The 57,671-nt window shown below is 35.8% G+C and carries 56 protein-coding genes and 2 tRNA genes (1 of these 58 only partly in view); 36 read left to right on the top strand and 22 right to left on the bottom strand.

All coding sequences use genetic code 11. The annotated features are described in order from the left end of the window. From CSE_RS06725 to nadD, 5 genes are all read left to right on the top strand, one after another. Nucleotides 1-1,669, top strand: the 3' portion of a protein-coding gene (locus CSE_RS06725) for an extracellular solute-binding protein (protein ID WP_014453887.1). Its footprint begins 14 nt before the window's first position; 1,669 of the gene's 1,683 nt are visible here — the last part of the coding sequence; the start codon falls outside the window, past its left edge; the stop codon is at nucleotides 1,667-1,669. Nucleotides 1,670-2,249: 580 nt separating this feature from the next. Further along, entirely contained in the window at nucleotides 2,250-2,570 is a 321-nt protein-coding gene (gene rplU, locus CSE_RS06720) for a 50S ribosomal protein L21 (protein ID WP_014453886.1), read from the top strand. Between the two features lies 1 nt (nucleotide 2,571). Beyond that, nucleotides 2,572-2,823 carry a 50S ribosomal protein L27 gene (rpmA, locus tag CSE_RS06715; RefSeq protein WP_014453885.1) on the top strand — a complete coding sequence of 84 codons (252 nt, stop codon included), beginning with the start codon at nucleotides 2,572-2,574 and terminating at the stop codon, nucleotides 2,821-2,823. Next, nucleotides 2,810-4,093, top strand: a complete 1,284-nt coding sequence (gene obgE, locus CSE_RS06710; RefSeq protein ID WP_014453884.1) for a GTPase ObgE — start codon at nucleotides 2,810-2,812, stop codon at nucleotides 4,091-4,093. Before rpmA ends, obgE begins: the two co-directional genes overlap by 14 nt. After that, the gene (nadD, locus tag CSE_RS06705) at nucleotides 4,059-4,697 is read left to right on the top strand and encodes a nicotinate-nucleotide adenylyltransferase (RefSeq protein ID WP_014453883.1); all 639 of its coding nucleotides are present in this window, start codon (nucleotides 4,059-4,061) and stop codon (nucleotides 4,695-4,697) included. The genes obgE and nadD overlap by 35 nt, the downstream gene beginning before the upstream one ends. On the opposite strand, the gene CSE_RS06700 is transcribed toward nadD, so the two are convergent. Continuing rightward, nucleotides 4,670-5,608, bottom strand: a complete 939-nt coding sequence (locus tag CSE_RS06700) for a YbgA family protein (protein WP_014453882.1) — start codon at nucleotides 5,606-5,608, stop codon at nucleotides 4,670-4,672. The two genes, nadD and CSE_RS06700, sit on opposite strands and share 28 nt — an antisense overlap. Nucleotides 5,609-5,695: 87 nt before the next feature. Between CSE_RS06700 and CSE_RS06695 the strand changes: the two genes are divergently transcribed. Continuing rightward, complete coding sequence (locus tag CSE_RS06695; protein WP_014453881.1) at nucleotides 5,696-5,926, top strand: hypothetical protein; 231 nt, start codon at nucleotides 5,696-5,698, stop codon at nucleotides 5,924-5,926. 36 nt (nucleotides 5,927-5,962) lie between these two features. Then, nucleotides 5,963-7,309 carry a deoxyribodipyrimidine photo-lyase gene (locus CSE_RS06690; protein WP_014453880.1) on the top strand — a complete coding sequence of 449 codons (1,347 nt, stop codon included), beginning with the start codon at nucleotides 5,963-5,965 and terminating at the stop codon, nucleotides 7,307-7,309. Here CSE_RS06690 and ispE read toward each other — a convergent pair whose 3' ends face one another. The 6 genes from ispE to CSE_RS06660 all read right to left on the bottom strand — a co-directional run bounded on the left by ispE (nucleotide 7,310) and on the right by CSE_RS06660 (nucleotide 13,793). Further along, the gene (ispE, locus tag CSE_RS08010; protein ID WP_050981352.1) at nucleotides 7,310-8,152 is read right to left on the bottom strand and encodes a 4-(cytidine 5'-diphospho)-2-C-methyl-D-erythritol kinase; all 843 of its coding nucleotides are present in this window, start codon (nucleotides 8,150-8,152) and stop codon (nucleotides 7,310-7,312) included. It abuts the gene before it with no gap. A 128-nt stretch (nucleotides 8,153-8,280) separates the two neighbouring features. After that, nucleotides 8,281-9,048: a competence/damage-inducible protein A gene (locus CSE_RS06680; protein WP_014453878.1), complete on the bottom strand. Its 768-nt coding sequence runs from the start codon at nucleotides 9,046-9,048 to the stop codon at nucleotides 8,281-8,283. Continuing rightward, on the bottom strand, nucleotides 9,045-10,535 hold the full coding sequence (locus CSE_RS06675) for a DnaB-like helicase C-terminal domain-containing protein (RefSeq protein WP_014453877.1): 1,491 nt from the start codon (nucleotides 10,533-10,535) through the stop codon (nucleotides 9,045-9,047). Before CSE_RS06675 ends, CSE_RS06680 begins: the two co-directional genes overlap by 4 nt. Beyond that, the gene (locus CSE_RS08005) at nucleotides 10,523-11,935 is read right to left on the bottom strand and encodes an amidohydrolase (protein WP_014453876.1); all 1,413 of its coding nucleotides are present in this window, start codon (nucleotides 11,933-11,935) and stop codon (nucleotides 10,523-10,525) included. Before CSE_RS08005 ends, CSE_RS06675 begins: the two co-directional genes overlap by 13 nt. Beyond that, complete coding sequence (locus tag CSE_RS06665) at nucleotides 11,932-13,179, bottom strand: GerMN domain-containing protein (RefSeq protein ID WP_014453875.1); 1,248 nt, start codon at nucleotides 13,177-13,179, stop codon at nucleotides 11,932-11,934. The genes CSE_RS08005 and CSE_RS06665 overlap by 4 nt, the downstream gene beginning before the upstream one ends. Continuing rightward, on the bottom strand, nucleotides 13,176-13,793 hold the full coding sequence (locus CSE_RS06660) for a glycerol-3-phosphate acyltransferase (RefSeq protein WP_014453874.1): 618 nt from the start codon (nucleotides 13,791-13,793) through the stop codon (nucleotides 13,176-13,178). Before CSE_RS06660 ends, CSE_RS06665 begins: the two co-directional genes overlap by 4 nt. A 36-nt stretch (nucleotides 13,794-13,829) precedes the next feature. Between CSE_RS06660 and CSE_RS06655 the strand changes: the two genes are divergently transcribed. The 6 genes from CSE_RS06655 to CSE_RS06630 all read left to right on the top strand — a co-directional run bounded on the left by CSE_RS06655 (nucleotide 13,830) and on the right by CSE_RS06630 (nucleotide 17,930). Then, nucleotides 13,830-14,354, top strand: coding sequence for an RNA polymerase sigma factor (locus tag CSE_RS06655; protein WP_014453873.1), 525 nt, complete (start codon nucleotides 13,830-13,832; stop codon nucleotides 14,352-14,354). Between the two features lie 42 nt (nucleotides 14,355-14,396). Beyond that, the gene (locus CSE_RS06650) at nucleotides 14,397-15,005 is read left to right on the top strand and encodes a hypothetical protein (RefSeq protein ID WP_014453872.1); all 609 of its coding nucleotides are present in this window, start codon (nucleotides 14,397-14,399) and stop codon (nucleotides 15,003-15,005) included. An 86-nt stretch (nucleotides 15,006-15,091) separates the two neighbouring features. Next, on the top strand, nucleotides 15,092-15,847 hold the full coding sequence (locus tag CSE_RS06645) for a basic amino acid ABC transporter substrate-binding protein (RefSeq protein ID WP_014453871.1): 756 nt from the start codon (nucleotides 15,092-15,094) through the stop codon (nucleotides 15,845-15,847). Nucleotides 15,848-15,853: 6 nt separating this feature from the next. After that, nucleotides 15,854-16,513 carry an amino acid ABC transporter permease gene (locus CSE_RS06640; protein WP_014453870.1) on the top strand — a complete coding sequence of 220 codons (660 nt, stop codon included), beginning with the start codon at nucleotides 15,854-15,856 and terminating at the stop codon, nucleotides 16,511-16,513. Then, nucleotides 16,510-17,250: an amino acid ABC transporter ATP-binding protein gene (locus tag CSE_RS06635; RefSeq protein WP_014453869.1), complete on the top strand. Its 741-nt coding sequence runs from the start codon at nucleotides 16,510-16,512 to the stop codon at nucleotides 17,248-17,250. The genes CSE_RS06640 and CSE_RS06635 overlap by 4 nt, the downstream gene beginning before the upstream one ends. Further along, entirely contained in the window at nucleotides 17,247-17,930 is a 684-nt protein-coding gene (locus tag CSE_RS06630; protein WP_014453868.1) for an amino acid ABC transporter permease, read from the top strand. The genes CSE_RS06635 and CSE_RS06630 overlap by 4 nt, the downstream gene beginning before the upstream one ends. Here the strand turns inward: CSE_RS06630 and CSE_RS06625 are convergent. After that, nucleotides 17,927-18,934 carry a D-alanine--D-alanine ligase family protein gene (locus tag CSE_RS06625; protein WP_014453867.1) on the bottom strand — a complete coding sequence of 336 codons (1,008 nt, stop codon included), beginning with the start codon at nucleotides 18,932-18,934 and terminating at the stop codon, nucleotides 17,927-17,929. The two genes, CSE_RS06630 and CSE_RS06625, sit on opposite strands and share 4 nt — an antisense overlap. An 879-nt stretch (nucleotides 18,935-19,813) precedes the next feature. Between CSE_RS06625 and CSE_RS06620 the strand changes: the two genes are divergently transcribed. From CSE_RS06620 to CSE_RS06605, 4 genes are all read left to right on the top strand, one after another. Then, nucleotides 19,814-20,236 carry a Fur family transcriptional regulator gene (locus CSE_RS06620; RefSeq protein ID WP_014453866.1) on the top strand — a complete coding sequence of 141 codons (423 nt, stop codon included), beginning with the start codon at nucleotides 19,814-19,816 and terminating at the stop codon, nucleotides 20,234-20,236. Between the two features lie 15 nt (nucleotides 20,237-20,251). Further along, nucleotides 20,252-20,326 (top strand) — tRNA-Arg (locus CSE_RS06615). Nucleotides 20,327-20,440: 114 nt separating this feature from the next. Next, nucleotides 20,441-21,628, top strand: coding sequence for a tyrosine--tRNA ligase (gene tyrS / locus CSE_RS06610; protein ID WP_041726143.1), 1,188 nt, complete (start codon nucleotides 20,441-20,443; stop codon nucleotides 21,626-21,628). Beyond that, nucleotides 21,594-22,799 carry an MFS transporter gene (locus tag CSE_RS06605; RefSeq protein WP_041726141.1) on the top strand — a complete coding sequence of 402 codons (1,206 nt, stop codon included), beginning with the start codon at nucleotides 21,594-21,596 and terminating at the stop codon, nucleotides 22,797-22,799. Before tyrS ends, CSE_RS06605 begins: the two co-directional genes overlap by 35 nt. Here the strand turns inward: CSE_RS06605 and CSE_RS06600 are convergent. The 6 genes from CSE_RS06600 to ftcD form a co-directional block, all read right to left on the bottom strand. Beyond that, the gene (locus tag CSE_RS06600) at nucleotides 22,774-23,613 is read right to left on the bottom strand and encodes a patatin-like phospholipase family protein (RefSeq protein WP_014453863.1); all 840 of its coding nucleotides are present in this window, start codon (nucleotides 23,611-23,613) and stop codon (nucleotides 22,774-22,776) included. The two genes, CSE_RS06605 and CSE_RS06600, sit on opposite strands and share 26 nt — an antisense overlap. A 9-nt stretch (nucleotides 23,614-23,622) precedes the next feature. Beyond that, nucleotides 23,623-24,381, bottom strand: coding sequence for an MBL fold metallo-hydrolase (locus tag CSE_RS06595; protein ID WP_014453862.1), 759 nt, complete (start codon nucleotides 24,379-24,381; stop codon nucleotides 23,623-23,625). A gap of 33 nt (nucleotides 24,382-24,414) precedes the next feature. Then, nucleotides 24,415-25,581, bottom strand: a complete 1,167-nt coding sequence (locus CSE_RS06590) for a pyridoxal phosphate-dependent aminotransferase (protein WP_014453861.1) — start codon at nucleotides 25,579-25,581, stop codon at nucleotides 24,415-24,417. A gap of 66 nt (nucleotides 25,582-25,647) precedes the next feature. Beyond that, nucleotides 25,648-26,769 (bottom strand): glycine cleavage system aminomethyltransferase GcvT, encoded by a 1,122-nt coding sequence (gene gcvT, locus CSE_RS06585; RefSeq protein WP_014453860.1) that lies wholly within the window; start codon nucleotides 26,767-26,769, stop codon nucleotides 25,648-25,650. Nucleotides 26,770-26,772: 3 nt separating this feature from the next. Further along, nucleotides 26,773-28,044: an imidazolonepropionase gene (hutI, locus tag CSE_RS06580; protein WP_014453859.1), complete on the bottom strand. Its 1,272-nt coding sequence runs from the start codon at nucleotides 28,042-28,044 to the stop codon at nucleotides 26,773-26,775. 10 nt (nucleotides 28,045-28,054) lie between these two features. After that, complete coding sequence (gene ftcD, locus CSE_RS06575) at nucleotides 28,055-28,948, bottom strand: glutamate formimidoyltransferase (protein WP_014453858.1); 894 nt, start codon at nucleotides 28,946-28,948, stop codon at nucleotides 28,055-28,057. A 165-nt stretch (nucleotides 28,949-29,113) separates the two neighbouring features. On the opposite strand from ftcD, the gene CSE_RS06570 reads away from it, so the two are divergent. From CSE_RS06570 to CSE_RS06560, 3 genes are read left to right on the top strand one after another with little or no spacing between them, the layout of a single operon-like run. Further along, entirely contained in the window at nucleotides 29,114-29,812 is a 699-nt protein-coding gene (locus CSE_RS06570) for a hypothetical protein (RefSeq protein WP_014453857.1), read from the top strand. Then, nucleotides 29,809-30,630 (top strand): pyrroline-5-carboxylate reductase, encoded by an 822-nt coding sequence (proC, locus tag CSE_RS06565; protein ID WP_014453856.1) that lies wholly within the window; start codon nucleotides 29,809-29,811, stop codon nucleotides 30,628-30,630. Before CSE_RS06570 ends, proC begins: the two co-directional genes overlap by 4 nt. A 2-nt stretch (nucleotides 30,631-30,632) precedes the next feature. Then, on the top strand, nucleotides 30,633-31,250 hold the full coding sequence (locus tag CSE_RS06560) for a CYTH domain-containing protein (protein WP_014453855.1): 618 nt from the start codon (nucleotides 30,633-30,635) through the stop codon (nucleotides 31,248-31,250). Nucleotides 31,251-32,093: 843 nt separating this feature from the next. On the opposite strand, the gene CSE_RS06555 is transcribed toward CSE_RS06560, so the two are convergent. After that, complete coding sequence (locus CSE_RS06555; protein WP_014453854.1) at nucleotides 32,094-33,077, bottom strand: 2-hydroxyacid dehydrogenase; 984 nt, start codon at nucleotides 33,075-33,077, stop codon at nucleotides 32,094-32,096. A 131-nt stretch (nucleotides 33,078-33,208) separates the two neighbouring features. Here CSE_RS06555 and CSE_RS06550 point away from each other — a divergent pair, with 131 nt between their 5' ends. Genes CSE_RS06550 through CSE_RS08000 form a run of 8 tightly spaced genes read left to right on the top strand, consistent with a single transcriptional unit; the run spans nucleotide 33,209 to nucleotide 40,659 of the window. Then, on the top strand, nucleotides 33,209-33,955 hold the full coding sequence (locus CSE_RS06550; protein ID WP_014453853.1) for a prepilin-type N-terminal cleavage/methylation domain-containing protein: 747 nt from the start codon (nucleotides 33,209-33,211) through the stop codon (nucleotides 33,953-33,955). After that, nucleotides 33,936-34,517: a PulJ/GspJ family protein gene (locus tag CSE_RS06545; protein ID WP_014453852.1), complete on the top strand. Its 582-nt coding sequence runs from the start codon at nucleotides 33,936-33,938 to the stop codon at nucleotides 34,515-34,517. The genes CSE_RS06550 and CSE_RS06545 overlap by 20 nt, the downstream gene beginning before the upstream one ends. 13 nt (nucleotides 34,518-34,530) lie before the next feature. After that, complete coding sequence (locus CSE_RS06540; protein WP_014453851.1) at nucleotides 34,531-36,012, top strand: hypothetical protein; 1,482 nt, start codon at nucleotides 34,531-34,533, stop codon at nucleotides 36,010-36,012. Nucleotides 36,013-36,037: 25 nt separating this feature from the next. Next, nucleotides 36,038-36,562, top strand: a complete 525-nt coding sequence (locus tag CSE_RS06535) for a hypothetical protein (protein ID WP_014453850.1) — start codon at nucleotides 36,038-36,040, stop codon at nucleotides 36,560-36,562. 9 nt (nucleotides 36,563-36,571) lie between these two features. Continuing rightward, nucleotides 36,572-37,402 carry a type II secretion system protein gene (locus CSE_RS06530; RefSeq protein ID WP_014453849.1) on the top strand — a complete coding sequence of 277 codons (831 nt, stop codon included), beginning with the start codon at nucleotides 36,572-36,574 and terminating at the stop codon, nucleotides 37,400-37,402. Beyond that, nucleotides 37,402-38,091, top strand: coding sequence for a PulJ/GspJ family protein (locus CSE_RS06525; RefSeq protein ID WP_014453848.1), 690 nt, complete (start codon nucleotides 37,402-37,404; stop codon nucleotides 38,089-38,091). The genes CSE_RS06530 and CSE_RS06525 overlap by 1 nt, the downstream gene beginning before the upstream one ends. Nucleotides 38,092-38,103: 12 nt before the next feature. Further along, nucleotides 38,104-40,071, top strand: coding sequence for a hypothetical protein (locus CSE_RS06520; protein ID WP_014453847.1), 1,968 nt, complete (start codon nucleotides 38,104-38,106; stop codon nucleotides 40,069-40,071). A gap of 27 nt (nucleotides 40,072-40,098) precedes the next feature. Beyond that, nucleotides 40,099-40,659: a prepilin-type N-terminal cleavage/methylation domain-containing protein gene (locus CSE_RS08000; RefSeq protein WP_014453846.1), complete on the top strand. Its 561-nt coding sequence runs from the start codon at nucleotides 40,099-40,101 to the stop codon at nucleotides 40,657-40,659. Here the strand turns inward: CSE_RS08000 and rdgB are convergent, their stop codons facing one another. Continuing rightward, nucleotides 40,660-41,412, bottom strand: coding sequence for an RdgB/HAM1 family non-canonical purine NTP pyrophosphatase (gene rdgB / locus CSE_RS06510; protein ID WP_014453845.1), 753 nt, complete (start codon nucleotides 41,410-41,412; stop codon nucleotides 40,660-40,662). Nucleotides 41,413-41,588: 176 nt separating this feature from the next. Then, nucleotides 41,589-41,682, bottom strand: a tRNA-Ser gene (locus CSE_RS06505). Between the two features lie 611 nt (nucleotides 41,683-42,293). Between CSE_RS06505 and CSE_RS06500 the strand changes: the two genes are divergently transcribed. Then, a complete protein-coding gene (locus tag CSE_RS06500) occupies nucleotides 42,294-43,031 on the top strand; it encodes a metallophosphoesterase family protein (protein ID WP_014453844.1) in 738 nt (245 codons plus the stop codon). On the opposite strand, the gene CSE_RS06495 is transcribed toward CSE_RS06500, so the two are convergent. From CSE_RS06495 to pth, 4 genes are read right to left on the bottom strand one after another with little or no spacing between them, the layout of a single operon-like run. Further along, nucleotides 43,014-44,081 (bottom strand): lysylphosphatidylglycerol synthase transmembrane domain-containing protein, encoded by a 1,068-nt coding sequence (locus CSE_RS06495; protein WP_014453843.1) that lies wholly within the window; start codon nucleotides 44,079-44,081, stop codon nucleotides 43,014-43,016. The genes CSE_RS06500 and CSE_RS06495 overlap by 18 nt on opposite strands. Then, on the bottom strand, nucleotides 44,071-45,123 hold the full coding sequence (locus CSE_RS07995) for a MazG family protein (protein WP_014453842.1): 1,053 nt from the start codon (nucleotides 45,121-45,123) through the stop codon (nucleotides 44,071-44,073). Before CSE_RS07995 ends, CSE_RS06495 begins: the two co-directional genes overlap by 11 nt. Further along, nucleotides 45,107-48,409: a transcription-repair coupling factor gene (gene mfd / locus CSE_RS06485; RefSeq protein WP_014453841.1), complete on the bottom strand. Its 3,303-nt coding sequence runs from the start codon at nucleotides 48,407-48,409 to the stop codon at nucleotides 45,107-45,109. The genes CSE_RS07995 and mfd overlap by 17 nt, the downstream gene beginning before the upstream one ends. Beyond that, nucleotides 48,406-48,975, bottom strand: coding sequence for an aminoacyl-tRNA hydrolase (pth, locus tag CSE_RS06480; protein WP_014453840.1), 570 nt, complete (start codon nucleotides 48,973-48,975; stop codon nucleotides 48,406-48,408). Before pth ends, mfd begins: the two co-directional genes overlap by 4 nt. Nucleotides 48,976-49,085: 110 nt before the next feature. Between pth and CSE_RS06475 the strand changes: the two genes are divergently transcribed. The 7 genes from CSE_RS06475 to CSE_RS06445 are packed head-to-tail and all read left to right on the top strand — an operon-like array spanning nucleotide 49,086 to nucleotide 56,093. After that, nucleotides 49,086-50,258 carry a hypothetical protein gene (locus tag CSE_RS06475; RefSeq protein WP_014453839.1) on the top strand — a complete coding sequence of 391 codons (1,173 nt, stop codon included), beginning with the start codon at nucleotides 49,086-49,088 and terminating at the stop codon, nucleotides 50,256-50,258. Further along, entirely contained in the window at nucleotides 50,258-50,662 is a 405-nt protein-coding gene (locus tag CSE_RS06470) for a type IV pilus modification PilV family protein (RefSeq protein WP_014453838.1), read from the top strand. The genes CSE_RS06475 and CSE_RS06470 overlap by 1 nt, the downstream gene beginning before the upstream one ends. Beyond that, on the top strand, nucleotides 50,640-51,188 hold the full coding sequence (locus tag CSE_RS06465; protein WP_014453837.1) for a type IV pilus modification PilV family protein: 549 nt from the start codon (nucleotides 50,640-50,642) through the stop codon (nucleotides 51,186-51,188). Before CSE_RS06470 ends, CSE_RS06465 begins: the two co-directional genes overlap by 23 nt. A 6-nt stretch (nucleotides 51,189-51,194) precedes the next feature. Further along, nucleotides 51,195-52,652 (top strand): pilus assembly protein PilM, encoded by a 1,458-nt coding sequence (pilM, locus tag CSE_RS06460; RefSeq protein ID WP_014453836.1) that lies wholly within the window; start codon nucleotides 51,195-51,197, stop codon nucleotides 52,650-52,652. Continuing rightward, nucleotides 52,649-53,209 carry a hypothetical protein gene (locus CSE_RS06455; RefSeq protein ID WP_014453835.1) on the top strand — a complete coding sequence of 187 codons (561 nt, stop codon included), beginning with the start codon at nucleotides 52,649-52,651 and terminating at the stop codon, nucleotides 53,207-53,209. The genes pilM and CSE_RS06455 overlap by 4 nt, the downstream gene beginning before the upstream one ends. After that, nucleotides 53,206-54,882 (top strand): GspE/PulE family protein, encoded by a 1,677-nt coding sequence (locus CSE_RS06450; protein ID WP_014453834.1) that lies wholly within the window; start codon nucleotides 53,206-53,208, stop codon nucleotides 54,880-54,882. The genes CSE_RS06455 and CSE_RS06450 overlap by 4 nt, the downstream gene beginning before the upstream one ends. Further along, complete coding sequence (locus CSE_RS06445) at nucleotides 54,879-56,093, top strand: type II secretion system F family protein (protein WP_014453833.1); 1,215 nt, start codon at nucleotides 54,879-54,881, stop codon at nucleotides 56,091-56,093. The genes CSE_RS06450 and CSE_RS06445 overlap by 4 nt, the downstream gene beginning before the upstream one ends. Nucleotides 56,094-56,111: 18 nt before the next feature. Here the strand turns inward: CSE_RS06445 and CSE_RS06440 are convergent, their stop codons facing one another. Then, a complete protein-coding gene (locus tag CSE_RS06440; RefSeq protein ID WP_014453832.1) occupies nucleotides 56,112-56,930 on the bottom strand; it encodes a class II glutamine amidotransferase in 819 nt (272 codons plus the stop codon). Nucleotides 56,931-57,671: the final 741 nt, after the last annotated feature.

Below are 57,671 nucleotides of genomic sequence, written 5' to 3'. Positions count from 1 at the left end.
TGCAGTACTTGCAATCTTAGTTATGGTCTTTACCTTTGTAAAGGTAGTTCCATCAGTTCAGGCACAGAATGTGAAGACCATTGTAGTTTATGTAGGAAAAACCACTGGCACAATCGATGGAAAATCTACGACTCTTGATCAGGCACCTGTTATCGTAAATGGAAGAACTCTTGTTCCAATTAGATTTATCTCAGAGGCATTTGGCGCAACAGTTGATTGGAATGGATCCACTCGTGAAGCAACAATTAAACTTCTTGGAAACACAATTGTCCTCAAGATTGATTCATCAACTGCAACTGTCAATGGTTATACAGTCTATCTTGATTCACCTGCAACAATCATTAAACAAACAGGAAGAACTGTTGTCCCTCTAAGATTTGTATCTGATTCACTTGGTGCAGATATTACGTGGAATGCAACTGAAAAATCTGTTACCGTTAAATTCTCTGAAGATTGGATAAAGAATCCAACTGAAATTACCTTCTGGAATGCAATGCAAGCAGCACTTGGGAAGGCACTTACAAAACTCATTGATGAATTTAATGCAACTCACCCAAGATATAAGATTGTTCAAACCGCAGTTGCAAACTATCCTACACTTCAACAAAAGACTACCGCAGCAGTTGCATCTAATACGCCTCCCGTAATCGCACAAGCAAGAGAAAGTTGGGTTGCAAACTATATGCTTGGTAACCTTCTCACACCGATGGAGAAATTTGTAAAAGATCCTTCAATGGGGCTTTCACAAGCAGATATTAATGACTTCTTCCCAATCATGTGGAAAGATGGCTATATGCCAGATGGTAAGATGTGGATGATGCCTTTTAATAAGAGTGTTGAGGTAATGTACTACAATGTAGATATGCTTAAAGAAGCAGGTTTTGATCACCCTCCAAAAACATGGGATGAGTTTGCAACTATGGTTAAGGCTCTTACAAAACCAGATGGCTCTCAGTGGGGTGCTTCGTTGGGTATGAGTTCTTCGGATGCAATTGTCGATATTTGGTATGCAATGGTATATGAATGGGGTGGAAGAGTTTTAACAGATGATTATAGAAACGTATTATTTGATAAAGATCCTAATGCCCTTGCACCAGTTAAATTCCTTAACGATTTATACAAGAATGGAAATATTCATTTTACGAATGGTTATGATTATCAGTCAGATTTTGGGAATAAAAAATGTGCCTTTATTTTTGGAAGCGTTGTGGGATTTACTTATGTAGATCAAGCAGTAGGTGGTAGATTCAAATGGGCTCAGGCACCAATTCCAGCAGGACCAAAAGGTCAATACACTACTCTTTCAGGGGCAAACGTTGTAATCTTTGGAAATAAATATGATTCACAAACTGTAAAAGGTGCATGGGAATTTGTAAAATGGTTTACATCTACTTACCAAACTGCAAGGTGGTCAATTGATACTGCATATCTTCCTGTAAGAAAGAGTGCCCTTGAATTGCCTTTATTAAAAGAGTTTATTCAAGCGCATCCCGAAAGAAGGGCAGGATTTGATGAACTTCCAAATGCATTGATTGAACCAATTACGAAAGAATGGACTCAGGCTTATGTTGATATAGGTGCTGAATTGCAAAAAATCTTCCTTCAAAAGATTTCACCTGAAGACGGTTTTAAGGAACTTGGCGCAAAATTAAGATCCTACATACATTAGTTTATTTCTTTTATGTAATAAAGAGGCTACCTCTAATTAGAGGTAGCCTTAAAATAATTTTTGAAGAAGTAAAAGTCAGAGGTAAACTTGGACAATTTAATATCAAGTTGATTAAAATTCGTTATATGACTCGAGACAGTGATCTCCCTTTACCTTGCCTAATTTTCTTAATCTTTTTCGAACCCGTGATTTTTATTAAGAGGTTTTATGAAATATATATCCCATCAATTAACTCTTTGCAGTCGCTAATGCAAATTCACTTCTATTATCTTCTCAATACCTTTTTATTCACGATGGGACTCTCTTTCAAATCTTACTTAGTGCATTAAATTCAATTTTGTGCCTTGCTTATAACCTTAAATCTTGCCACCCTTTTGAACTTCTTCTAACTTTTTCGTCACTTTACCTCCATTTTTGAATAGATTTTTTATATGAGGCAACGATTCAATTTCATATAAATTTTTGATGATTCGATTCGTAAACTTGCAAAAATAGAAGCAATTCGTTATAATATTTCGATTAGAGTTAAACTACTTACGGAAGGTTTCCCCAGTACCTTCTGTAGTGGAAGGAGGTTATTATGGAAGCGATTATTAAAACTGGTGGTCACCAATATAGAGTTAAGGAAGGTGACACAATTAAGGTGCAAAAAATTGATCAAGAAGTAGGCACCAAGGTAAAATTTGATGAAGTGCTCCTTCTTAAGGATGGAGAAAAAGTTATTGTTGGAAACCCCAAGGTAGAGAATGCTTATGTAGAGGGAACAATCAAAGAGCAGGGAAGAGAAAAGAAGATCATTGTTTTCTTCTACAGACACAAGACAAGGAACAAGAAGAAACAGGGGCACAGACAACCCTACACACTTGTTACAATTGATAAAATTGTAGGGGAGGTAAGCTAATATGGGCAAGAAGAGAAGCAAAGTAAATGGGAGAGACTCCAACCCAAAATATCTTGGAGTGAAATTATTTGATGGGCAATTTGCAAAGGCTGGCAATATTATCGTAAGACAGAGAGGTGAAAGGATTAAGGCTGGCAAAAATGTTGGCATTGGATCTGACTGGACACTTTTTGCTCTCAAAGATGGTATTGTCAAATTCACCAAGACAAGAAAGTACACAAAGGTTGATGTTTTAGAGAGTGAAACCGCTTAAGAAGTCGCTTATTGATCACGCATACATAAGAGTTCGCTCAGGAAAAGGCGGAGACGGTGCAATAAGTTTTAGAAGAGAAAAGTTTATACCAAAAGGCGGTCCTGATGGAGGGGACGGAGGTAAGGGTGGCGATGTTATTATAAGAGCCAATAAAAACCTCACAACCCTCCAAAAATTTTTATACAAGAAGCACTTTTTTGCTGAAAATGGTGAAAATGGAAGTGGACGCCTGAAACATGGAAAAAACGGAAAAGACTTAATTATTGAAGTTCCCATTGGTACTACCATTATCGATAGAGAAACAGGAAAAGTCATCGCCGAACTAAACAGAGATGGAGAATCAGTTGTTGTTGCAAAAGGTGGTAAAGGTGGGAGGGGAAACAAGGCTTTTACGACCTCAACAGAACGAGCACCTCGCTATTCTGAAAAGGGTGGACCATATGAAGAAAGAGATCTCGAACTTATCCTTAAAGTTATTTCTGATGTAGGAATTGTTGGCCTTCCGAATGCAGGAAAATCTACTTTTATTTCAAAAGTAAGCAATGCTCATCCTGAAATTGCTTCATACCCATTTACAACGCTTTCTCCAAAAATTGGTGTTGTAAAACTTGACGATCTTAGGTCATTTACTATTGCTGACCTACCTGGCCTTATAGAAGGTGCTTCTATTGGAAAAGGTTTAGGCAATCAGTTTTTATCCCACGTTGAGAAAACTAAGGTCCTCATGTTTCTTATTGATGGCTCAGACAGAAAGAATATCAAGAAGACCTACAAAATCTTATTAAATGAGCTTGGCAATTACAATGAAAATCTTCTTAAGAAAAAAAGAATAATCGTTATTAATAAAATTGATACATGGCTTGTGAGGAGAACAAAAGAACTAAAGGATTTCTTTAAAAGAGTTAATGAGGAGGTCTATTTTATTTCTGCGCTTAATGGCATTGGAATTAAAGAAGTTCTTGAGAGGCTATATGTACTTGTAAAAGAAACAAAAGAGGAGGGGGAAAAGCCTCCTGAAGAGGTAAGAGAATTTACACTTGAAAGAAAAGAAATAGTTGTTGAAAAGATTGATGAGCATACCTTCAAAGTTTTAAATTCAGAACTTGAACGCCACGCTGAACTTACAGATTTCAACAGAGTTGGTTCGGTTAATGAGCTTTTGAGATATTTTGACAAAATCAACCTTGAAAAGATTCTTAAATCAAATGGCATAAAGGAAGGAGATAGAGTGTTCATTGGAAGCAAATCTTTCATCTACCACGAAGATTAGAATTGCTCTCTATGGTGGAGCGTTTAACCCAATTCATGTGGGTCATCTCTTTGTTGCAAAAGAGGCTATAAATCTTTTTAATTTAAGTAAAGTTATCTTTATACCAACTGGCAATCCAGTATTTGCAAAGAAAGATTTACTTGACAAGTATATACGCCTGAATCTTGTTAAAATGGCGATAAAAGATGAAAATCATTTCGAAGTTTCTGATTTTGAAGTGAAAAGCCCCGAGCCTTCTTATTACATTGAAACCTTGAAACACTTTAAGCAAGAAGGTGTTGAAATCTTTTCAATCATTGGAGAAGATGCATTTCTTAAGATCACTCTTTGGAAAGATTACGAAGAAATCTTAAGAAATTCTTACTTTATTGTTGCAAAAAGGTTGAACGATGATTTTTCAACTTTGAGAGAGTTTATTTCAGAAAACCTTAACGGGTTTAAAGACAAAATCTTTACTTTAAGTCATCCTTTATTTTGCATTTCTTCAACTCTTATAAGAGAGCGTGTAAAAAACGGTTTATCAATAACCTACCTTGTGCCAAAAGAGGTTGAGTTAGAAATTTTAAGAAATAACTATTACAAGCGCCTTAATTCCTTTGGATAAGGGTTAAAATACCTTTGTTTCAAGAGATAATCCTCATCAAATCGAACTGCAAATCCTAAAATAAGTTCAATTGGTGTATGAAGATCAACAGTTTCTTTTGAAAAGTCTTCAATAATATCTAAGAAATGTGCTTTTTCTTTCACAGATATTTTGTCTTTGAAATATCCAAATGCGTGCAATAGTGTATTAATATGCGCACCAACTGATGGCCTTTTGTTAAAGGAATTTCTGAATATTTGCGCGTAATTTTCGTATGCATCAAATAGTTTATTTTCTTTGAGGTTTGCAACAATTTTTCCAAGTGCTCTTAAATTTGTCTGATTGTATGTCATAAGCATCAACTTGTATCTTGTATGAAATTCGATAAGATTCGATTTTGTGAGATTGTCTTTGAGATTTCTTATATCTGCGAATGCAAAAATCTTTGTTAAAAATAGTTCTCGGATGCCTTTGTCAATAAGGCGTTTTTCATCTTCGACTGGGTAATTTTTAAACATCTCCATAACATGTCTCACAAACATTCCTGAGGTTTTTCCCACAGGTTCACGCCCTTCAAAGTCCTTATAGTAATTTGTATCCTTTACTCCACAACTTGGAGATTTGCTTTTCAAAAGGAACCCATCTACACTTTTAAGACTTTGCAAAAATTCTTTGCTAAATTCTTTCATCTTTTGAGTTAAGTCTATTCTTGTTGATGGCTGAATTAGTTTGTCTGGATTATTTTTTACAATGATTATTGGGTCTCTTGGTATAGGGAGTCCAATTTGAACCTCTGGACAAACCGGGATGTACTCTACAAATTCACCCAACTTTTTTGAAAATTCATCCTTTATGATACCGCCATCATACCTGGTTGCTTCTAAATTGATGCATTTGCTTAATACAACTTTTGGTTTCGGAAAATTTTCCATAAAAACCTCCAAAAAAGTCAAATAATTTTCTTTAAAAGTTATTGCATTTTTTAATTTTATTATAAAATAAAAGTAAAGGAGGTAAAAATGGCCTGCAAAAAGAAGACAACCGAAAGCGCAACAGAAGCAAAAAAGACAGAAGAAAAGAAGGTAGTTGAGGCTCCAAAGAAAGAAACAAAGAAGGCAGTTGAAAAGAAAGAATCGCCCAAAAAAGAATTAACGAAAAAGGCCGTTAAGAAAGAAGTAAAAGAGCCTGTAAAGAAAGAGGAGAAGAAAGCAACAACCAAAAAATCCTCCTCTACGAAAAAGGCAAAGTAATTTATTTTGGGGGACTTTGTCCCCCAACATTTAGAAATGGGAAGAACAAAAATTTTAAAAGATTTGCATATTAATTCTTATGGTAAATTTGTCCTTTATTGGATGCAATCCTCACAGAGGGTTGTGTATAATTTAGCCCTGTACGAAGCAATTAATAAGGCAAATGAAATTAAGAAACCCCTGGTTGTTTTATTTGTAATAAATGAAAATTTCCCTTACGGAAGCAGAAGAAATTTTCTTTTTATGCTTGAAGGACTTAAGGAAGTTTATGAGGAACTTCACAAACTTGGAATAAAATTTGTTGTTCATGTGGGCGATCCTGTAAAACATGTAGTAGATTTTTCGAAAAATGCTTCCATCCTTATTATGGATGTTGGATATACAAAACTTCTAAGAGAATGGCGAAAGAATATTGTTGAGTCTGTTAATATTCCCGTTTTATCAGTTGAGGATAATGTAATTGTGCCTGTAGAAATTGCATCAAACAAAGAGGAGTATGCAGCATATACAATCAGACGAAAAATCCAAAAACAACTTAATGATTATCTTAAACCTTTAAATATGCCACAAATTGCTTTTCCTCCTTTAAGAGAAATTTTATTTTCATTTGATGTAAGAAATCCTAAAGATGCCATAAACAGGCTTCACTTTAGATATAACATTTCTGAGACATGCTATTTCAAAGGTGGTTATAGTAATGCAAAAGAAATTTTAAATGAGTTCATACAGAATAAGTTGCCAAATTACTTTGAAAAGAAGAATGATTTCTCGGAAAGTTTCACATCAAACTTAAGTCCGTATCTCCATTTTGGTCAAATTTCGCCAATTGAAATTGCTCTTTCTGTGCTTGAAAGTAGTGTAGAGCAACATGAAAAAGAAGCATTTCTTGAAGAACTAATAATTCGAAGGGAACTTGCTTTTAACTTTGTTTATTACAATCCGCGCTATGATAGACTTGAGGGACTTGAACATTGGGAATATGAAACATTACAAAGGCACAAATTTGATATACGAACTTATAGGTATTCTTTTTCACAACTTGAAAATGCTGAAACACATGATCCTCTTTTCAATGCCGCAATGACGGAACTTGTAAAGACTGGGAAGATGCACGGATACTTAAGGATGTACTGGGGTAAGAAGGTAATCGAATGGAGCGAATCACCTGATATTGCCTTTAAGTATCTTGAGGAATTGAATAATAAATACGCATTAGATGGGCGTGACCCAAACTCTTATGCGGGGATTGCTTGGTGCTTCGGAAAACACGACCGACCTTTCAAAGAGCGTCCAATCTTTGGAAAAGTTCGGTATATGAGCGAAAAATCGATATACAAGAAATTTGATGTTAAGAAATATATTGAAAAAGTAAAAAACCTATGATTATATATTAGAACTTACAAGGTCCGTGTTGAATTTCATTTTATCAAGAGTGTTTTTAACTTTTTCCGCCTCCTTTTTTGTATCAAAGATTGCAAACACAGTAGACCCTGATCCTGTAAGGTGAAATTTTACTTCCGCAATTGTTTCAAGAATATTCTTAAATTCAACGAACTTTTCGGATTTCTCTAAAAGCATCATTTCAAAATCGTTATAGCAAAGTTTATCAATGTCTTTTGCTGTGTAATTTCCTTTTTTAATTAATTCAACTAAAGTTAATGTCCTTGTTCCATCTGAGTATTTTCCATAATCATGAAACATAGCATACATTTCTTTTGTCTTGAAGTGAAATTTTGGATGAACCAAAACAAAATATAACTCTTTTAGGTTTGGCAATTCTTGCACAATATCACCGATACCCTTAACCCATGCTGTGTTTGAATCGAGAAAGAATGGCACATCGGAACCGACTTCCTTTGCTATTTCGTAGAGATCACTTTTTGAAAGGATATTTTTGAACATAGCATTAAGGAGAAGTAGTGTTATTGCGCCATCTGCACTTCCGCCTCCAAGTCCACTACCCATTGGGATATTTTTCTTCACATAGATCTCGAAATTTTCTTTCACGTTTGCCTTTTTCTTAAACAATTCAAGCGCTTTGTGAACAGTTGAAGTAATATTTCTAATGGACTCCGAGAATATTATTGAATCTGATTTTCCCAATTTGACTGAAACAACATCAAAAAGACTTATTTTCTGAAATACAGATTCAATGGTGTGGTATTCACCTAATTCACCCGTAATTTCAAGTGTTAAATTTAACTTTGCATATGCTTTTGCTTCCATAGTCATATTATAAAAAGAGATTGCAAATTTTGAAATTTTCTGTAAAATACTTTTACCCTGGCTACAACCTCAAACATTCCCTCTTTTTTGGGGGAAGATACCCCAAATGCCTCTTTTTGAGGTGGGGGTTATGAGGTGTGGCTGGGGCTAATTTCTTTAAAGGTAATTTTAGCATTTTTTAATGTGCTTTCAAAGTATTCTTTTGCTTCATTCAATAGGCCGTTCTTACCGTAAAGAATTATTCTTAACTTCTCTTCCAGATGTATTGGAGGATAAGATGCAGTCTTTACATTAAAATTGCTTTCAATTGCTCTCAAGACCTTTATTAGGCGTGCTTCCTTTTCATCTACTTCGTAGATAACTTTAACGACACTATTTTCAGGTGCAAAATTTAAATCGCTTACAACAATTTTTATCATTGCTTCAAACTCTCTTGGGACGCCAGGGAGGATATAAAAGGTAGTATTTCCAATTTTTATTTTTTCACCTGCGGCAACACCAGTTGGATTCTCTATAGGCATACTTCCCAAAAGACCTTCTGAGAGTTCATCTATGAGATCAATATATTGAATCGCATTCACCCTTTCGATGTTCTTCTTAACAATTTCTCTTTTTTCTTTGCTTTTAACAAGTGGTACATTAAAGGCTTCAGAAAATGCCTTAAGTGTTATATCGTCGGGTGTTAAGCCTAACCCACCTGATGTTATTACCACATCAAAGTAGTCTTTTGTGAAATTCAAAACCCTCTTCAAATCGAGAAGATTGTCTCTTACAAAAAGAAGTTGGTCAAATCTTATGTGAACATTTTTCAAATTCTTTCTTGCAACCTTAAAATTTTCATCCTCTCGAAGACCGTCTAGGATTTCGTCTCCGATTATTATAAGTGCTATTTTCATCTCATATTAACAAGATAACCGTTTTCAAGCATCCACTCGAATATCTTCGAAATTTTTGCATAAGTGCGTTCTTCTCCTATATCTTTGTATCCAATTTCTACAAGCGTATTATCCTCAATAAGGAATAAGTATTGAATTATTATGTTTCCACCGAAGGGGGCATCTCTATTCTTATCAACGTAAAGATTTAAAATATCAAAATGGGGGATTCTATTGGGATCGATACGACCTTCTTTTGAAGCATTGTAGATTTTTTCATATAGGACATTTGTATCTTTAAAATCCTTTGTTATAACCATTGCAACGTCTGCATCGTATTCAATATCGCCACCACCAGTGCAATTAAACATTGTTGGACGAGTTTTGCTTTCTTCCGTGTCAAGTTTCGCCCCTTCTTTATCAAAAGATGAAATTGCGAATATTGGTGCGTTTAATTCCGTTGACAGGTTAGCAATACCTCCTGAGACCTCATCAACTTGCTGAGCAAGGTCTTGGTAGAGTATATTTGTTGGCACTTTTTGTAAGTAATCGATAAATATTGCAATTTTGTCTGTGTTATTTTCCTGCATTATCGATAGTGCGTGGCTTCTTATCTTGTTTATTGTATCTTCTCTTCTCCCTTCGACAAGATACATATAGTTCATAAACTGCTCTACCTTTGCGTATCCCTGGTTAAACCGCTCCGATAGATCTGGGTCGTCGAAAATTCTTTCTGTTTCAAGAAGATAAGGTGGAATTAAGGTTTCCTGCGATAATACTCTTAAAAATAAGACTCTTTCGGTCTGCTCCCAGGAGTAATACAGCACTGGGATTTTTTCATTCATTGCTATAGAGGTTGCAAGTTTGAGCATAAAATTTGTTTTGCCTCTGCGTGGCGCTCCGGCAAGTGCATAATAAAACCCTCTTCGTGCTCCAGATAGTGTCTCGTTTAGGCATGAAAATGGTTCAAGAGAATATCCAAGAATTGGATTTATATTTTCTGTTCTTCCTTCAAGTTCTGCAGTGAATCTAATAAGATAGCTTCGAAGAGGCAAGATTTTTCTTTTTGCTTTTCCTGTTATGATTTCTCTTAATTCCCCAATTATATTTCCCGTAAATTCTACAAGATCTTCCTTTTTTGCCTTTGATTCAACGTAGCTTTCAATCTTTTTTGCTATATTTATAAGGGTTTTCTCGGCAAGCCGTCTTTTTAAAGTTTCCGTATATGTAAATAAACCTTCAAGGGTAAGTGGATCTTCTTTTTGTATTGTGTTTATAAGTTCCTGCATTTTTGTGGTAAGAAACCCGTCTTCACGTAGAGTTTCTTTTAGAAGATCAATATCAATTTGTGCTGCATTTTTTGAGTATTTTGAGACTATATATTCAAACAAAGTCCTCGCTTCAGACATTTCAAACAGTTCTTTTTCGAGGCCTTCTGCAAGCCCCCTTGTAAGAAGGTATTTATCCTTTGTAATTGTTGCAAGCACCTTTGTTTCTATTTCGTCCATACAATGTCCCCTCCCCTAAAAACTGCTACTATTTCATTTGTTAATAAATTATCCTCAGAAATTTCATTTTTCAAAATTACAAAGTCGGCAAGTTTTCCTTTTGAAATACTTCCTCTGTTTGGAACATAATTGTATGCTCCTCCCCACTCTGTGTATGCCTTTAAAGCCTTGTTGTGTGGAATGCTTTCACTTTCAATAATTGGATGTTTTACTGATGCATTTATACCTTCAAAAATTGAAGCATCTTCAACAGGTGCATCGGAGCCAAAAATTAAGAATCCCTTTGCATTAAGAACTGTATTAAATGCGTATGCATAGTGAAAACCTTCCATATATTTTTTATATAATTCAACGTCTCCTTTTGCATGAATTGGCTGCATCGACGGAATAAATGGTGTTTCTTTCAAAAGGAACAAGTCATTAGGATCAATGAACTGCAGATGCTCAATACGATTCATACAAGTCAAATTTTTGTATTTGCTAAACACCCTTAAGGCAATGTGTACCGCCTCACTTCCAATTGCATGAACTGCAACGAAAATTCCATTTTCATTTGCTCTCTTTACAATTTCTTCAAATTCTAACTCCTCCATAAGAAGGAGTCCTTTAAATGGAAAATCATTAAGCATCTTTGCGGTTTGTGAGCCAAGGGATCCGTCTAGAAATATTTTTAACGGTCCATAAATAAAATTGTTATCACCAAGTCCAGTTTTTATGCCCTCTTTTATTGCTTCATCAAGGTACTCTTTTTGAATGCCTTGCACTACCCTAATAATTCTATCCTTTAGGTAGTCTTTCATATAAAAATCAAAGTTTGTGACAGTTACAATTCCACGCGAAAGGAAATATTCCTCAACCTGTGATAGTATATGGTCATCGATCTTAATTTCTTTTAGATGTTTTACATGGTTTATAGCACTATCCTTGAAAATACCAATAAATTCATCGTTAAGAAATTCAAGCGAGTCTTTATCAATTAACTCGTAATTAATAGAAGCGCTCTTTAGAAATTTCTTTGACACGAATGTAGAGTGTTCGTCCTTACTTTGCATATAAATTTTTTTGTTGAGTGTAAATAGATATTTGAATTGCTCTTTTGTAAGTTTATTGAAGTTAACGTTGAATATGAATGATACATCACGACCTGAAACTGTTAAAACAATATCTTCAAACGACATATTTTCACCATTTATATGTCCAAGTGTATTTGCTATTTCGCCAATATGCGCATGCGATTCGATAAATGCAGGGTAAACAAAACCGTCCAAAGAAGTTGTATCAGGGTCATTACCAATCTCGCTATTCGGTAAAATTTCCTTTATGTAGTTGCCTATAACATACAATCCGTAGTCTTTCAAAATCCTTCCATCTAAATAAACTCCTTTTGCTTTTATTTTCATCTTGTAAGCAAAAATCCCTCCTCTCCTATTGTTAAATCGAGGGTATTGATGTTCGGAATTTCCATTGCAGTTAAGAATACCTGATTTTTAATGTAATCAATTTCATCTGCGGACAAAACTCTTTTTGAGGTAAGCGAAATTTTTAGAGTGTAATTTTTTACCTCAATTTTTGTGATATCTATATCGCTTAGATATGTCTGCAAATTGTTCTTTGGTTTTTTTAATTCTTCAAACACTTTTGTTAGGTTAATTGTTTTTGTTGGTATCGCAACAGGAATGTAAACAGGATTTTCATTTATGAACGATACATAATATAGAATCATAAAAGACATGTTCGGCAATGCATTGAACCTTGCAATCGGCATACTTACATCTACTGCGCCAAAAAGTGTATCAACTTTATTTCCGTCTATTTCAAACGAAACCTTTCTTATATCCCCAATATTTGTTAAGGAATTTACAATAGTTAGCACAAAGAGATTTGAAGTAGAACTACCCAAAGACAATTCATTAATAATATTTGAAAAGTTTACAATGGCAAGTCCACCTGACTTTAGCTCAATGCTTTTAACATATTCAGGTTTCAATAAACTTACAAGTCCAATTTTCGAGCCATATGAGAGTTCGTTAAGAATCTCCATTGCAAGCACCTCTCCTTTATCCGAATCAAGAATTTCTCTTTTCTCAACAGCCTGGTAATTTAAATCAGGCGTGAGGAAGTATAGATATACTGTCCTAAATTTTGGAAGTGAAGAAGTAAGGTGTGATAAAGTTTCATTTATATTTACATATCGTAAAAAAACATTACTTTCTTTTGAATCCACAAGAATTTTTAGGCTATTTACTCCTTTTATTGATTTAAGAGAGTTTGCAAGACTTAAAAATGCTATGTACTCTTCTTTTACTGTTTTCTTTGCTCCATTTGTAACAATGTTAATTGTAAGCGTGCCATCTTGAAATTTTGCAAAATCCAAAGAAAGTTCCTTTGGTATTGTGGGAAAATATGTCAAAAGTTGCGGAGATTTCAAAGTTTCAAAAACTTGTTTTGCAATACTTTCAACGGATCCTGAGAAATTTTCTTTCACGGGAACAAGTTCTTTTGGAATAGGGTCATAGAAGTATACATTCACAGAAGAGGTTTCCGCTTCTTTCGTCCTAAGGTAAATTAGTCCCCCCGTTAATCCAACAACAAACAATACAAGTAAAAATAAACTGATTAATTTACCGGTATCTTTTTTCTTCATAATGAACCTCTTTTCGAAGTAATAAGGTTATTAAATTCTCTTTTAAAGTTTGGAAATCCAAAAAATTCAACCATTATTGTAAAGACAATATTTACAAGAAATAGTTTCAAGTCGTTTGTTGCCAAAAATATCAAAAACGGATACACGGGAAACAGGAAAAATAGACTTATAACCTGAGATTTTGTCATTGTGATAAGTGTAAGGTAGATTATGAGGATTGGTATAAATACATAAAGGCTTTTTAATTCAAGATAAGAGAAAATGATGGTAAGGGTAACGCCCAATGTTGTTGCAGCCCCCCTTCCACCTCTAAACTTAAGAAAGATGGGAAACACATGCCCTAAAACTGCAAATATTCCAGAGATAGCGGCAACATAATAAGGAAGTTTGAAAATATAAATTGCAATGATAATTGGTATGCTTCCTTTAAGAATGTCCAAGAAAAGAACTGTAAGTCCTTCAATTTTTCCTACATGGTGAAATACATTGCCTGTTCCCATATTTTTGGTGCCAATTTCACGAATATCGATCCCCTTTTTCAGTTTCGTAATAATGTATGCAGATGGAAATGAGCCGAATATATATGCAACTAAAAAACTGAATAAAATTTTCATATTTTCATTATAATACAAATTGATAAGGATTGAGTAATGAATGAGAGTGAGTTAATTGAAAGTCTTAAAAAAGGAGACAGGACTGCAAAAGAAATCCTTGTAAGGTCCACACAGGACTTTTTATTTAATTCAGTAATGCAGGTGTGCCACGATAAGGAACTTGCAGAGGATGTTGTCGTTGATACGTATTTAGCAGCCTTTAAATATATAAAGAATTTTAAAGGAGAATCTTCAATAAAAACGTGGCTTTATCGCATTGCAAGAAACATTCTTTACAAGCATTACAATAAATTCAAGAACATAGAGTTGAGAGACGACTTGGTGACATTTAAAAATGGAGAGGAAAAAATATTGGATTACGAAACAAAGGAGTTATTATACCAAGCAATGGAAAAAATTGACCCTGAGGACAGAGAAATTATAACCTTGGTTGATGTTGAAGGGCTTTCCTATGAAGATGTTTCTGAAATTTTAGGTGTGCCTTTGGGAACCGTAAAATCACGGCTATATAGAGCAAGGGATAAATTACGGAATATTTTGAAGGATTTGGGGTATTTTTAAAAATGACGGAACTTTTTTATTATAATAGGTATCTAATTAGCGATGAAAGAAAAAATTAATGAGTATCTTGATGGTAAACTAAGAAAAGAAGAAATTGAGCCACTCCTTGAGGACAAGGAGTATGCTTCGTATTACGAAGATCTCAAAAAGATGAAGGAAGGGTTAAGGGAACTGCGAATTGAATCGCCCGATTTTGTAAGCAAATTGGGACTTGTTGAGAAAAGGCATGCAGTCTTTAGATATTCCCTTGCATTTGCACTCGTTTTAGTTATAGTTTTTGGGGCTGTTTTTTCAAGAAATTTCATTTTGAATAGGGAATTAGTAAGTAAACAAACCGAAATTACAAGACAATTTAAGGTTGCACCTAATATGGATATAATGCAAAAGCCTATCGAAGATACGATAAAAATTGAAATAGACAATGGGAATGTAAATTCTTTACTGGAAGAACTCAAAAAAATAGCAACTCTTAAAAGCACAGACAAAAATAGTAGAACATATGTTTTTGCTGTCAAGGGTGATAAAGTATCGGAATTTTTAAATACAATTGAAAATACACCTACTGTTAAAGTAGTAGAAAATACGCTCAAAGACAAGTCAATTGATACCAATCTTTTTTATCAAATTACGTTAGTAATTCAACAAGAGTAATTTTAAATTTTTTTTCATTTCCTTTACAATATATTGACAGGAATGAGAGTTTGTATAAAATATTTCCAAAAATAAGGAGGTAAGATATGAAGAAAGTATTAATTATTTTTGTGGTAGTTTTGCTTTTCCTTCCGCTTTTTTCAGGTTGCGCAAAAAAGGAGAGTATTCTTAAGGTTGGAACTTCCGCAGATTATCCACCTTTTGAGTATGTTGACGAGAAAACAAAGGAGTTTGTTGGGTTTGACCTGGACCTTATGAGGCTTTTGGGAAAGAAGATGGGTTATGATAAGGTTGAAATCGTTAATATGGATTTTGACACAATCATCCCTTCCCTTCAAACTGATAAGATTGATGTAGGTGCTGCATGCATAACAATTACTAATGAAAGACTTCAACAAGCAGATGCAGTGCCGTATCTTTCAACAGGGCAATCAATCCTTGTTAAAAAAGACTCGCCATTTACACCTAAAACTTTTGAAGATTTAAGCAACCACAAAATTGGCGTTCAAAAAGGTACAACAGGAGAAGAAGCAATTGACAAGGCAGTTACAGATGGCAAAATCAAAAACGCAGATATAAGAAGATATACCTCTGTTGTTCTTGCAATTACCGATTTGCAGAATGGGAATATTGATGCAGTTGTTATTGATACACCTGTTGCAACATATTATTCAACAAAGCAAGACTTTAAGGTAACAGGCGAACTTGTCTCAGAAGAGGCTGGGCTTTTCGTAAAGAAAGGTAATACTGAACTTAAATCAAAACTTGAAAAAGCACTCTCTGAGATTAAGGGAACACAAGAATGGGTTGACCTTATTAACAAATACTTTGGTGGACAGTAAAGAAGGATGATTTTTGATATAAGTGTACTAAACCCTTCAAACTTACTTTACGTTTTAAAAGGAATTTTTTGGACACTTTTTCTTACATTTGTTAGCATTGGTTTAGGGCTTGTTTTAGGAAGCGTGCTTGCATTTGGGGAGGTGTATTTGCCTCCCCCATTTTCTTATATTTTTAGAATTATTGGCGAAATACTTCGAGGGATTCCTTTAATGCTTTTATTTTTAATCCTCTACTTTGGATTTAACCTTGGAATGGCACTTTCCGCAATTTTAGGGCTTGGTTTAAGAAGTGCCTCATACCAGGGGCAAATTTTTAGGAGTTCCCTTGAAGCAATAAGTGCAGGGCAAATGCATGCAGGTCTTTCCTTGGGCATGACTAAATTCCAAGTATTCAAGGAAATTTTAGTGCCGCAGGCATTGAGAATAATGATTCCTGGCTGGACTAATGAGTTTATAACGGTCCTTAAAGATACGTCAATTGCATTTGTGCTCGGAGTAATGGATATAATGACAAGAGCAGATTTCATTGCACGATCAGTGGGAAGGTATCTTGAAATTTACATCTTTATAGCACTTATATATTTTGTCCTTGTAAAAATCTCTATGAGTAGTTTAAACAATTTATATGAGAAAATTCGAATTCCAGGTTTGGGAGAAAAACGATGAAAGAAGTTTTACGGGTGGAAAATTTAAGGAAGTCTTATCACAAAAATGAAGTTTTAAAAGGAGTGAGTTTTTCAATAAACGAAGGAGAAACAAAGGTTATCATAGGACCAAGTGGGGGAGGTAAGAGTACACTACTCTACTGTATAAACCATTTGCAAAAGCCTGACTCGGGCGAAATCTATCTTGACTCAGAGTTAATAACTCCAAAAAATATATATGAAGCAAGAAAAAAGATAGGTTTTGTCTTTCAGTATTTTAATCTTTTTATGCATCTTACGGCACTTGATAATGTAATGATTGGTCTTACGAAGGTGAAAAAACTTCCCAAAGATGAGGCTCTGAAAATTGCTAAGAATTCGCTTCTTTTGGTTGGCATAAAAGAGGATCTTTGGAGCCACTATCCTGCACAACTTTCCGGAGGACAACAACAAAGGGTTGCAATCGCACGGGCAATTGCAATGTCTCCTCGCATTGTTCTATTTGATGAGCCAACATCAGCACTCGATGTGGAACTTATAGGAGAAGTTTTGCAGGCAATGAAAACACTTAGAGATAAAGGAATGACAATGCTTATCGTAACACATGAACTTGAATTTGCAAGAAATGTTGCGCATGAAATTATGTTTCTTGAATCAGGTGTTATCGTAGAAAAAGGTCCACCAAAGGAAATTATTGAAAATCCAAAATCTGAAAGGCTCAAAAAGTTTTTGAGTAAAATTGCAAAAGGTGAAGAATGAATAGTCTTGAAGCTGTTTTAACAAGATATAAAGATTTCTGGATAGTGGGGTTAAAGTATACTATGTGGATTACCGTTGCATCGATTCTTATAGGGATTGTACTTGGTCTACTTTTTGCCATCATGCGTATCTATGGAAACAGATTTTTTAAGGCGATTGCCGTTGCCTATATCGATCTTATAAGAGGAACACCAATGATTGTTCAGTTATTTATTCTCTACTATGGCCTTGGTTCAACCGGAATTGTAAAATTTACGCCATTGCAGGCAGCAATCATAGGTATGGGGCTTAATAGTGGCGCATATCAAGCCGAATATTTTAGGACAGCATTTCTTGCAATACCAACAGGTCAGACTGAAGCAGCACTTTCTTTAGGTATGACAAGAGTGCAACTCATATTTAATATACTTCTTCCACAGGTTATTCGAATTGTTCTTCCATCTTGGACAAATGAACTTATTGCACTTACGCAATATTCAAGTCTTGCGATGGTTTTAACTGTTATGGAACTTACCGCAGTTTCGAAATATGTTGGAAGCAAGACTTTTCTTTATATTCAAGCATTCTCGGTTGCAGGAGTAATATATCTTTTTGTATCCGTTGTTCTTACAAGGTTAATGGTTTATTTTGAGAATAGACTTTCGATTCCTGGTGTTTCAGCGCAGAAATTAAGAATTTAATAAGTAACTCTCATATTATTCTTTACTCGCTCCAAGGCACTGTTGAGGATATCCTTTATAAGATCGTTATAATCATAACCAAGCATTTTATACATTCTTGGAAAATCTGAGTGTTCTTTCTCAAGTCCAACAATTGCATTTACTTCAATAAAATACGGTGTGAAATCTTTGTCAACCCTTACATCAAATCGGGCAATATCTCTTAATCCCAGAATTTCAAAAGCCTTTACTGCCATTTTTTGTATATGAGTATTCACCTCAGGGGGAAACCTTGCTGGCAAGTAATAATTTGCCTTTTCGGAATAGTTGGTTTTGAAGGTAAATGTTTGAATACCATTTGTTGCATTTAGTTCACGTTTATTTAGTGGCGAAAAGTCGATCTCCATTGGCGGAAGTGACTTTGGAGGAAAATTTCCAATAACTCCTACGGTTACCTCAACTCCATCAATAAATTCTTCAATCATAACTGGGCGATTTCCAAGTCGCTCTTTGAGTTTTAAGACAGCTTTATCAACCTCTTCTTGAGAATAACAAATTGACTTCGATTTGATGCCAATACTTGCACCCTCAAAAACAGGTTTCACGATAACGGGGAATTTGTCAATAGGGGTAATTTCTTCTTTTAAAGAGTTTACAACCTGGTAGAGTTTTGGAACACTTATTCCGATACTTTGAAGAATTAGTTTTGTAAACACCTTGTTTACAGCAACAAGTGTACCTTGAACGCCTGAACCTGTGTATGGTATTTTTAATTCATCAAGAAGTGCAGGTACAAAGGACTCACCAAAAACACCGAATCGCCCTTCTGCCATATTAAAGACAATTTGAGGTCGATCTATTTTTAGAATATAAAAAAGCGTTTCAGAATCTGCTTCGTAGAGTTTAACCCGATGTCCTAAGGATGTAAGCGCTAACTTTACGTCTTCAATAGTCTTGGGGCTATCGAAAACGGAATCCCTCTCAGAAAATGTTTTCCTTAAGTTAAAAGTTATTCCAACTTTCATTTTTACGTTGCGATTTTACAAAAATTTCTCTAAAAATCAAGTCCCACTTTTGAAGTATGTGTTTAATTTACAACTATTTTATAAAAAAACCTGAGAAGGAAACACCCCCCTCAATACTCCCCCAAAAATCACTAAGTCACTCCGAACGAATGTGAGGAGTCTCCTCATTTCAATCTGATGGGAAACAAACACCCTCAATACTCCCCAAAAGTAGTAATTGGTCATTTCGAACGTAGTGAGAAATCTCCTCTTTTCAATCTGAGGGAAAAAGATCCCCTCAGTGCTCCCAAAAATTTAAATTTTCTCCGCCTTTTCAGGGGGAGTTAGAGGGGGACTTACGATTCCCCCCTCTAACTCCTCCTTAAAAGGCGGGGATTTCTCCTCACATTCGTTCGTCGAAATGACAAATTACTATTTTTTGGGTGGAGTTAGAGGAGGGCATTGCCCTCCTCTATTAAAAGGAGATGCCTCAGAAAGTCATTTCGGCATGACTACAAGATAATTGTGTTATTGGGGGAGTGCTGAGGGGTTTGTTGCCCCTCAGATTTAACCGAGGAGATCCCTCACTTTGTTCAGGATGACTATGGCATATGGGGGAGTAGTGAGGGGGTTAGTTTCCCCTTTAGATGTGAGAAATTCCCTAAATTCGTTTTGGATAACAAACAAAAAATAAAAGGGTCTTGGTGGTCTTAAGGGGAATTGATAGATAGAGTTTTCCACTAAAATTTAAATAGGTTTCTTGTTCGATTATGTTCCTCTGAAATGGACACTTTCTACTTTACATACGGATTTAGTTAAGTTTCAAAGGGTGAAAAGTTTTAATCCAACCTCTTTGATTAAGTTACTTGCAAAAATTAAAAATTATGCAATAATATATTTATGATGAAAGAAAGTGTTGAATTAATTTTAAGGAAAAATGGGCTTAAGGCGACAAAGCCGAGAGTAGAAATTTACAAGTATCTAAAAAACACGTATTCCCACCCTACTGTTGAAGAAATCTTTAAAAATGTAAAGCCTACAATGAAGAAAATAAGTTATGCAACAGTTTACAATGTACTTAACGATTTTCTTGAAAAGGGACTTGTAAAGGAAGTGTCTACCTCGGAAGATGCAAAAAGGTACGACGGCCATACTGAGCCTCACATTCACTTAATTTGTAGAGTGTGTGGCAAAATTGAAGACTTGGATATCGATCTAACAAGTATTAAGAAAGCCATAGAGAAAACAGGCTTTACGGTAGAAGAAATTTCCTTAAACGTCTACGGCATCTGTAAAGATTGTAGAAAAAAAGCCCATAATTAAAAAGAACCTAAAAAAGCGCCTGTAGCTCAACGGATAGAGCAATGGCCTCCGGAGCCATGCATAGGAGTTCAATTCTCCTCAGGCGCGCCAAATTATACGCCCCCAAAAGATCGGGGGCATTTTTAGATTGGGTGCAACTTAAAAATTTGACTTTTAAAAATCTAATTTATGGATAAAATATAAAAATCTCTTTTGGAGGTTTCAATGGATGCGTTTGAAAAAATAAAAAGAAAAACAGTCGAGATAATAAATGAAGAGGAATTAAAAGAGCGCCTTGCAAGCGGCAAAAAATTACGTGTGAAATTGGGTGCAGATCCAACAGCACCTGATTTACACCTTGGCCACTATGTTGTGCTTCGAAAATTAAAGGATTTCCAGGAATTAGGGCACCAAGTTGTCTTCATTATTGGTGACTTTACGGGGCTTGTTGGCGATCCTTCAGGGCGTTCGAAAACGCGCCCTCCACTTTCAAAGGAGCAAATTCAAGAGAATGCAAAAACTTATTTTGAACAAGTTTTTAAAGTGCTTGATAAGGATAAAACAGAAGTCCGCTTTAACTCAGAATGGCTTTCAAAGATAACTTTTGAGGATTGGTTTAGACTTTGTGCAAACTTCACTCTTGCACGTATCCTTGAGCGTGATGACTTCCAAAAGCGCTTTTCACAAGATATTCCAATATTCTTCCATGAGCTTTTCTATCCCATAATGCAAGCGTATGATTCTTATGCAATTGATGCAGATGTTGAACTTGGCGGAACCGATCAAAAGTTTAATCTTATCATGGGAAGGCACCTGCTTGAAGCAAAAGGTAAACAACCTCAAATTGCGATCATTATGCCAATTTTACGTGGGCTTGATGGTGTTCAAAAAATGAGCAAAAGCCTTGGAAATTATGTTGGCATAACAGAAGACCCCAAAACGATGTTTGGAAAAATTATGTCAATTCCCGATGAGCTTATTTCAGAATACTATTTCCTTATCCTTGATGTTGATGAAGACAAAGCAAAAGAAATTGAAGAGAGCATAAAAGAAGGGCATGTAAACCCAAGAGACCTTAAACTTGAACTTGCAAAAGGTATTGTTAAAATCTTCCACGGGGCAGATGAGGCAGAGAAGGCATACGATAACTTCATAAAAGTCTTTAGCAAAAGAGAATTGCCCGATGAAATGCCTGAACTTCACATTGAAGAGTTTGTTGAAGATGGGGTTGTTGATATTGTAAATCTCCTTGTAAGCCTCAATATCCTTCCAACAAAATCAGAAGTTAAGAGGCTTATTGAACAAGGTGGGTTAAAATTAAATGAGGAAAAAGTTTCCAGTTTTAAGGTTAAGGTAAATTCGGGAGATATTTTAAGGGTTGGGAAAAAACAATTCTATAAACTTGTATTCTAAAGAAAATGTCTACACTTCTATTTTTGGAAACCCGAATTTTTGGGCTGCGATTCTTATTACTGTAACAGCAGTTTTAGGTATATCAAGTCTATCGTCTGCCTTGCCAAAAATTGCAGAGTATTTTAAGGTTGACGATGCTTCCGTTGGACTTATACTTTTCTTTTTTACGCTTCCTGGCATTGTGTTTTCACCAATTTTGGGTTTTTTCTCTGATAAAGTTGGGAGAAAAATCATTCTTTTAATTGCGTTGTTTATTTTTGGGCTTGGTGCGTTAGGCTTTTTTGTAAATGATTTTAAGACGCTTCTTTTCATTCGTTTTATTCAGGGAATTGGAGCATCAACCTTGCTTTCCCTTAATGTTGCAATCCTTGGGGATACATTTGAGGGGCGGAATCTCAAATTTGCACTTGGCATAAATGGAGTTATAACATCTATTGCGTTAACTGTCTTTCCAATTTTAGGTGGAATACTTTCAGATAAGGATGCAAGGAGCCCATTTTTACTTTCCACATTCTCCTTTTTATCATTAATTCTCATTATTTTCCTTCTTAATGAAAACAAACAAAATACCAAAAATAGCGATTCACAAACTTCTTTAAAAAATGCATTTAAAACAAACCTTATCTTTGTATTTTTAGGGACAATCTGCACGTTTATTGTGCTTTATGGAGCGTATCTAAACTATTTTTCGTTCCTTACAAAATACAGATTTGAAATGTCTGGAACCCTTACAGGTGTTTTCATTGGAATTTCTTCATTTATTTCCGCTATTGTTTCCTATAAAATCGAGCGCATCACAGAATTTTTTAGTGATGAGATTATTTATGTAATTGGCTTTGTTTTCTATGCGATTTCCATGATTCTTTTTGAGATTTCAAAAAATTATGCATTTCTTACACTTGGTGCAATTTCATTTGGGGCAGCACAGGGTATTAACATCACCCTTACACCTCAACTTATAAACAAATTTACAGATGAGAGATTAAGAGGCTTTACAATGACTGTTAACGGGTCAATGGTGAATTTGGGACAGACTATTGGCCCACTTATATTTAGTTATGCCTATAGATTTGCAAAACTAAATGGCGTATTTATCCTTGGGTTTCTTGTGTCGCTTTTAGGTGTACTGTTAACAACAAAACTTACTACTTCAAAGACTTTAAGTTCTTAGATAGAATACTTTCACGCCCAATTGTATAGCCAATATTTACTATTTCGTCCTTTTTTTCGAATTCAAATATATCGAAGTTTAAAGGGATCTGAATAAGGTAATCGGCCTTTGCAAGGTCGTCAATATATAGGGCATCAAGTGTTGTATCAAGTACCCTTAAAATGATATCAAATGCGTTTTTGAAATTTTCCTTCTTCCTAAATGTTTGCATGGGATTTACATCAACGACAATTACCTTATCTGCACCCATTTCCTTTGCAACATCGACAGGAGCATTGCTTAAAATACCACCATCTGCAAGAAGCATCCCCTCTTTTTCAAGAGGCTCAAGATATGGAGGTATTGCACCCGTTGCATACATTGCTTCGTATAGTTTTCCCGAATTTAATGTTATGAGGCGTTCTGTAATAAGGTCAACTGCAACACAAGCAAAAGGTATCTTTAAGTCTTTAAATTCTTTGTCGTGCGTAATTTCCTTAAAGGCTTTTCTTATTTTCCTTCCCGAGTCAAACCCTAATTTTGTAAAAAGTGGAATAAAGGCAGTTTGCTGAATTACTGTATTTAAAATCTTATTTGTTTTTTGCGAATAGAAAAAGTTTCTTACTTCGAGAAGTTCATCGAAATTTAATCCTGAAAGCATCTCTGCAAGTTTGTTTGCGCTAATTCCAAGCGAATACAAAGCACCAATTATTCCACCCATTGAAGCGCCTGTAATAATATCTGGGTGAATACCGTTTTCTTCAAAGGCTTTTAAAACTCCAATATGCGCAAGCCCCCTTGCGCCACCACCTGATAAAACCAAACCCAATTTCATATTTACCTCCTAAAATTCAACAGTCAATCCGTCATATGCTGCAATTACTTCAACTCCGTATTTGTCTGAAAGAGTCTCTGCAACTTTTTCAGGGCTTGCCTTGAGCATGGTCATTCCAAAGTGTGTCATTATGACTTTCTTCGGATTTGCGTATTTAATAAACTTTTCGACATCAGGAACTGAAAGGTGTTGAACGCCTTCTTTCTCTGAAAGACGCACAACATTTAATATGAGATAGTCCGAATTCTTGTAGTAACTAATAAGTTCATCAAAAAATAGTGTGTCTACAACAAACGAAACAATTTTTCCATCAATTTCAAGCTTTATTCCATAGGTTTCTGCACCGTGGTTGTGCTTGAAAGATGTAAACCTTATATCCTTGAATTCAAAAATTCCTCCATGCGTTAATGTGAAAATCCCTTCAAGATAGGGTTTTAAAAATGGGAGAATTACGCGGTTCTCTGAGTTAAGGGCTTCATCAGTTGTAAAAAGTACACCGAATTTTTTGAGACCTCCCTCTGTAATAGAATCAAGTATGATGTTTGCGTCAGTTGAGTGGTCAAGGTGAATGTGTGTAAGGATAATACCATTAACTGACTCAATTGGAATTTTTGGGCGGGCAGATGAAAGTCTTAAAAGAGTGCCAGGTCCTGGGTCTAAAATAAGGGTTGCGCTTTTACTTTTTATGACTGTTCCTGCCGAGTAGCGGAGTTGCTTTGCGACAACAAACCTTGCACCAGCAGTGCCTAAGAATTTTATAAGTGCCATAAGTTAAAAGGGGGCCTAAGCCCCCAAAGATTTCTATATAATTTTCTCAATTGCTTGTTTTACTCTCTTTAAACCTTCAATGATATTTTCTTTTGAAGTTGCATAGGAGAATCTCAAATAACCTTCGCCATATTCACCAAAAGCAGTGCCTGAAAGAGTGCAAACGCCTGCTTCGTAGAGCAAGTAGTCTGCAAGTTCTTTTGAAGGTTTTCCAACTTTCTTAACATTTGGGAATGCATAAAATGCACCTTTTGGCATCTTAACAGAGAATCCTGGAATTTCGTTTAAGCCTTGAACAATGAGGTTTCTTCTTTCTTCGTATTCCTTTCTCATTCTTTCAGGTTCATCTTGTGGTCCACGAAGTGCCTCTATACCTGCCATCTGGACGAATGTTGCAACACATGAGAATGAATTTACTGCAACTCTCTTTAGTGCTTCAATGACCTCTTTGTTTGCAACAGCATAGCCCAGCCTCCAGCCTGTCATTGCGTATGTTTTTGAGAATCCATCAAGGATAATTGTCCTTTCCTTCATGCCCGGGATAGATGCAATACTTACAAATTTTCCTTCGTAAATAATTCTTGAATAAATTTCATCTGAAAGTATCATAATGTCATTCTTCTTTGCAATGTCTGCGATAAACTCAAGGTCTTCATAGGAAAGAATACCACCAGTTGGGTTTGCAGGTGAATTGATAACGATGAGTCTTGTTTTAGGGGTTACGAGTTTTTCAAATTCATGCCTGTCAAAGGCAAAGTCGTTTTCTTCTCTTATTGGCATTGGCACTGCTTTTGCACCAACAAATCTTATTGCCGATTCATAAATGGGATAGCCAGGGTTTGGATAGATTGCCTCATCGCCTTCATCAAGAAGTGATAGCATTGTTCCAAAAATAACGTCTTTTCCACCGGGAGTAATAATAACTTCATCTGGAGAAACTTTAATATCTCTTGTCTTTGAGATATATTCTGCAACTGCTTCTCTTAATTCAAGAATCCCTTGAGTTGGCGAATAGTGAGTGTAGTTTTCTTCAATTGCCTTTATTCCCGCTTTTTTTACATTTTCTGGTGTGTTAAAATCAGGCTCACCAATTTCAAAGTGAATAACGCTTTTTCCTTGGCGCTCAAGTTCCTTTGCCTTTGCAAGCATTTCAAAGGCAGTTTCAGTGCCTGCTCTTTGAATCATCTTTGATATTTTCATTCTTTAACCTCCATAATTTTTGTTAAATTTCTTTAACAATGTATTATACAGATTATTTTCTAAATTTCAAACTTTTTTCTTGCCTGCTTTGGGTTCAATGAATGGTGCTTCAATAATCTCGATTTCAAAGATTCTATTCCCATCCTTTACAGTTAATCGCGTTCCTAAATCCCTATATTCCAATTTAACATATCCAAGAGCAAGGATTTCATTTCTAATAAACGACATATTACCCGAAGTTATGTATCCAATTTCAACGCCATCTTTATTGTAAATCTTCATTCCATGCCGGGGCACTCCACCTGAAAGCACTTTAAAACCTGTTAATTTTCTTTTGATACCAACTTTTTGGATATTTTCTAAGGAGGATTTCCCAATAAAATCTTCCTTGTCCATTTTCACTGCAAAGTCCTGTCCTGCTTCAAAAGGGTTTGTTGTTTCGTCAATATCGTTTCCATAGAGCCAATAGCACACTTCAAATCTCAAAGAATCTCTTGCACCAAGGCCAGCGGGCTTAATACCAAAGGGTTTTCCTTTGTTGAGTGCTTCATTCCAAATTGAAACAATGTCCTTTGGGCTTGCATATACCTCAAAACCATCTTCACCGGTATAGCCTGTTCTTGAAATAATTACATCATACCCAAAGAGTTTTCCATATGTTGCCTTAAAATATCCAAGTTTTTCCAAAGGGGTTGTGCTTTCAAAGTAATTTTTCAAAAATTCTTCTGCCTTTGGTCCCTGTATTGCAACTTCGCCATAATCATCAGTTTTTCCAATAATTTCAACATTAAAGTTTTCTTTATGGTCGAGTACAAATTTTAGGTCTTTCTCGTAGTTTGAAGCGTTTACAACAAGAAGAACAAAATTTTCTCCAAGGTTATAGACAAATAAGTCGTCAACCTCACCACCATGCTCATAGCACATAGGCGTGTATTTTACCCTTCCTATTTTCATATCAAGCACGCTATTTGTGACAAGGTAGTGTGCAAATTTTAGTGCATCGGGACCATGAATTTCTATTTCACCCATGTGTGATACATCGAAAATACCAACTTGCATTCTTACATTTAGGTGCTCTTCTTTGATACTTGTATATTTTAAAGGCATTTCATACCCTGCAAAGGGAATCATTTGTGCACCAAGTTTAAGATGCTCTTCATAAAGAGGTGTTCTTTTAAGATTTTCCATCAGCTAACCTCCTTTTAAAATTTCTCCATTTGAAATAACCGTTTCAACATAATTTTGTGCAATTCTATAGGGAATTTCTTCATAGTGTGCAATATCAAGAATGTTGATATTCCCACGCTTTCCAACTTCAAGTGTCCCAACTTCTTTTTCCATATCGATTGCCTTTGCGGCATTTTTAGTTGTAGCAATAATTGCATCTTCAACGGTCATCTTGAGTTTCATAATGGCAAGGGATATAATAAAAGGCATTGATGGACAGAACGATGTGCCAGGGTTAAAATCTGTACCAAGTGCAACAGTAATGCCAATATCTTTCATAAATTCATAGTTTGGGTATGTATCTTTTCCCAGGAAGAACATCGTGCATGGAAGTAACACTGCAGTAACTCCTGCATCTTTCATTTTTTTGAGTGCCTCTTCGTTTGAGTGAACAAGATGGTCTGCAGAGATTGCCTGAACTGCTGCTGCAACTTCTGCACCACCCGAATCTGAATATTCATCTGCATGGATTTTTGGCTTTAGTCCCATCTTTTTTCCTTGCGTTAGAATTTTTTTTGCTTGCTCTCTTGTAAACTGCCCTTTTTCACACCAAACGTCGTTAAAGTCTGCAAGACCATTTTTTGCAATGATTGGAATAATGTCCTCAATGACAAGTTCAACGTATTTTTCGTCTCTCATGTGGTATTCAGGTGGAATGATATGTGCAGCAAGAAGTGTTGATTTGATATTAATTGGCGTATGGTCTTTGAGGTATTTTGCAATTTTAAGCATCTTTATCTCTTCCTCAAGGTTAAGGCCGTATCCACTTTTTACCTCGATTGTTGTTGTTCCCCAGTCCACAAAATATGAAAGATGTTTTTTTGTTTCTTCAAGAAGTTCTTCAAATGTCGCTTTTCGTGTGTGGCGCACGGTTGAAATAATGCCTGTATTTTCCTCTTTTAAAATTTTTGCTTCAGGAACCCCCTGATGCCTAAGGATAAATTCTTTTTCTCTTGTGCCTGCAAATATTAGGTGTGTGTGGGGATCAACAAACCCTGGCATAACAACCTTATTTGATGCATCAATCTGGTAGGTGTGTTTTCCGATTCTAACACTTTTGATTACCTCATCTGATTTTCCCACAGCAATAATTCTTCCATCTTTAACTGCAACTGCACCGTCGTGAATGAGGCCAAGTTTTTTCTCTTTCTCTGTTCCTTCAGGCGTTGCCCCTTCAAAGAGAGTCAATAACTCCTTTGCGTTAAAAACAATGAGGTCTGCTAATTGGCTTTCCAATTTGCCCTCCTTATTCGTAAATTTTCATTTCTATAATGCTTTCGGAAGTAAGTTTTGGGAATCTTAAATAGAATGCAAGGCTATCTAAAATTGCTTTAAGTGGCATAAGCCCAACAAGTTCGCTTTCAACAATATTTACACCGTACCGTTCCGCTTCCATTTTTACAATCTCAAAAACTCGATATAAAGGGGCTTTTTTATAATTAAGTACATTCATTGAAACCTGTGCCAAGCCCTTTTCTTCTATATACATGCCTTTTGCTTGAATAAAGCGTAAACCACCGGAACTTTCTCTTATAGATTTTGCTATTTTTTCTGCGATACTTACATCTTTTGTATTCAGGTAAATGTTATATGCAATGAGAAATTCTCTTGCGCCAACTGCAACTACACCAGCTGTTGGATGTACTTCATTTGGGCCAAAATCTGGCGCCCAGTTTGGATCTTTAATCTTTTCAAAGAATCCCTCAAACTCGCCTTGCCTTATGTTTGGAAGAGCTTTTCTTTCTTCCTTTGTTGCCGATTCTGCGTATAAGTATACAGGTATTTTGAGTTCTTCTCCAATTCGCTTTGCAAGGGTTTTACTCAGTTCAACTGTTTCTTCCATTGTAATGCGTTTAATTGGCACAAAGGGAATTACATCTACTGCACCCATTCTTGGGTGAGTTCCCTTGTGGTTTCTTAGGTCAATGAGTTCAACTGCACTTTTTGCAACCGTAAATGCGCCTTCTAAGACAGTTGTTCTATCTCCCACAAATGTAATAACAGTCCGGTTGTGGTCGGGATCTGATGAAACATCCAGAAGTTTTACGCCTGTTTGTTTGAGATTTTCAATGATCTTATTTATGACGTCTTGATTTTTCCCTTCGCTTACGTTTGGAATACATTCAATTATTTCGCTCATATTTCACCTCATTTTATATTTTACTATTCTTACCTTCAATAGTCAATTAAATTTAAGAGAATATTTATTCAACATTTAGTAAATTGTGTTAAAAAGTAGCCATTTTAATTGGCTTTTTGTAAATTAAGCAATAATGAATATAATAATACATGGAGGCTTACAGAGTTGGCTAAAAGGAATATTGAAAAAGCAATCGAGGATACGCTAAAATCAAGAAAAATAAAATATAACAAAATCAAGGAAAATGGTTTCAATCAGTTTGTTGTCCACAACATTGGCGAGGAAATGAATATCGTCCAGGTTGATGACTTTGTCTCAGTGAAGGTTTCGCTACTTGAAGAAGATGATATTAAAAAACTTGCAAATATACTCTATCGCCTTGGCTGGACTTATAAAAACGTGACATATTCAAAGAAAAGAATCGAACGTATGACACTTTTTACAATTGATATTTACCCATATGCTGATGACACCTTTGTAAGTGCAATTGATGACCTCAACACATATTTCCGAAGCATAAATCTATCAAGATATCCTGTGCAAAGCATCGAACAGTCACCAAAGGAATTTTTCTTGAATGAGTACAAGAGTTTTGTTCAAATACCAGAGGCTGAAAGAATTAGTGCCCTTGAATCTATTCTCCAAATAAAGGAAAGATATTTTAGAAATGTCAGGTCTCTAAAGGCAATCAAAGATAGACTTTTTGAACTAAAAGAATTTGCAATTGAAAACTCAAATGATGTTGACCTTGAAGAATTCTTCCTCCTTGATTTTGCTGCACTTTTTAGGGTGCTTGAATTAGGATTGTTAAAATTGAGTTTAAAGGATTTTTTTGATAACTTTAAAGGAGAAATTAGAAAGTGAAAATAAGTTTTATTGGCACAGGCACAATGGCAACTGCAATGATAAAATCGATTATCGATGCAGGAATTTTTGCTCCATCTGATATTATGGGAAGTTTTCACAGGGAAAAGAAAGCCTTGGAAGTAAGAGATACACTTCACATAAATACAACAATATCCAATTCAGAAGCCGTCAAATTTGGAGACATTGTTGTACTTTCAGTAAAGCCGCAGATTTTTGAGTCTGTTGCAAATGAAATCAAGGATTACATTAGAGATAGTCAACTCATCATTTCTATAATGGCAGGTATTGACGTTGAAACTCTTCAAAGAAATCTTCTTCACAAAAAGGTAGTTCGTTGCATGCCGAATACACCAGCACAGATTAGACAGGGGATGACTGTTTGGACTGCAACCAAGGAAGTTGAGGATACTGAGAAAAATATCGTTAAACAAATTCTTTCTTCAATGGGAAGTGAAATGTACGTTGAAGATGAAGTTTACGTGGATATGGCAACAGCACTCTCTGGAACAGGTCCTGCTTATGTTTTCCTCTTTTTAGAGTCCCTGGTAAATGCAGGGGTGCACTTGGGATTTTCAAGGCGAGATGCAATGGAACTTGTGTATAAAACAACCCTTGGGTCTGTGCTATTTGCGATGCAATCAGGGAAACATACGGCAGAGTTAAGAGACATGGTTACATCACCTGGAGGGACAACTGCAGATGCACTTTACGAACTTGAAAAGGGAGGTTTTAGAACCGTCTTAGAAAAAGCGGTTTACTCGGCATATAAGAGGACGCTTTATCTTAAAGAGTTAAACAAAAAGAAAGGGGGTTAAAAATGATTGAGTACGAAGTAAAACTTACAGCCTCACGTAAAACACTGGAGAAGATTGAGGCTGAGATGGATTTTGTGAGCTGGGCTGTTACACGACTTCCCCCCAAAAAACTTGTAAGTCATTATTTTGATACAGAAGACCTTAAATTGCTCTTTAACAATCTTGCGTTTAGGTTGAGAGAGGAAGGGTCAAGGAAAGTTTTAACACTGAAATCAAACGGGACATTCAAAGCAGGTGTTTATGTTCGAGAGGAGAAAGAACTCGAACTCGATCATGAGGATTTTTTGTCTAAAAGTTTTTTGAAGAGGAATTTTCCAGAAATTTACAACATTGTTAAGGACGATGAGTTATGCGAGGTGCTTGAAGTTGTAAATGAAAGACATCCAATAATTCTAAAGAAGAATAACTCAGAACTTGAATTGGATCTTGATTACTTATACTTTGTAAAAGGACGTAAGAAAGCCGAATACTATGAAATTGAGATTGAACTGAAGAAAGGGTGTAGTGAAGACCTCATTGAATGTGCGTCACTTCTTCAAACAAGATTTGACCTTAAACAAGCATCTGCTTCGAAGTATGAGTTAGGCTTGCGCTGTTTTAACTCAATCCCTGTGCTTTAAAAGTTATTTGGAGTAACGAATGTTGTTAAAGGGCGGCCAATCTCGCCCTTTTTAGTTTTCTGTCAAACCGAGCAATTCAAAGCTAAACTAAAATGTAGAGAGGGACTTGTGCTCCCCTTCTAACTCCCCTTAAACTTGGGAGACTCCTCGTCATTTCATTCCTCGGAGTGACTTAGTAATTTTTGGGGAGTGCTGAGGGGGTTTGTTTCCCGCTCAGATTGAAATGAGGAGATTTCTCAGTCGCTTACGCTTCTTCGAAATGACACACGCTGAGTCATGTCGAGCGAATTTTGGTGTCTCATTAGTTGAGATTGGGGGTCTTTTTCCACCAGATTTTAACTCATACCGAGCGAAGCGAGGTATCTCCTCATTTAATTAGAGGGAGACTTACAATTCCCCCTCTAACTCCCCTTGAAACTGAATGCTTTTATTTTGTTAGTCATTCCGAAGCCGAAGGCGAGGAATCTCCTCAGTTTACATTAGAGAGGGAGATTAAAAAGGCCCCCCTCTAACTCCTCCTGAAAAGCGGAGATTTCTCCTCACATTCGTTCGTCGAAAAGACCAATTACTATTTTTGGGTGGAGTCGGAGGAGGGTATCCCTCCTCCATAATATAGGTATTTCTCCTCACAATGTTTGTCAAAATGAACCTTAATAGAAAGGGGATGTGCCCCCTTTCTAACTTACTCCTAAGGATAAAAAGGATTTTTATTTTTTGGGTGGAGTTGGAGGAGGGTGCCGCTCCTCTATTAAAAGGGAAATGCTTCTTTAACCATTTAAAGGTAGCCAGTTTTCCTTCTAAGATTAGGAGATATTGTGGTGACTTGCACCCCCTCAAATTGAGTTAATATCCCACCTCTTTTACTTCATTTTCAATAGGTAATCCTTTAAGGAAACGTAAAACATTTTTAACTGAATCTTCCCACATTCTTTGTGGGGTTACATCGGTAAAACCTGCTGCATGCGGTGTCATTATTATATTCTTTAAGCCGTGAAATGGATATTTTGAGGGCATTGCGGTTTGCATTGGTGCCTGTGGATATACCCACCATGTATCAATACCTGCACCTTTTAAAATTCCATTTTTGAGTGCAACGAAAAGATCCTCTTCGTTCACGACTGCACCACGCCCAACATTTACAAAAAACTTTCCTGCCATTTTTTCAAACAGTCTTCTATTAATCATTCCTTTTGTTTCTGGTGTAAGTGGCAATGCGCATACAACAAAATGAGCCTTTTCAATTGCCTGTTCAATTTCTGCATGAGTGTAAACTTCGTCAACATTAGGAATGGTTCCATCAACCTTTTCTCTTTTTACCCCAATAACATACATCCCAAATGACTTTGCAAATCGTGCAATTTCTTTTCCAATGCTTCCAAGCCCAAGGATTGTCATCGTTTTTCCTTCAAGACTAATGGTTGGTTCTCTTGACATCCATCCGTGCCAATATCCAATTCTCAAATCTCTGTCGCCTTCAACTACATTTTTTGCAAGCGCAAGCACCAGTGCCATTGCAAATTCTGCAACAGCAGTTGCATTTGAATGCACATTTGCGATCTTTATCCCACGCCTTATAAGATCAGGAATATCGTAGGTATCAACTCCTGCAAAAGGCACTTGAATGAATTTCAAATTTGGGGCATTGTTTAAATCGTTCTCAGTCAATGATCCTGAAATAACTGCAACTGCGTTCTTTAAGGCATCAATCTTTTCTGAATCATCCTTTGGAATAACTACCTCAATATCTTCAGCACCAAATTCTTTTTTGTACTTCTCAAACATCTCTAACAAGTTTTTTGGATAATTTCCCATCACGACAACTTTCATATAAACCTCCCTAAAGAAAAATTTTAAACTTCTATTAAAATTATACTCCTAATAGTTATATTTTACTCCCTTGACAAAAAATTTTGTTGTAATTTTTTTAAATAAACATATAATATTTTGAGGAAATGAATATGGAAAAGAAGAGGGGCTTCACTTTAATTGAAGTAATCGTTGCATTAGCAATATTCATGGTTGCTGTGGTAGTACTCTTGTCAGGTTATTATTCTTACTATTCTTCAGTGAAGGATTTACGATACAAATCTATTGGTCAAAATTTAGCGCAACTTCAATTGGAAGATGTTAAAGGGCTTTCTGTATCTATTATAGATTCTTTAATAAGAGGTGGACAGTTTCCAACAAATATAACGTATGATGAACCTAATTATCCAGCAAAACCATCAAATCCTCCGCCGCCCGGCTCTCCATATTTTTTGGATTATGGGACAACGTATGAGAATGTCTACGATTCTATAAGGTATGATCCTACCACAAACAGTTATTATCCTATGGATGGTTCCTTTAGAATGGAGCATATTCTTAATATCTGTGGTATAGAGTCAGCAACTGGCACCGTTTCAAATCCTCCTCCAGTGCCTGATGTGAGTAATGTAATGCTTCCTCCTAATATTGAAATAATTCCTCGATTAAGAATCGACGAAACCCAAAATGAGTCTTATTATGACTTTACATTGGTGCTTCATAAGGAGGTTTATCCTCACTACACAAAGCGAATCATCATTATTGATAAAACCCCAACAATTACTAACCTAAATAACAAAATCTATGAAATAAGAGTTATCGTGTATTGGATAGTTGGTAATACACAAAAGAGTGTAGTCGTAACAGGAGAAAAAAGCTATGTTAGAAGCCAATCATAGTGGAAGGAAAGCGTTTACATTAATCGAATTGGTTGTTTCTCTAGCTATTCTTATTTTAATTTTTACCATTGCTTTTTCAGGAATTTCGAGTTGGATGAGATTAAGGACTTATTATGACCAAGAGATGATACTTCAACAAAATTTTAGATACGCTCTGTCAAGAATTAGCTCTGACTTAATGCAAGCAAGCAAACCTGAAGGAAGTAACTTTAGTCTCATCTTGGCCCCTGACGATTCCATACATTCGGGAAACGCTATGGGTGAAGAACTTATTTTTACTTATTATGATGGAATTGATACATGGGATATAAGATATCGAATGAAGAACACCACGAATGGCAACGCTGTTTATAGAGTAAAATATTTACATGGAACTTCGCCCACTTCCATAGGTGAGCCAGTCACTGAAAATATGAAGCAACTTGTTAAACTTTACTTTGCAAGGCAAGGTGGGAAGGTTGTTGTTATGATGGTGGGGAATCTTAATTATTTTGGAAAAGAACAGACAATATCTTATACTTCACTTATTTATTCAAGAAATTCGAATGAACAATCACCATAAGGAGGTGAGATTTATGAGTAAAAGAAAAGGAGTTGCTTTAATTACTGTAGTTTTGATAAGCGCATTGGTTTTTGCCTCTATTGTCGGTATCGTTTTAAAAATAGTGCCGGAAAAGGCTATTTCGAATGCACAATCAACTTCTGAGCGGGCATTAACGGCTGCTGAGGCTTGTATAAGCCAAATCGCCTTTGACTTAAGAAATTCGGATCTAGGCAACAATGTAATCAATCCACCTTCCGCATTTCACTATCTTACTGTTTCAGATGTAAAAGCAATCGTAAAAAATCCCCCTGGTTATGTTTTGTCTAAAGATGCTGCATCACTTTCATCGAGCCCAGATACCTACTATAAGGCAAAAATAAAGAGGCTTAACAAAGGTGATGTTGCCAGTTGGGACCCAGACATTGGATTGGATGGAGATAAAACAATTTTCATTGGGGTTTATGCCCTTGGGTTTGTAAAACAAAATAATAATATTGTTGCCCAAAAAGCAGTATACACTGAAATGGCTGTAACTTATCACAAAAGTACCATAACTCCAACAGACATTCCTCCTAATTCGGAGGTCTTTAATTATGGTATTTTCTCCGGTTCGGATATAGCCTTCAACGGTAATGCTCAAGAGGTTGCAGGAAATGTTTTTGCGAATGGCAATATTGACTTGGGTCCAGCAAAAGGAAAGATAAGAATTGCTTATGATCCACAATATGGTGGTGGAACTGCATACGCAGTAGGTGCAATTACTGGAAAAGGAGTAGCACAAATTGGAGCATACTCAGGACAAAATCCAATTGAATTCCCGATGCTCAATGTAGATTATTATAAGAATCTTGCACTTGCATTTAAGACCGGAGGAAAACCTTATGATGGAAGCAGATCAGATTATCCAAATACTACTGATCCAATACTTCACACGATTATCACTTCGTATCTTGGGACATCATATAATTCCTCACTTTCGCAAATTGTTACCTTCTACAAAGACCTATCATCAAAAAGTGGATTATTTGTAGGGCTTGATGTTTTGAAATGGCAGCAGTTAAAAGATAATGCTAAAAACATTGTTTACTTTATTGAGGGAGATGCTCATATAAACGGGACTGTAAAATTACAAGGTACAATTGTAGTTAATGGCAATCTTATGATAAATGGCAATTCAACCGTTGATAACGATGGAGCATTGGCAATGCTTGTTAATGGCAACGTGGAGATTGCAAATGGTAATGCGCTATTGAAAGGAATTTTTTACAGCACCGGTTCATTTTCTGGTGGTGGAACATTTGATTGCTATGGTGCCATAGTATCGAAAGGTGCAGTGAACTTGAATGGTACATATAATATCTTCTATAGACCAGTTTCGATGTCTAATCTAAGCATTGTGGGGACTCCTGGTGGGACTGCAAGCGTAAAGAATGTAATTACTGCTGCGGAACAATCACCTAATGCATGGAGAGAAATTTCAATAGATGACTTTAACAATGTTACACCGTTCTAAAAGAGGGTTCACATTATTAGAGTTGTTGGTAGTAATACTTGTAGTCATTGTAATTATTGGGATTGGCTTTGGCATTTTGCCTGGTACTTTTGTCGAAAGAAGTTTGTATAATGCGGCTATTCAAATTCAACAAACTCTGTTATATGCACAAAACAAGGCGGTCACATATAGTACCACAAAAGATTCAGGAAAATTTGAGGTATATTTCTTCCCTGCCGATAATACTATATATGTAGAAAAGGATTTGAATGCTTCCTTTGATCCTGTAACCAAGACGATGTCTGGTGCCGTTGAGAAAATTGTTTTAGGAGATGGTATAAAAATACAAAAAATATATCTTGCAACTTTTGATAATCTTTCTAATATTCTGTCTCCACCGCTTGCATACGTGAAATTAAATTTTGATAACTTTGGCAATCCAAATTACTATTGCAAAGAAACAAACGATAATACTTATGGAATTTTTATTTCAACAACAAACAAAAATAAAGTTATACGAATAACTATTTCTAAATTAGGCAACATATCAATAGAATGGGTTAAAAGGTAAGGAGGAGAAGTGAAAAAGCGAAGGGGTTTTACTTTAATTGAGACAATGGTGTCAATCATAGTAGTCACTTTTATAGTTGTCTCTGTGACAAGTGCTGCGATGTCTATTAACGTTGCCGAAAAAAGAGCTGAGTCAAGGCAAATTGCGAAAGACTTGGCAAACTATGTTATCGATTACATAAGATCTAAGAATGTCACTTATGATAATACTTTAGGTTACGATATAAGCCTCTTTGGAAATGATAATACGCATCCTTTGCCTGGTCTTGTTGACATTTACGGCACTCCCCTTTCCTTAAATGTAAGTCCTGCCTTGCCAAGCGAAAAATTCAACGATAAACCTTCTGCCTTTTACTTTTCATTACAGGGTTTCGTTTCCTTAGGTGAAAATGGATATGTTTCGGATACTAATCCTGCTTTGGAAGATGCAAATCTATATGTATCGCAAGGAAAATATTATGACCGAGTAACTAATAATGTTTTGGTTGTAAGGTTTCCTTTAACTAGAACAATAAACGGGATGCTAAACCCAGAAAGAATAGATTTCTTTAAATCTGGTGAAAATTATGTCCCCAAGATTTACGTGAAAGGTGCTGGTCTTACGAATTCTAACAATCCTAACTTTACTCCGTATTATACAAACGATGGTGCTATTGCTTCGAAAACGAAAGAATATAAAGGTTATAGAGTACTAACAAAGATTGTTGCAAGGAAGCAAAGGATTACGGATCCTGACCACGTACAGTGGTTTGATGTTGAAGTGACAGTATATTGGATTGAGGGACTTGAAGAAAAGTCATATTCCGTAAAGATAAAGCTTACTTCATATGGAGGAAGTTAATGAAGAGAAAAGGCTTTACTCTAATTGAACTTATGGTTGCAATGGTTATTATGCTGATACTTCTGTATATTGGCCTTTCGTCATTTTCTTATATTAGCTCTTTTGCAAGGTATATACAAGTAAATCAGAATATACAGGATAACATAGATACATTGCTTTCTCAAATAAAGAAAGAATTAATGCAAGCCTCGATATACAATGATAGTAGTGGATTCTCAGGTGTCACCTTTCCATCGTATAATCCATCCAATGATTCTAAGAGAAGTTTGCAAGACTTAGTAAATCCTTACCCCCTTGATTCTAGTCACGACTATTATTCTTTTATTAATTCAGACCCAATTCTTCAATTTTATATCAAGGATAATAATGGGACCACGCACCGCATAACTTATTCATTAGGCGTACCTCAAAATAACGGCAGTTATTCAGGAATCCCAAGAGAATATTGGCTTAATAAACTATACGAACCGTGTGAAGTTTTATATTCAAATGAAACATGGAATGGAACAACCTGGACTGGAATAACAAACCAACCGATCACAGAACAAGTAATTACAAATTTTACCGTGATAAGGCCGAGTTATTCACCGAAGGTTTTTCAAATAATAGTGGAGACATATTTGAAAGCTCCATTTTCAAAGGAAGGAAAAAAGTTTGTTCGAATTATGCAAATAACTTTAAAACAATAGGAGGTGAGCAAGATGAAAAGGAAAGGGTTTAGTATGATTTTTACAATTCTTATTGCTGCGATGATGATGATACCAGTATTAATGCTTTTTTCTTCAGCCACTACGCGTAATTTTACAAGCAAAGGGGAGATAATATCAGACAGGGCACTTGTAGTTGCAGATGCTGCAATTGAGAATATTCTAAACACCATAAATACTTTTGGTTTTCCATACAGTTCCCCTCAATTTGAAGATGAAAATCAACAAGAAGCATTAGTAAAAGCAAGGGACTACGCTATAGCTGATCGACTTTCCGAATTAAATGGTGGAGTTGCAGATATAAACGACCCAATCGGATCATATAATAGAATTATTAATAATATTTCTACTTACATTTTTAAAAGTGATGAAAGTCTTTGGTTTGCTGTATGGGATGTAACAAACAATAAAATAGCATCAGTTTCTTCTGTCGGCCCTGATGGAGATATTGCAGTAAGACCTATAAAGAATTTAACTACAGGTGATATTTACAACGGAGGGATAAGCGAGGTAGATCCCAATTATAAAAGTGATAATTTGTGGTTTGAAATTGATACGAACACTCAATATTGGCCAGGCAATCCAGATAAATGGGTCATTAGAGCAACTTCATATAATATTTCAAAGCCAGAGATTTATAGAAGTATTGAAACTCATGCTTCAAGAGGGCAATTATCCGTCACGCCTACTTCTACAATTTCACAATTAGCAAATGGAAACTGGTACGTAAGATCAACCGACTCAGATTCGACTACTGTTTATTATAGTGATTTTTCTGGCTTATACCATACCAAAGTATATTTTGGGCAATTCGAGGTTACGAAAGGAATTATAAGGTCTGATAACAATCTTTACATGGGTGGATGGGCTCAAGATCCTGTATTTGCGTCGGGAAGAGTATATGATCAGGCAATAGATGCAGGTTGGGCTCATACAGGGAGATTTGGACCAAACCAAAACAATTTATCATGGGCAAAGAACAATGGTTATGCTAAAGATGAGTATCCTCAGGCACAATGGCCAAATGGTGATTTAGCGTTGAAGGGGTCAACTCCGGTTAGGAATCCGTCAGACCCAAATGGGGGATTGCAAGATAAAGCTTCTCCCGACTATTATATAAGTGGTAATGCTACGATAGTGTTTGTAGTGGAGAACGGAGTAGGGAAAGTCGTTATAAACGGGGTTAAAAAGGATTTACCACCGAATGGTGCAATTTATGTTGAAGGCACTGCCACAGTATCAGGTACAATAAAAGGTAGGGTAACTGTTGGAGCAGGTAACAATATTAATATTGGTGGAAATATTTTATACGATACACCACCAAGAATTGAAAAAGATATTCCTATAAATGGTACTCCAGATGCTTTAGGTCTTGTTGCATATAACAATATTTATATACCTTACTCTACATTTAAAAATTATCCACATCTTGAAGTAGATGCAGCAATGATGGCAGTGCACGGCTCTTTTGGTGTAACTAACGACTATCCTTGGCGTCCTATGGATACATCAGGTAAATATTTTGCTAAATGGTATGGTGCCCAAGCCGAATGGAGTACAGATAATGCACCATGTATTGTAAATGGGAATTATGTAAAAGGCTATGAAATTCAGCAGACCTTTTATGATTATAATCTTTTCGATTTCGGTGCTCCTCCGTTTTATCCTACAACAAATTCAAGAAGTGAAGTTCACTGGAACACGAGATACGAAGTTGTTACAGATGCCAATATACTTAGCAATTTGAGAAAATTGGAAAAAAGCAATCTAATACAGATTAATCCAAGTGATCCAGACTATGACCCGAATTATCCTTACAAATATGTGTATCAAGGTGTTACCTATTATTATGGGACTGTGTTTGATGTGTCGGTAAAATATAGTGCTAAAGGAGAAATTAATAAAAGTCCGCTATATAGGATAATTTGGAAGGAAAACATAGCGCAAAAAGTTAAACCTTAATGAGAAAAAACATTTGAGGAAGTGAGAATGAAAGGCAATATAGAGAAAAGAGGTTTTACTTTTATAGAATTATCTGTTGTTATAGTGATAGTACTAATTTTGCTTGGAATCTCCATTCCTTACTTAAATAGTTTCATAGTAAGTAGAGAACTTGAAGAAGTTTCATGGCAATTAGTGCAGGATTTGAAGTTGGTTAGGGAATCAGCTATTTTATACCAACAGGATCTAAGAGTTTATTTTTGCACTAATCCTTCCTCATCAAGGAATTTCTATATGTTTGAAACCTTTCTTAAAGACCCACTTAATGGAGTGCATTACAATCCAAATGATATTCCAGATGGAATTCATTTTGTGAGAAGAGATTTGAAGTACAATTTCAAATTTACTGCACATAAACCATTTAAAGAGTTAGGATGGATAAATGGTAAAGAATACTATTATCTCCAATTTTATTGTGGAAAAGATGATCATTTCAGGGGCCAACCTAATTCTTTTGACACAATTGAAATAACAAATTCAACAGGGACGAAAACCTTTTATGTTATAGTAGATATTGTAGGGCGAATAAGAATGAGCGGGAGTAAGTAATTATTTTTCTTCTTTTTTTTCGATTTTTATCTCAACAGTTTCGATTTCGGGAAGGTCTTTAAGTGTTGAAAGAATGGCATAAATGACTTTTTCGAAAACCGAATAAACATATTTATTTGCAGGAAGACGCTTACCGTTAATTTTTATTTCGATCATTTCTCCTCCTAAAAGATTATTCTCGATATAGTCTCTTACCTGTGCTAAGGCTTTTGACCTATGGCTTATCTTATTTTTTATCTCAGTGCCTAACTCTGAAAAACTTTTATCAAATCCATCGGGCTTAAAGATTGGATCGTATCCAAAACCAGAGTTTCCGTAACAAATCTCTTTTAAAATTTCTCCTTCAACAACACCTTCAAAACTCACAAATTTATCCTCATTTGGGAAGTAGAGCACACTTATACATCTAAAGCGTGCCTTTCGGTTATCTTTGTTCTTCATTAGTTCAAGGATGTTTTTCATCTTTTCTTCGAATGGTGTGTCCTTACCCAGATATCGTGACGAATAAATGCCTGGGAGCCCGTTTAAAGCATCTATTTCAAGGCCTGAGTCATCAGCAAGAGTTATGAGTTTGTATTTTTGCCCGTATGTTTTTGCCTTAATGAGAGCGTTTTCAAGATAAGTCGAGCCATTTTCTTCTACATCAGAGGCGCTTTCGGGAAGCGGCATTAATTTAATAGGTAAATCACCAAGAATTTCTTGAATCTCTTTGAGTTTGCCTTTGTTTTTTGTTGCAACAAGAATTTTTACCATCGATTAATTATAGTGAAAAGTTATTGAAATAAAAAACGGGCCAGGCGGAGGGATACCTGACCCGAGGAGGTGTGCTTCTTAAAGACAGGCAAGGGGGGAAGCCTGCCTTTGATTTTTTATTACGGAGGAGAGGGGGAAGCTCCTCCGTTGACCAAAAAGGATTTTTGGAGGGAGTCTGGCGGAGAGAGCGGGATTCGAACCCGCGGAGGGGTTTTAAGCCCCTCACTCGCTTAGCAGGCGAGTGCCTTCAGCCTACTCGGCCATCTCTCCAAACCGCAATTATTATACTCTAGTTTATAATTTTTTGCAAGCAGAATGTAAAGCATGAATTTTAGGTTTTTAGTAATGGTTTCTTGAAAAGCATAAATGTTCTTCAAATTTACCTCTTGGTTGAGATGGCTCTCGTGTAAACATAAGCCTCTTTGTTAATTTTAAGAAGTGATTTGACTCTATCAATATCCATTATCTTAGAAGGAAAACTGACTCTCTTCTAAATTGTTGAAAATGTAATGCTTATTTCTATTAAGTGTCATTTTGACAAACGTTGTGAGGAGAAATACCTATATTATGGAGGAGGGTATCCCTCCTCCGACTCCACCCAAAAATAGTAATTGGCCTTTTCGAAGGAGCAAAAGCGACTGAGAAATCTCTCAAACTTGAGGGGGAAACAATCCCCCTCAGTACTCCCCCAAAAAAGTCATCCCGAACGAATGTGAGGGACCTCCGAAGTTCATGGGAAGTTAAAGCCTTAGTATATGAGTTAATAACTTGGAAGAAAAAAAGTGAAAGGATTTGAGAATATATTTGATAGAACCAAAATAATAAACCATGTTGATTGTATAACTTACTTAAATATCTTTAAACTCTTGTATAATTAAGATATGAGGATTACGTTTGTTTCTGATATACATTCGAATATCGAGGCGTTTTCTGTTGCACTTGATTTAATTAAGATGAAAAATATCGACAAAATTATGAGTTGTGGTGATATTGTTGGGTATGGACCTGACCCAGAGGAAACAATAAATCTTTTTAAGGAAAATAGTATCGTAGGTGTTAGAGGAAATCACGATGCAGGAGCCGTGGGAGATTCAATTCTTTATGAATTTAACGAATATGCAAGGCTTGCACTTCTTTATACGAAGAGAAATATATCAAAAGCAAGCGAAAATTTCCTGAAGAGTTTGCCGATAAAAATTGAAGAAAATGATTATACCATATTTCACGGGTTTCCAAATCCAAAAAATCCCTTCAAATATATCCTAAGTGAATTGGATGTTGTTGAAGCATTTTCTTATCTTAAAACTCCTATTGGATTTTACGGACATACACATGTGCCGTGTGTTTGTAGAATTTCCAATGAAAATGTGCTCGAAGTAATCAATATACAAGAGCAAATGAAATATAAATTGGATAAAAATTATAAATATCTTATAAATGTTGGAAGTGTTGGACAACCAAGAGATGGCAATCCAAAAGGTACATTTGTTATTTTTGATAGCGATGAATGTTCAGTTGAATTTGTTAGGTTTGAGTATAACATCGAAAAAGTTTACAATAAGATTATTGAAAGAAATCTTCCTGCGTATCTTGGCGAAAGACTATTCACTGGGTTTTGAAGATTTCTTTTTCTTCCGTAGTGTATCCAAAAATGTCGTAATCCCTCCTGCAATAAGTAAGAAATAGTGGGTAAAAAATCTCCATGCTATAATAAACGTCCCTATAAGTGGGTTTGGTATAAGGCGTGCAAAAAGGGCAAGAAGTTCAATTTCTGCGGTACCGCTTCCTCCTGGTGTTGGAATATACGCAGATGAAATGTAAAAGATGATTGCGGTAATCACAATTTCAGGCCATGGTGACATAATGCCAAGCCCTCTCATAAGCACAACTGGTGTAAGAAGAATCATCCCCCATGAGAGAAAACTCAAAAAGAAGACAAAATACAACGTATTCCTTTTAAGAGAAAATATTTTGTCTTTTGCGGTTCTATATTCATTTACAGTTTTATTGACCCATTCGATTGTTTTTTGTCGAGCGCTATCTTTTATGATTTTTTTGAAAAACCTTGTATTAAGTACCTTTTCTGTTAAAAGCAGTGCAAGGTCAGGCTTTAAAATTATAAGGAGTAATGCGGAGAAAAGCGCAAGCGTAATAATAACTCCTGTATTAATAAGTATATTTACTGCTTCTGATATGCCCCAAGTTGGTTTTGCAACCAAGATCCATACAGGCACAAAGAGGAATACACTTACCCTTACAAATGTTCCTATAAACATTTTTATAGAGATAATTGCAGCAGAATCTCCCGGTGGTATTGCCTTTTCTTTTGAGAGGATTACCATTTGCATTGGCTCACCACCACCGCCTCCGAAAGGAGTAATTCTTGATATAAAGCCACCAATTAGAAAAACTTTTAAGGCTTCTCTCATTGTTATTGAATAGCCAAGAACATCTGAAACGAGTTTTATAGTGTATGCTTCTATAAACCAACTTAAAAACATAAACACAAACGCCCAGATGATATATGAAAGCATAAATGATTTAACGAGGTCAGCAAAATTCCAATTGTGGGTAAAAAGGGAGATGAAAATTATCCCTATAACTCCTGCAAGGATTGCTAAAATTGTATCTCTTACGATTGTCTTTTTGCTTATGATTTCATTGCTCATCTTTCTTAATTTTTTCCCAGGCTTTATCTATATCTTGTTGCTCCTCTTTGCTTAATGCTTTAAATTTTTTAACTCTTTCCATAAATTTTTGGTAAGAAATAAAAAGTGCATGTGCAGGATCAATTTGAAGATAGCGAGCAAGGTTTATAACAGAGAAAAGCAAATCGCCAATTTCCTCTTTAATTTTATCGGGTGTTGCTTTTTTTGCCTCGTTTAATTCTTCGAGGATTTTATCGTAGATTTCTTCTTTATTTCTAAATTCAAGGCCGATGTATTTTGCTTCTTCTTGAAGGTCAACTGTCGTTATGAAACTTGATAAAATTTTCGAGATATTGAGGTGCTTCTTTTTCTTCTTGTTATTTTCCCAATCGTTCAGGACTGCTTCCGGAGATTTTTCTTTTGTCTCTTTAAAAACATGCGGGTGCCTTTCGTACATTTTATTGAAAAGAGCATCGGAGATACTTCCAAGTGTAAATTCATTAGTTTCGCTTCCAATTTCTGCATGTAAAAGAATTTGAAGAAGCACATCGCCTAATTCTTCTTCTACTCCCTTTGGGTTTTGCTTTTTTATTTCCTCAACACACTCAAGAGGCTCTTCAACAAGCTCTGGAATGAGGCTTTCGTGGGTTTGCTTTGAATCCCACGGGCAGAGTTTTCGAAGCGATTTTATCAAAAGATATGTGTAATAGAATTTTTCAATATCTTTATTGATTTTTAGATATGGCACGATTTCTTTAAATTGTTTGACATTGGATACGGCCTTTTCTCCAAGGGAAATTTCTTTTGGGATTTGTTCTCCTTTATAGATGTAGAATTTTGCAAGAATTTCGTAAAATTCATCGAGGGTGTTTGCGATAATTTGCGTTGGAAGGTTAACAATCTCAAGGTAAGAAAGAGTTATAAGAATATCAAAGATTTGTGAAGATTTCTCAAAATAGAATACGAGTAAATCCTTTTCGATACGGGTGCTATTGAGAACAACAAAGCACTTTGCAAACTCATTCAATTTTTCGTCAAAAATGAAATTATTTAACTTTTTCATAGCCACTTAATAAGTGTAATACTTTTAGGGTATCTTGCAAGGGGAAGTTTGCCTCAAATGAAATGTAGTCTTCGCCAAATTGGACGTTCTTTGCAACCTTTGACAGGCTCATAAGGTCATCAACGGTAATTTTGCTTGTGCGTTCAATTATGATAAATACTCGTTTCCCTTCTTGGTAGATTTCCCTTGCCTGGATTTCTCTTGCATGCACCATTATTTCCCCAACGGTTAAAAGATTTCTTACTTCAATTGGTGGATAGCCAAACTTGTCCCAAAGTTCTCCCTCGATTTTCCGAAGTTCATCAATTGATTCTGCAAGGGTTATCCTTCGATAGTAGTTTATACGTTCTGCATTGAGTGGAATGTAGGTTTCCTTTATGTAATAACTTTCATTTAAGCGCACTGATACTTCTTTTACTTCACTTACACTAACGCCTTCAAGTTCTTTAATCGCCTGGTCCAGAAGTGACAAATACATGTTGTATCCAACAGAAATGATATGCCCGTGTTGTTCTTTTCCAAGAATATTCCCTGCACCTCGAATTTCAAGGTCTTTCATTGCGATTTTGAGTCCTGCGCCTTCATCTGAAAATTCTCTTATTGCTTCAAGACGTTCTTCTGCAATGGCGTTTAAACTTTTCTCAGTGTAGAAAAAGTATGCATATGCTTGGATTGAAGACCTTCCGATACGCCCTCTAAGTTGATACATTTGAGAAAGGCCAAAATTTTCTGCTTCAATTACAATGAGTGTATTTACCGTTGGTATATCAAGCCCATTTTCAATGATTGTTGTTGCAACGAGGACATCGGTTTTCCCTTCATAAAAGTCAAGCATCACGTCTTCGATAACTTCCTTTCGCATCTTTCCATGTGCAACAGCCACTTTTGTGTTTGTAAGATTCCGTATAAATTCTCCCATGCTATAAATCTTTTCAATGTTGTTGTAGACGACAAATACCTGTCCGCCTCTTTTTATTTCGTAGTTTATTGCGTTTTTCATTACATCAACATTGAAAGGCATCGCAAATGTCTTTACAGGGATTCTCCCTGTTGGTGCGGTGAGAATTAAAGAAACGGGGCGAAGTTTTATAAGGGAGGCGTAGAGTGTTCGAGGGATTGGTGTTGCAGAAAGTGTCAAAACATCGACAGTTGCTCTCAACTCTTTTATAATTTCTTTGTGCTTTACACCAAACTTTTGCTCCTCATCAATAATAAGAAGTCCAAGGTCTTTTATTTCTACGTCCTTTGAAAGAAGTCTATGGGTGCCAATTACGATATCAATTTTTCCATCCTTGAGGTCTTTTAGAATCTCCTTCTCTTTCTTTGTGTTAGTTAAACGCGAAAGCATTTCAATACGCACAGGGAAAAGTCGTAAGCGCTCCTTAAATGTGCGTTCGTGTTGCATTGCAAGGATTGTTGTCGGTGCAAGCACCATCACCTTTTTTCCGTTAAGGACAACTCTAAGAGAGGCTCTTATTGCAACTTCCGTTTTTCCGTAGCCTACATCTCCTACAATGAGTCTATCCATCGGCTCCGTGTCCTCAAGATCTGCGTAAACTTCCTCTATTGCTTTCATCTGGTCTTCTGTAAGTTCATATGGGAATGATAAGTCAAGAATACGCTCTTCCTGTGGGTGAGGCTTAAAAGGAGGGCGCTTATATATTTTTCTTTTTGCTTGGATGAGAAGCAATTTTTTTGCAAGTTCTTTTGCTGATTCTTTTGCCTTTTCTTTTGTCTTTGCCCAATCATTTCCTTTGAGGGAATTGAGGGTTACGATTCTTCTGTCGCCAATGTATTTTTCGACAAACCCAATACGCTCTAATGGGACGTATAGTTTTTCACCATCTCTATATTCGATAAGGAGAAATTCCTTTGGTGTTTCGCCTAATTTTACAAGTCCTCTAAAAATACCAATACCAAAGTCCCTGTGGACAACAAGATCTCCAACTTTTAGTTCTTCAAGGGAAACGATCTCCCTTGAGAAGATGATTTTCTTTGGTCTTTTTGTGGGTTCAAGATGAAAGAAAAGTTCCCTATCTGTAAGGACAATGATTTTATCTCCTTCAAAACCTCTATCGAAAAAGCCTTCCTGGACATAAATGCCTGTTTTTTCCTCAAGGATTGTTGTGTATGGAAGTTCATATGCATTTAAAATTTCTTTAACCCTGTCGAAATTTTCGGTTTTTATGAGAATTGTGCGTCTATTTTTTTCGTTTATGAGGATATCCTTGAGATTTCCAAGCATAATAAGGCTTTCTGAAAGTTCTTTTACATGAAAGTCGAGCGCGTTTTCGAGCATAGAGCCAAATTCAATAACCTTTCTGTTTAAAAGCAATTTTTTGATTGTTTCTTCAATTGGTTCATATTCGACGAGATTGCCGTAATTTTCTTTTTGTGTGGCTATGAATTCTTTAACGCTTTCAAGGAATTTATCGATATTAACATCAAAAAGGACAACTGTGCTATCGGAGATATAGTCAAGAATAGTTCTGTATTTAAAGTGTATACCGTTTTCAAGAAACTTTGGGTAAAAATTGAGGCCGAAGTTTCTTGATTTTTTTAACTCTTCAATATCTTTAAGGACAATATCTTCCGTAAACTCGTTTACGTTTTTTAGTTTTTTTCGGATTGTTTTTTCGATTTTTTCGATCTCACTTTCCTCAATGTATTTAATCGATGAGATTGTTATGCTATCTACATTTTCCTCTGCAAGCAAAAGTTCGTTTAGGATTGCAATTTTTTCAACACGGTCGAAATCAAGTTGAATTCTTACAGGCTTTTCGTAATCAAACGGGAATATATCAATTATTGCACCTTTTACTGAAAATTCGCCTGGGTGCTCAACCTCGGCACTTCTTTCAAAGCCAAAATCTACAAGGGTGGTTGTAAGATTAGTTAGCGTAACTGTGTTGTTAAGTTTAATCGTGAGTTCTTTAATGGTATTTTCCGAAGGTGCATAGTCAAAAATGCCTTTGAGTGTTGTTATTAAGATTTTCGTGTTCTTTATGGATTTGATTGCCTTTTTCTTTTTAAAGATGATCTCTTTGCTTGAAAATCCAACTTCGTATGGAAAAAGGCCAAATTCGTTAAAAACAATGTTATTTTTAAAAACCTTTGCAAGTTTATCAAGGTTGTCTTCGTTAGTTATTAGAAGGGTGGGTGTATCAAGTTCGTTTAAGACGGCATAGAGAACACCTGTTAAGGATGTGTTTATTCTTACATGGCGCTCGTTTTTAAGGAAGTTTAAGTAGAAATTTGGATTTTCTACGATATTTTTAAGTCTCATTGGTTAAATTCTCTTTGCGCTACTTCAACGCCTTTTGAGATGATTGTTTCGATTGCTTTTACTGATCTTTTAATGACATCTAAAATAGCAAATTTTTCGTCTTTCCCAAATTCTTCAAGGACATAATTAACAACTTCTTCTTTATTGATTGGCCTTCCAATGCCAATGCGCACCCTTATAATTGGGTCCTCTACAAGTTCTTTGATGGATCTTACACCTTTGTGCCCTGCATCGGATCCACCTACCTTTATCCTAAGCGTCCCAAGTGGCAAATCAAGATCGTCGTGAATAACTATTATATGTGTTGATGGCACCAAAAAACCATCCATAAGCTGCTTAACAGCTCTTCCTGAGAGGTTCATATACGTTAAAGGCTTTGCAAGAATAATGTTGTATTCATTCCCACTAATATTAACGGTTCCCTTTCCATAGAGGGCGTTAAACTTTGCAAAATTTACTTTAATTTTCCATGCCTTTGAAAGCTCATCAATTACCATAAAGCCAACATTGTGGCGTGTATTTTCGTATTCTTTTCCAATATTTCCAAGTCCAATTATTAAATGCATATCAATTTATTATATTCTATAGGGGAATTTTATTAAAAAATGTGGCTAATAATGAAGGCATATTACTTGACTTTTATTTTAATTATGTATAATTTTACTAAGGGGAGGTTATGAAGAAAGGGTATATTCTTATAGTTACAACTGTTGTTATAGCTTTGATTCTTACAGGACTCTTGTATGCAACCAGTGTTTGGTTGAGAACACATGCAATGGAACTTTCTGAAATTTCACAGCGTGAGATTGCACTTTACGTTGCTCAATATGGTATAAATGAAATGATTTACAACTTAAATGCAGGAAGTTCATACTCAAATGGACAATCAATAAGTGGAACGACTCCAAGCGGATATTCTTACACTGCTACATACTACACAGGTGATACTTTTGGTGGAATTGGATATATTAAAGGGGTAGGAACTGTTGGGAATTTTACAAGGACAGTATATGGTTCAATAATAGGTGGATCTTCTTCGGAAGCATTCAAATATTGTCTTTATACTCAAACGGGAAAATATACAAAAACAAATTCAAATTCTAATATAATTACTATGAATAACCCTATATATAATTTAACTTATAATCTTGAACCAGCGTCAGTTCCTATACCTGACTTTGCTTCATATACGAATCCAAATAATTATCCTGCAAATACATTTAAAAAACGTAATTACTCAAGTGATAATGTAACATATAGAGTATTCATTGATGCCAATAAAGTTGTGTTTCTTAACTATACAGGAAGTTCTCCTTCTGCAACTCTTACGATTGATTTTGCCCATAATTCTGCAACGAGTGTTAATATAACAATTATTACTAATTTTCCAGCTGTAAAATTTATTCACCTTGGAACAAAGGCTAATGAAATTGAAGGAAGAGACTTTTCTTGGAATCCAATAAGTTATAATCAAACAACTAAGTATCCGGTTTTTATACACTATCCAACCTTAACTTCTAATAGTAGTGTTAATTTGAATCTTGACTATTTGGGAAATGATGGCAACACATTTACTATAAACGGACTCTTCTATTCAAATTCTAATGTATCTATCGAGTATGGAGGCTTTTACTGGGGGTTTGTTAATTTTAAGGCACCTCTTTTTGCAAAGAGTCTTTCGACTGATTGGGATTATTTGGAGGTATTAATTGACCTGAATAACGATAGCAGACTAACAACAGAGACTATATTTGATTATACTCTTGATACGTTTAAATATCCGCCGCCGTACTTTATGGGTACCTCTGGCTATTCTTACCTTGTTGGCTCTTATAGGGAGGAGTATTAATGAAGAGAAAAGGGTTTACTCTCATTGAACTTGCCGTATCCATTGCGCTTATTTCAATAGTGGTGCTGTGGAGTATTAACATTTTTACTAACCTTGGCAAGAATGAATCTACAAGTTCCGACCTTGAGATTGCAACAACGCTTGCATCTTTAAAGGTTGAAGAGATAAAAGGCTATTCATATAGTGAACTTTCGTCTCTTTCAACACCGCAAACTGGCACATTCCCTCCGCCTTACGATGCCTTTTCTTATAGAATTGATTTTACATCTTCAAGTTCCTCTTCAAATTACTATATTAGGCGTGCAACAATTTCAATTTTTAAAGGAAATAGCACAACTCCTTTGATTAAAATGGATGCAAATTTCCTGAGGAAAATTTCTGATGGTGCAAATATCGGTTTGTAATTCAAGTAAGACATTGAAAAGAAAAGGTTTTACTCTTGTTGAAATTGCAATCGTTATTACGCTAATTTTAGTCCTTGCAATTCCAATTGGGGTGCTCCTTATGAATTATACACAGGGAAACATTTTTAGTAGTTCTTACATAAAAGAGCAATATTATGCTAATGTGATTATGCAGGATATTGAGCAAAGGATAAGGCGAGGAGATATGGGAAGTATAACTTTTTCAAATTATACGCTCTCTTTTACTTATACTGATGCAAATACTGATGGAAGTAAGAAAGAAACTCTTTATTGTGTATATGCGCTGGAAAATGCAAATACTACGAGTGCTATTTTTAAAAGAGGGATAAGTACATCTTCAAATCCTACAACGACCATTTTTCCAACGGGACTTGAGGCAGGTATTATCCAAGATTTTAATGTTTCTATTGGAACTTCTGCCCCGTATTATGTAGAAATAAAAATTCTTACAAAATCAAACTTTACTTTGGCAAATAAAGTATATTTGTTAAACTATGGAAGGTAGGTCCGTATGGGTGAGAAACTTTTAGGTGTTTCAATTAGTGAAAATGCGATAAGGTGTGCACTTGTTGAAAGAGGCGAAGAAATTACCATTAAATCGCTCTTTGAAATAAGTTTTGATGATTTTAACAATGTTTCGCAGAATAAAGAAGTTATAGATTCTTTGAAGGCATTCCTAAGAAAAAATCGATACGATAGTTGTGCAATTTCTCTTCCCGCAAGTGCAGTCCTTACAAGGCTTAAAACCGTTCCAAAACTTCCGCAAGAAAAAATTGTAAAACTCATTCAAACAGAGATAAGAGATTATGCAATTTTTGAAGGTGAAAATGTTTCTCTCGGATTTGCTGAATTGGAGAAAACTGAGGAAGGTGTTGAGGTTATTTGGGCTGCAACAAAAGAGTCAACACTTCTTTCAACTTTAAATTTTCTTCATAAGGTAGGCATAAAAACAAGGAGGATAACGATTCCTCAACTTGCAATTGCTGAGTTTATAGACGAACTATACAAAGATGATTCCTATGCAGTTGTAAATGTTGATAGGGCTACAACAACTCTTACGGTTTCTAAAGGAAAGAGAATCATCTTCAATTATACTCAGGATGTTGGTTTCCAAGCGTTTAAGGAAAACGATGTTTCTTTGAAAGGCACTTGGGTTGGGAATATTGTTTCATCTCTCAATTATGTGTCAAGAAATTTGAATATTGCCATTAAGAAGATTTATCTTGTAATTAATAACAGTGAAAGTTTTGATATGTTGCCATATCTAACAGGAAGGGTTCCCATACCAGTGTTGTTATTGACACTTCCTGAAAATGTGTCATTTGAAGATGAAAGTGACTTTATAAAGTATCAGAAAACTGGTGGAAATGAGTTTGTTGTTGCAGTTGGCCTTGCGTTATCTTCACTTATTAAAAGAGGTGAAGCGTATTATTTATCTCTTACAGAGCACTTTCTAAGAGAAAAATTGTCAGAGCGCCTAAAAGTTCTTACAATGGTTCTTGTTCTTGTTGTCGTAAATGGTGCATTTGCTTTAGCATACCCATATCTTTCTGGTAGTTTAAAATCGACAACAGAAAAGTTAAATAGTGTTAAGAAGTCCATAAGTGAGATTTCAAAGCCTGTTTTGGATGTAAATAAATTGCAATTAGAGTTGCAGGCAGTAAATGGAACTTTGAATTCTTTAAAAAATCTGGAGGTGTCAATTTATACACTTCCTAAATATTCTCTTGTTTTAAAGGAATTACAGAGTTTATCGCCGCAGGGTGTATCTTTAATCGAACTTGCGCTTAAAGAAGATGGTTCAGTTTCGTTAAGAGGCACATCAAATACATTCAAAAATGTGTTTAACTTTGAGGAGAATCTTTCAGGTGCAAAATACCTGAAAAATGCAACTGTTCTTGAGATAATTAAAGATAAGGAAGGTTCAAATATCTTTAGCATGGAGATGCAAATGAGGAAGGCAAAATGAAAAAGAATGGGCGACTTACAAACATTTTTATTATCATTGCGTTAATTGAAATCGCACTTGTGCTTTTTTATGCAGGCTTTCTTACGTTTAGTCTCTATTCTACATCAAGAGCACTTTCGCTTAAAACTGCGGAACTTCAAGAACTTGTTGCACAATCTGGCACAATTGAAACTTTAAAGAGCCAAATAGAAAAAAGTAAAGCAAGTATTTCGGAAATTAAATCAAATTTCTTTAATGATGACTCACTTCTTAGTTTTTTTAAGAATTTTTATGATATCTGTGCAAGTAACGGTGCTGATCTGCAGCACATAACATTTTCAACACTTTCAACTGTTCTTGACACAAGTCCACCACTAAAAACTTTACCTGTAAGCATAGAGTTTAAAGCAAACTATAATAGTGTTATAAAGATTTTTGAATATCTTGAGAATTACAAGATGCACATAAAAGAGGTTAATTTTTCATTTCATGGCATTGATTCATCCTTAGACATAGTATTTTACGTATTTACTAACTCCTCTGATAGGTGGGTCTACGAAAGGATGGCTCAACCATGACCGGAAATCTTAAACTCGGAGAAATCCTTCTTAATGAGGGAAAAATATCAAAAGAACAACTTGAGAGTGCACTTCTTGAACAGGCTAAAACAGGAAGAAAATTGGGTGAGATTTTAATCGAAAGAGGACTTATAACACCAACGGAATTATCAAAGCTTCTCGAAAGACAATCAAGTATTCCTTCTATTTCGCTTGAAGAAATACAACCTGATCCGAATATTTCAAGTGTGCTTCCCGAACTTTTTGTAAGAGTAAATAAGGTTTTGCCATTAAGAAGGATAAATGATGCTCTTGAAGTAGCAGTTGTTCCACCAATAAATCCTGAAGTTCTTGAGAATGTGAAGTTGCTTACCGGTCTTAAGGTAAAACCTTACATTATAAGTGATAGTGAATTTGACAGGGCGCTTAACAAAATATACTCCATTGAAACAAAAGTTGATAAAGTGATCTCAACAATTGGAAGAAAAAGAGAAGAGGCACAAATTCGTGTAATTTCAGAGGTGCCTACAGGTGCAGAACCAACAACAGTAAATCTTGCAAATTCAATTATATCGGATGCTATCGGAAGAAATGCCTCTGATATTCATATCGACCCGCAACAAAATATTGCAAAGGTGCGTTATAGAATTGATGGCATTATGTATGATATTTTGAGTATTCCTAAAGAGATTGCAGAGTCAATTGTGTCTCTTATAAAAGTGAATTCCGGTATGGATATTGCAGAAAGACGTCGTCCTCAGGATGGTCATTTTTCTGCAAAACACGAAGATGAATTCTACGATTTTAGGGTATCCTCAATGGGAACATCTTTTGGGGAAAAATTAAATATAAGAATTCTAAGTAAGCAAAAATTACTGATGCCCCTTGAGCGACTCGGGATGCTCAAAGAACAGTTTGATGTATTTTTGAATCTTATAAAGCGCCCATATGGTATTATTCTTGTAACAGGCCCAACAGGGTCTGGAAAAACTACCACTCTTTATTCTGCAATTTCAACGCTTAATACAGGAGAGAAAGAAATAATAACTCTCGAAGATCCTGTTGAATATAACATTAGTGGTATTGTCCAAATCCAAATTAACGAAGAGGCAGGTATCACATTTGCATCTGGCCTAAGGTCGATCTTAAGACTTGACCCAGATATCGTGATGGTTGGAGAAATTAGAGACCTTGAAACAGCAAAAATTGCGGTTGAGGCATCTCTAACTGGACATCTTGTATTTGCCTCCATTCATACAAACGATGCAGCATCAACTCCTATAAGGCTTCTTAATCTTGGGGTTGAGCCCTACTTACTTGCTTCATCACTTGCAGGAGTTATCGCTCAAAGGCTTGTGCGTGTCATTTGTCCAAATTGTAAAAGGGAATATACGGCAGATCAATCTGAAAAAGAGGTTTTTTTACATGAACTAAAGGTTGATGTTGATAAACTTTTTACAGGTGAAGGGTGCCCTATCTGTGGCGAGACAGGATACAAAGGAAGGACTGGCATTTTTGAGATAATGGAAGTAAACGAGAGTATTAGGGAACTTATAGAAAAATCTGCTCCTTACAATAAAATAAAAGAAGAGGCAATTAGGTCTAACATGATTTCGATGAGACAGGCAGGCTTAATCAAGGCAAGAGCAGGCATTACTACACTTAAAGAAGTTGAAAGAGTTGCAGGCTTATGAGCGAATTTAGATACATTGCCGTTGATAAAAATGGGAAAACCGTAAAAGGTCAAATTAATGCCTCTTCAAAAAACGAAGTTCATGCAATTCTTGAAAGAAAGGGACTGTATCCTCTCGAAATAAAGGAGTTTAGGGCTTCAAAAATAAAATTAAATCTAAGTTTCGGTGTGTCAAAGGTTAATGATGAAGCATTAATCCTTTTTACAAGCGAACTTGCAACGCTTATCCAGTCTGGCTTAACAATAGTTGATGCACTTCAAGGACTTTACGACCAGGAAGAAAATCCAACTTTAAAAAAGATAATTATGGATATAAAGGAAAATATCGAGGGAGGAACTTCCATAAGTAACGCCTTTAAGAAATATCCAAGTGTGTTTTCTTCAATTTATACAAGTTTGCTTACTGTGGGAGAGGCAACAGGGCGTCTGGACAAAGTCTTGTTTGGAATTTATCAATATCTTGAAAGAGATTTAGACATTCGAAGGAAGATTTCGAGTGCCTTCGCATATCCAAAATTTGTGGTAATTGTTGTTACAGGTGTTGTAATATTTATGCTTTCGGTTGTTTTACCGAGATTCACTGCAATGTTTACTGCGGCTGGTGCAAATTTGCCAACTCCAACAAGAATTTTGCTTTCTGTGAGCAACTTTATACGCTTTAAGTGGTATATAATTGTTGCTGTAATTGTGATGTTTTACGCTATTTACAGAATCATTTATTCTACAAAAAAGGGGCGCCTTGCAATTGATTTACTAAAATTGAAAATACCACTTTTTGGGCGGATAAATAAATTTGGAAGCCTTTCAAGGTTTGTGCGTTCCCTTGCTCTTATTAGTGGAAGTGGTTATAACATTTTAGATGGTCTTATGATTGCGTCTTCTGTTGCAAATAACGCCTATATAATAAAAGAAATTGAAGAAGTTGCTAAAGATATACGATCAGGAGAAAGTTTCTCAGAATCTCTTACACACAGAAGTTTTTTCCCAAGGGTTATGGTGCAGATGGTATCAGTTGGCGAAAGATCAGGGCTTCTCGATTCATCCTTAGAGCGCCTTGCAGATTTGTGGGATAGATCCCTTGATTACACGCTTAGAAATCTTGCCTCAAAGATTGAGCCTGCACTAATTGTTATCCTCGGTGTAATCGTTGGATTTATTGCACTTGCAATGTATCTTCCAATGTTTACTTTGCCAAGTCTTATAAACAAGTAGAATTAACCTCTATCAATTTTATTTAAATAGAAATTGCTCTTTTGTTATCGAAGTATTATCGGAGAGAAGATTTTCAACTGTGATAAGCGTGCCGAGAAAAGGTTCTTCGCCAATAACTTTAAGTTTTCTTTTGATGGTGTCATCAAGATACTGCTTTAATGTGCTTGACATAAATGAAGTAAGACCTTTTTCTTCAATTAAGTAGGCTTTGTAATATTCCTTTTTGCCTGTATAGTAGGCTGTGATTATTGCATCAAGTTTTGATCCGTTTAAAATGAGCGTTATCGTGTTAAAGCCGCTATCTTTCATCACAAACTTTACACCGTTTTTAAGGAGCTCCTTTAAGCTGAGTAGATTCTCAAAATTTCTTGAGAGTATGTATGAAAATGTAAATGAATCTGAAAGAACGTTTGGTAGCTCTATCAGAAATTCTTTCATAATTCGAGGTTTGTCAAGAGTTCCATTGTGCATGAAGAAGAGGTTAATCCCATTTGGAAGCGAAAACATATAGGGATGTGTGTTGATTAAATTTACTTCACCTGCGGATTTTTTTCTTACATGAAATCCAAATGCAAATTTCTCAAAACGTGCTAACGTGTCTTTGAATATTCTGATTTCTAAAGGACTTTCAAAAATAGGACTTGTTGACCTTGTGTAAATTTGTGATAATTTTTCACCATTTTTTCCAAAAAGGACATATCCAAAACCATCCTGATGGCTTGTAGGGGTTTCTCCATAGGTATTGTCAGATTGAGATGCTTTAACCAGAGCGTCAATAAGCGAATATACTGTTTCAATATTTTCCTTGTTGCTTTCTACAAAAAGTATTCGGCACATGTTCCATTATAATGAATTTTATCTCTATCCCCAAAACCCTTCAAACATTTTTAATTTTCCAAGGGAAGTTAGAGTAAAGGAGCCTTATTAACCCCCTCAAATGGTTGAAGATGGATGCATCACTTTCTATTAAGTGTCATGCCGAAATGACTTTCTGAGGCATCTCCTTTTAATAGAGGAGGGCAATGCCCTCCTCTAACTCCACCCAAAAAAATAAAAATCCTTTGCCGTTTAGGGGGAGTTAGAGGGGGAGAATCGCAAGTCCCCCTCTATTAAAGGAGGAGATTCCTCGTGGCTTCGCCACTTCGGAATGACCGTCGTTTGTCATTCCGAACAAAGTGAGGGATCTCTCAAATTTGAGGGGGAAACTAACCCCCTCAATACTCCCCCCCAAAAAGTCATCCCGAACGGAAGTGAGGGATCTCCGCCTTTTCAGGGGGAGTTAGAGGGGGGGAGCCTTTTTAATCCGCCTCTAAATTAGGACACCCTCCTCCAACTCCTTCTAAAAACAAGCAAGAATACTTTTTTGTTTTTTATGGGTAGTTTGAAGGGGTTGAAATATCCCCTTCGGTTTAATGGGGGAGTTAGAGGGGGAGAATCGCAAGTCCCCCTCTAATTAATTAAAGGAGGAGATTCCTCAGTCGCTCACGCTCCTTCGGAATGATTCGGTAATTTGTCATTTCGACGAACGAATGTGAGGAGAAATCTCCGCTTTTCAGGGGGAGTTAAAGTGGGAGCCTT

It is taken from the genome of Caldisericum exile AZM16c01 (assembly GCF_000284335.1).
In the GTDB taxonomy this organism is placed as follows: Bacteria; Caldisericota; Caldisericia; order Caldisericales; family Caldisericaceae; genus Caldisericum; species Caldisericum exile.
The sequence above is the reverse complement of the archived record's forward strand: the minus strand, read 5'-3'. Positions and strand labels throughout refer to the sequence as shown.

Bases quoted from the DNA above. Each gene is read 5' to 3' on its own strand.
- rplU (WP_014453886.1), top strand. From the start codon at position 2,250: ATGGAAGCGATTATTAAAACTGGTGGTCACCAATATAGAGTTAAGGAA.
- rpmA (WP_014453885.1), top strand. From the start codon at position 2,572: ATGGGCAAGAAGAGAAGCAAAGTAAATGGGAGAGACTCCAACCCAAAA.
- CSE_RS06700 (WP_014453882.1), bottom strand. From the start codon at position 5,608: ATGGAAAATTTTCCGAAACCAAAAGTTGTATTAAGCAAATGCATCAAT.
- CSE_RS06695 (WP_014453881.1), top strand. From the start codon at position 5,696: ATGGCCTGCAAAAAGAAGACAACCGAAAGCGCAACAGAAGCAAAAAAG.
- CSE_RS06690 (WP_014453880.1), top strand. From the start codon at position 5,963: ATGGGAAGAACAAAAATTTTAAAAGATTTGCATATTAATTCTTATGGT.
- ispE (WP_050981352.1), bottom strand. From the start codon at position 8,152: ATGGAAGCAAAAGCATATGCAAAGTTAAATTTAACACTTGAAATTACG.
- CSE_RS06680 (WP_014453878.1), bottom strand. From the start codon at position 9,048: ATGAAAATAGCACTTATAATAATCGGAGACGAAATCCTAGACGGTCTT.
- CSE_RS06675 (WP_014453877.1), bottom strand. From the start codon at position 10,535: ATGGACGAAATAGAAACAAAGGTGCTTGCAACAATTACAAAGGATAAA.
- CSE_RS08005 (WP_014453876.1), bottom strand. From the start codon at position 11,935: ATGAAAATAAAAGCAAAAGGAGTTTATTTAGATGGAAGGATTTTGAAA.
- CSE_RS06665 (WP_014453875.1), bottom strand. From the start codon at position 13,179: ATGAAGAAAAAAGATACCGGTAAATTAATCAGTTTATTTTTACTTGTA.
- CSE_RS06660 (WP_014453874.1), bottom strand. From the start codon at position 13,793: ATGAAAATTTTATTCAGTTTTTTAGTTGCATATATATTCGGCTCATTT.
- CSE_RS06655 (WP_014453873.1), top strand. From the start codon at position 13,830: ATGAATGAGAGTGAGTTAATTGAAAGTCTTAAAAAAGGAGACAGGACT.
- CSE_RS06650 (WP_014453872.1), top strand. From the start codon at position 14,397: ATGAAAGAAAAAATTAATGAGTATCTTGATGGTAAACTAAGAAAAGAA.
- CSE_RS06645 (WP_014453871.1), top strand. From the start codon at position 15,092: ATGAAGAAAGTATTAATTATTTTTGTGGTAGTTTTGCTTTTCCTTCCG.
- CSE_RS06640 (WP_014453870.1), top strand. From the start codon at position 15,854: ATGATTTTTGATATAAGTGTACTAAACCCTTCAAACTTACTTTACGTT.
- CSE_RS06635 (WP_014453869.1), top strand. From the start codon at position 16,510: ATGAAAGAAGTTTTACGGGTGGAAAATTTAAGGAAGTCTTATCACAAA.
- CSE_RS06630 (WP_014453868.1), top strand. From the start codon at position 17,247: ATGAATAGTCTTGAAGCTGTTTTAACAAGATATAAAGATTTCTGGATA.
- CSE_RS06625 (WP_014453867.1), bottom strand. From the start codon at position 18,934: ATGAAAGTTGGAATAACTTTTAACTTAAGGAAAACATTTTCTGAGAGG.
- CSE_RS06620 (WP_014453866.1), top strand. From the start codon at position 19,814: ATGATGAAAGAAAGTGTTGAATTAATTTTAAGGAAAAATGGGCTTAAG.
- tyrS (WP_041726143.1), top strand. From the start codon at position 20,441: ATGGATGCGTTTGAAAAAATAAAAAGAAAAACAGTCGAGATAATAAAT.
- CSE_RS06600 (WP_014453863.1), bottom strand. From the start codon at position 23,613: ATGAAATTGGGTTTGGTTTTATCAGGTGGTGGCGCAAGGGGGCTTGCG.
- CSE_RS06595 (WP_014453862.1), bottom strand. From the start codon at position 24,381: ATGGCACTTATAAAATTCTTAGGCACTGCTGGTGCAAGGTTTGTTGTC.
- CSE_RS06590 (WP_014453861.1), bottom strand. From the start codon at position 25,581: ATGAAAATATCAAAGATGATTCAAAGAGCAGGCACTGAAACTGCCTTT.
- gcvT (WP_014453860.1), bottom strand. From the start codon at position 26,769: ATGGAAAATCTTAAAAGAACACCTCTTTATGAAGAGCATCTTAAACTT.
- ftcD (WP_014453858.1), bottom strand. From the start codon at position 28,948: ATGAGCGAAATAATTGAATGTATTCCAAACGTAAGCGAAGGGAAAAAT.
- CSE_RS06560 (WP_014453855.1), top strand. From the start codon at position 30,633: ATGATTGAGTACGAAGTAAAACTTACAGCCTCACGTAAAACACTGGAG.
- CSE_RS06555 (WP_014453854.1), bottom strand. From the start codon at position 33,077: ATGAAAGTTGTCGTGATGGGAAATTATCCAAAAAACTTGTTAGAGATG.
- CSE_RS06550 (WP_014453853.1), top strand. From the start codon at position 33,209: ATGGAAAAGAAGAGGGGCTTCACTTTAATTGAAGTAATCGTTGCATTA.
- CSE_RS06545 (WP_014453852.1), top strand. From the start codon at position 33,936: ATGTTAGAAGCCAATCATAGTGGAAGGAAAGCGTTTACATTAATCGAA.
- CSE_RS06540 (WP_014453851.1), top strand. From the start codon at position 34,531: ATGAGTAAAAGAAAAGGAGTTGCTTTAATTACTGTAGTTTTGATAAGC.
- CSE_RS06525 (WP_014453848.1), top strand. From the start codon at position 37,402: ATGAAGAGAAAAGGCTTTACTCTAATTGAACTTATGGTTGCAATGGTT.
- CSE_RS06520 (WP_014453847.1), top strand. From the start codon at position 38,104: ATGAAAAGGAAAGGGTTTAGTATGATTTTTACAATTCTTATTGCTGCG.
- CSE_RS08000 (WP_014453846.1), top strand. From the start codon at position 40,099: ATGAAAGGCAATATAGAGAAAAGAGGTTTTACTTTTATAGAATTATCT.
- rdgB (WP_014453845.1), bottom strand. From the start codon at position 41,412: ATGGTAAAAATTCTTGTTGCAACAAAAAACAAAGGCAAACTCAAAGAG.
- CSE_RS06500 (WP_014453844.1), top strand. From the start codon at position 42,294: ATGAGGATTACGTTTGTTTCTGATATACATTCGAATATCGAGGCGTTT.
- CSE_RS06495 (WP_014453843.1), bottom strand. From the start codon at position 44,081: ATGAGCAATGAAATCATAAGCAAAAAGACAATCGTAAGAGATACAATT.
- CSE_RS07995 (WP_014453842.1), bottom strand. From the start codon at position 45,123: ATGAAAAAGTTAAATAATTTCATTTTTGACGAAAAATTGAATGAGTTT.
- mfd (WP_014453841.1), bottom strand. From the start codon at position 48,409: ATGAGACTTAAAAATATCGTAGAAAATCCAAATTTCTACTTAAACTTC.
- pth (WP_014453840.1), bottom strand. From the start codon at position 48,975: ATGCATTTAATAATTGGACTTGGAAATATTGGAAAAGAATACGAAAAT.
- CSE_RS06475 (WP_014453839.1), top strand. From the start codon at position 49,086: ATGAAGAAAGGGTATATTCTTATAGTTACAACTGTTGTTATAGCTTTG.
- CSE_RS06470 (WP_014453838.1), top strand. From the start codon at position 50,258: ATGAAGAGAAAAGGGTTTACTCTCATTGAACTTGCCGTATCCATTGCG.
- CSE_RS06465 (WP_014453837.1), top strand. From the start codon at position 50,640: ATGGTGCAAATATCGGTTTGTAATTCAAGTAAGACATTGAAAAGAAAA.
- pilM (WP_014453836.1), top strand. From the start codon at position 51,195: ATGGGTGAGAAACTTTTAGGTGTTTCAATTAGTGAAAATGCGATAAGG.
- CSE_RS06455 (WP_014453835.1), top strand. From the start codon at position 52,649: ATGAAAAAGAATGGGCGACTTACAAACATTTTTATTATCATTGCGTTA.
- CSE_RS06450 (WP_014453834.1), top strand. From the start codon at position 53,206: ATGACCGGAAATCTTAAACTCGGAGAAATCCTTCTTAATGAGGGAAAA.
- CSE_RS06445 (WP_014453833.1), top strand. From the start codon at position 54,879: ATGAGCGAATTTAGATACATTGCCGTTGATAAAAATGGGAAAACCGTA.
- CSE_RS06440 (WP_014453832.1), bottom strand. From the start codon at position 56,930: ATGTGCCGAATACTTTTTGTAGAAAGCAACAAGGAAAATATTGAAACA.